Annotated in this window: 41 protein-coding genes (2 of these 41 cut by a window edge); 15 read left to right on the forward strand and 26 right to left on the reverse strand. The window is 64.4% G+C overall.

The window, feature by feature from the left end:
• The 7 genes from VG502_RS16160 to VG502_RS16190 form a co-directional block, all read left to right on the forward strand.
• Positions 1-593, forward strand: partial view of a hypothetical protein gene (locus VG502_RS16160; RefSeq protein WP_325551100.1) — the 3' portion only. The gene continues 232 nt to the left of window position 1, outside the view; only the last 593 of its 825 coding nucleotides appear in the window; its start codon lies beyond the left edge, outside the window; its stop codon occupies positions 591-593.
• Between the two features lie 293 nt (positions 594-886).
• Positions 887-2,218, forward strand: a complete 1,332-nt coding sequence (locus tag VG502_RS16165; RefSeq protein WP_325551101.1) for a purine-cytosine permease family protein — start codon at positions 887-889, stop codon at positions 2,216-2,218.
• A gap of 76 nt (positions 2,219-2,294) precedes the next feature.
• Complete coding sequence (locus VG502_RS16170; protein ID WP_325551102.1) at positions 2,295-3,848, forward strand: hydantoinase/oxoprolinase family protein; 1,554 nt, start codon at positions 2,295-2,297, stop codon at positions 3,846-3,848.
• Positions 3,845-4,924 carry a DUF917 domain-containing protein gene (locus VG502_RS16175; RefSeq protein ID WP_325551103.1) on the forward strand — a complete coding sequence of 360 codons (1,080 nt, stop codon included), beginning with the start codon at positions 3,845-3,847 and terminating at the stop codon, positions 4,922-4,924. Before VG502_RS16170 ends, VG502_RS16175 begins: the two co-directional genes overlap by 4 nt.
• Positions 4,921-6,024, forward strand: coding sequence for a DUF917 domain-containing protein (locus tag VG502_RS16180; protein WP_325551104.1), 1,104 nt, complete (start codon positions 4,921-4,923; stop codon positions 6,022-6,024). Before VG502_RS16175 ends, VG502_RS16180 begins: the two co-directional genes overlap by 4 nt.
• A gap of 45 nt (positions 6,025-6,069) precedes the next feature.
• Positions 6,070-7,107, forward strand: a complete 1,038-nt coding sequence (locus VG502_RS16185; RefSeq protein ID WP_325551105.1) for a DUF917 domain-containing protein — start codon at positions 6,070-6,072, stop codon at positions 7,105-7,107.
• Positions 7,104-8,591, forward strand: a complete 1,488-nt coding sequence (locus VG502_RS16190; RefSeq protein ID WP_325551106.1) for a PucR family transcriptional regulator — start codon at positions 7,104-7,106, stop codon at positions 8,589-8,591. The genes VG502_RS16185 and VG502_RS16190 overlap by 4 nt, the downstream gene beginning before the upstream one ends.
• A 170-nt stretch (positions 8,592-8,761) precedes the next feature.
• Here the strand turns inward: VG502_RS16190 and VG502_RS16195 are convergent, their stop codons facing one another.
• On the reverse strand, positions 8,762-9,367 hold the full coding sequence (locus VG502_RS16195; RefSeq protein WP_325551107.1) for a hypothetical protein: 606 nt from the start codon (positions 9,365-9,367) through the stop codon (positions 8,762-8,764).
• A 130-nt stretch (positions 9,368-9,497) separates the two neighbouring features.
• Here VG502_RS16195 and VG502_RS16200 point away from each other — a divergent pair, with 130 nt between their 5' ends.
• Complete coding sequence (locus VG502_RS16200) at positions 9,498-10,577, forward strand: hypothetical protein (RefSeq protein WP_325551108.1); 1,080 nt, start codon at positions 9,498-9,500, stop codon at positions 10,575-10,577.
• 340 nt (positions 10,578-10,917) lie between these two features.
• On the opposite strand, the gene VG502_RS16205 is transcribed toward VG502_RS16200, so the two are convergent.
• The 3 genes from VG502_RS16205 to VG502_RS16215 are packed head-to-tail and all read right to left on the reverse strand — an operon-like array spanning position 10,918 to position 14,940.
• Positions 10,918-11,259: a hypothetical protein gene (locus VG502_RS16205; RefSeq protein ID WP_325551109.1), complete on the reverse strand. Its 342-nt coding sequence runs from the start codon at positions 11,257-11,259 to the stop codon at positions 10,918-10,920.
• Positions 11,256-13,700, reverse strand: a complete 2,445-nt coding sequence (locus tag VG502_RS16210; RefSeq protein ID WP_325551110.1) for an AAA family ATPase — start codon at positions 13,698-13,700, stop codon at positions 11,256-11,258. The genes VG502_RS16205 and VG502_RS16210 overlap by 4 nt, the downstream gene beginning before the upstream one ends.
• A 49-nt stretch (positions 13,701-13,749) precedes the next feature.
• Positions 13,750-14,940, reverse strand: coding sequence for a tellurite resistance TerB family protein (locus VG502_RS16215; protein WP_325551111.1), 1,191 nt, complete (start codon positions 14,938-14,940; stop codon positions 13,750-13,752).
• 194 nt (positions 14,941-15,134) lie between these two features.
• Between VG502_RS16215 and VG502_RS16220 the strand changes: the two genes are divergently transcribed.
• A complete protein-coding gene (locus VG502_RS16220; RefSeq protein ID WP_325551112.1) occupies positions 15,135-15,725 on the forward strand; it encodes a hypothetical protein in 591 nt (196 codons plus the stop codon).
• A gap of 30 nt (positions 15,726-15,755) precedes the next feature.
• Here the strand turns inward: VG502_RS16220 and VG502_RS16225 are convergent, their stop codons facing one another.
• The 7 genes from VG502_RS16225 to VG502_RS16255 all read right to left on the reverse strand — a co-directional run bounded on the left by VG502_RS16225 (position 15,756) and on the right by VG502_RS16255 (position 34,421).
• Positions 15,756-19,034 (reverse strand): UvrD-helicase domain-containing protein, encoded by a 3,279-nt coding sequence (locus tag VG502_RS16225; protein WP_325551113.1) that lies wholly within the window; start codon positions 19,032-19,034, stop codon positions 15,756-15,758.
• Positions 19,031-22,105 carry a PD-(D/E)XK nuclease family protein gene (locus tag VG502_RS16230; protein WP_325551114.1) on the reverse strand — a complete coding sequence of 1,025 codons (3,075 nt, stop codon included), beginning with the start codon at positions 22,103-22,105 and terminating at the stop codon, positions 19,031-19,033. Before VG502_RS16230 ends, VG502_RS16225 begins: the two co-directional genes overlap by 4 nt.
• Before the next feature lie 65 nt (positions 22,106-22,170).
• A complete protein-coding gene (locus VG502_RS16235; RefSeq protein WP_325551115.1) occupies positions 22,171-25,251 on the reverse strand; it encodes a type III restriction-modification system endonuclease in 3,081 nt (1,026 codons plus the stop codon).
• Between the two features lie 5 nt (positions 25,252-25,256).
• Positions 25,257-27,179 (reverse strand): site-specific DNA-methyltransferase, encoded by a 1,923-nt coding sequence (locus VG502_RS16240; protein ID WP_325551116.1) that lies wholly within the window; start codon positions 27,177-27,179, stop codon positions 25,257-25,259.
• A 23-nt stretch (positions 27,180-27,202) separates the two neighbouring features.
• Positions 27,203-27,904, reverse strand: a complete 702-nt coding sequence (locus tag VG502_RS16245; protein WP_325551117.1) for a DUF4391 domain-containing protein — start codon at positions 27,902-27,904, stop codon at positions 27,203-27,205.
• Complete coding sequence (locus VG502_RS16250) at positions 27,897-31,163, reverse strand: helicase-related protein (RefSeq protein WP_325551118.1); 3,267 nt, start codon at positions 31,161-31,163, stop codon at positions 27,897-27,899. Before VG502_RS16250 ends, VG502_RS16245 begins: the two co-directional genes overlap by 8 nt.
• 984 nt (positions 31,164-32,147) lie before the next feature.
• On the reverse strand, positions 32,148-34,421 hold the full coding sequence (locus tag VG502_RS16255; protein WP_325551119.1) for a helicase-related protein: 2,274 nt from the start codon (positions 34,419-34,421) through the stop codon (positions 32,148-32,150).
• Positions 34,422-34,433: 12 nt separating this feature from the next.
• Here VG502_RS16255 and VG502_RS16260 point away from each other — a divergent pair, with 12 nt between their 5' ends.
• The gene (locus VG502_RS16260) at positions 34,434-34,835 is read left to right on the forward strand and encodes a hypothetical protein (protein ID WP_325551120.1); all 402 of its coding nucleotides are present in this window, start codon (positions 34,434-34,436) and stop codon (positions 34,833-34,835) included.
• A 461-nt stretch (positions 34,836-35,296) separates the two neighbouring features.
• On the opposite strand, the gene VG502_RS16265 is transcribed toward VG502_RS16260, so the two are convergent.
• The 4 genes from VG502_RS16265 to VG502_RS16280 all read right to left on the reverse strand — a co-directional run bounded on the left by VG502_RS16265 (position 35,297) and on the right by VG502_RS16280 (position 40,835).
• Positions 35,297-36,757: a phospholipase D-like domain-containing protein gene (locus VG502_RS16265; RefSeq protein ID WP_325551121.1), complete on the reverse strand. Its 1,461-nt coding sequence runs from the start codon at positions 36,755-36,757 to the stop codon at positions 35,297-35,299.
• 395 nt (positions 36,758-37,152) lie between these two features.
• On the reverse strand, positions 37,153-38,346 hold the full coding sequence (locus VG502_RS16270; protein WP_325551122.1) for a DUF6361 family protein: 1,194 nt from the start codon (positions 38,344-38,346) through the stop codon (positions 37,153-37,155).
• A gap of 294 nt (positions 38,347-38,640) precedes the next feature.
• The gene (locus tag VG502_RS16275) at positions 38,641-40,086 is read right to left on the reverse strand and encodes a hypothetical protein (protein WP_325551123.1); all 1,446 of its coding nucleotides are present in this window, start codon (positions 40,084-40,086) and stop codon (positions 38,641-38,643) included.
• Positions 40,087-40,148: 62 nt separating this feature from the next.
• Positions 40,149-40,835: an NUDIX hydrolase gene (locus VG502_RS16280; RefSeq protein WP_325551124.1), complete on the reverse strand. Its 687-nt coding sequence runs from the start codon at positions 40,833-40,835 to the stop codon at positions 40,149-40,151.
• Between the two features lie 80 nt (positions 40,836-40,915).
• Here VG502_RS16280 and VG502_RS16285 point away from each other — a divergent pair, with 80 nt between their 5' ends.
• The 3 genes from VG502_RS16285 to VG502_RS16295 are packed head-to-tail and all read left to right on the forward strand — an operon-like array spanning position 40,916 to position 44,684.
• Positions 40,916-42,451: an ADP-ribosylglycohydrolase family protein gene (locus VG502_RS16285; protein ID WP_325551125.1), complete on the forward strand. Its 1,536-nt coding sequence runs from the start codon at positions 40,916-40,918 to the stop codon at positions 42,449-42,451.
• Between the two features lie 22 nt (positions 42,452-42,473).
• Complete coding sequence (locus VG502_RS16290; RefSeq protein ID WP_325551126.1) at positions 42,474-43,301, forward strand: T3SS (YopN, CesT) and YbjN peptide-binding chaperone 1; 828 nt, start codon at positions 42,474-42,476, stop codon at positions 43,299-43,301.
• 60 nt (positions 43,302-43,361) lie between these two features.
• Positions 43,362-44,684, forward strand: a complete 1,323-nt coding sequence (locus VG502_RS16295) for an exodeoxyribonuclease VII large subunit (protein ID WP_325551127.1) — start codon at positions 43,362-43,364, stop codon at positions 44,682-44,684.
• On the opposite strand, the gene VG502_RS16300 is transcribed toward VG502_RS16295, so the two are convergent.
• Positions 44,635-45,851 (reverse strand): IS3 family transposase gene (locus VG502_RS16300; protein WP_325551128.1). Its coding sequence is split into 2 segments (ribosomal slippage): positions 44,635-45,576 and positions 45,579-45,851, totalling 1,215 coding nucleotides; the frame shifts between segments, so codons are not numbered across the junction. The genes VG502_RS16295 and VG502_RS16300 overlap by 50 nt on opposite strands.
• 444 nt (positions 45,852-46,295) lie before the next feature.
• On the opposite strand from VG502_RS16300, the gene VG502_RS16305 reads away from it, so the two are divergent.
• Entirely contained in the window at positions 46,296-46,703 is a 408-nt protein-coding gene (locus tag VG502_RS16305; protein WP_325551129.1) for a YccF domain-containing protein, read from the forward strand.
• Between the two features lie 438 nt (positions 46,704-47,141).
• Here the strand turns inward: VG502_RS16305 and VG502_RS16310 are convergent, their stop codons facing one another.
• From VG502_RS16310 to VG502_RS16335, 6 genes are all read right to left on the reverse strand, one after another.
• Positions 47,142-47,585, reverse strand: a complete 444-nt coding sequence (locus tag VG502_RS16310) for a VOC family protein (protein WP_325551130.1) — start codon at positions 47,583-47,585, stop codon at positions 47,142-47,144.
• 174 nt (positions 47,586-47,759) lie between these two features.
• Positions 47,760-48,173, reverse strand: a complete 414-nt coding sequence (locus VG502_RS16315; RefSeq protein ID WP_325551131.1) for a type II toxin-antitoxin system VapC family toxin — start codon at positions 48,171-48,173, stop codon at positions 47,760-47,762.
• Positions 48,174-48,365: 192 nt separating this feature from the next.
• A complete protein-coding gene (locus VG502_RS16320) occupies positions 48,366-49,385 on the reverse strand; it encodes a glycine betaine ABC transporter substrate-binding protein (RefSeq protein WP_325551132.1) in 1,020 nt (339 codons plus the stop codon).
• A complete protein-coding gene (locus tag VG502_RS16325) occupies positions 49,385-50,194 on the reverse strand; it encodes an ABC transporter permease (RefSeq protein ID WP_325551133.1) in 810 nt (269 codons plus the stop codon). Before VG502_RS16325 ends, VG502_RS16320 begins: the two co-directional genes overlap by 1 nt.
• Positions 50,191-51,453, reverse strand: coding sequence for an ABC transporter ATP-binding protein (locus tag VG502_RS16330; RefSeq protein WP_325551134.1), 1,263 nt, complete (start codon positions 51,451-51,453; stop codon positions 50,191-50,193). The genes VG502_RS16325 and VG502_RS16330 overlap by 4 nt, the downstream gene beginning before the upstream one ends.
• Entirely contained in the window at positions 51,453-52,094 is a 642-nt protein-coding gene (locus VG502_RS16335; RefSeq protein WP_325551135.1) for an ABC transporter permease, read from the reverse strand. The genes VG502_RS16330 and VG502_RS16335 overlap by 1 nt, the downstream gene beginning before the upstream one ends.
• Before the next feature lie 405 nt (positions 52,095-52,499).
• Between VG502_RS16335 and VG502_RS16340 the strand changes: the two genes are divergently transcribed.
• Positions 52,500-53,483 carry an NYN domain-containing protein gene (locus tag VG502_RS16340; protein WP_325551136.1) on the forward strand — a complete coding sequence of 328 codons (984 nt, stop codon included), beginning with the start codon at positions 52,500-52,502 and terminating at the stop codon, positions 53,481-53,483.
• Positions 53,484-53,510: 27 nt separating this feature from the next.
• On the opposite strand, the gene VG502_RS16345 is transcribed toward VG502_RS16340, so the two are convergent.
• From VG502_RS16345 to VG502_RS16360, 4 genes are all read right to left on the reverse strand, one after another.
• Positions 53,511-54,257 (reverse strand): hypothetical protein, encoded by a 747-nt coding sequence (locus VG502_RS16345; RefSeq protein WP_325551137.1) that lies wholly within the window; start codon positions 54,255-54,257, stop codon positions 53,511-53,513.
• The gene (locus VG502_RS16350) at positions 54,250-54,909 is read right to left on the reverse strand and encodes a hypothetical protein (protein ID WP_325551138.1); all 660 of its coding nucleotides are present in this window, start codon (positions 54,907-54,909) and stop codon (positions 54,250-54,252) included. Before VG502_RS16350 ends, VG502_RS16345 begins: the two co-directional genes overlap by 8 nt.
• A 118-nt stretch (positions 54,910-55,027) precedes the next feature.
• Positions 55,028-56,227, reverse strand: a complete 1,200-nt coding sequence (locus VG502_RS16355; RefSeq protein WP_325551139.1) for a CaiB/BaiF CoA transferase family protein — start codon at positions 56,225-56,227, stop codon at positions 55,028-55,030.
• 167 nt (positions 56,228-56,394) lie between these two features.
• Positions 56,395-57,671 carry the 3' portion of a flavin-containing monooxygenase gene (locus VG502_RS16360; protein WP_325551140.1) on the reverse strand. It continues 22 nt past the right edge of the window, so 1,277 of the gene's 1,299 nt are visible here — the last part of the coding sequence; its start codon lies beyond the right edge, outside the window; its stop codon occupies positions 56,395-56,397.

Below are 57,671 nucleotides of genomic sequence, written 5' to 3' on the forward strand. Positions count from 1 at the left end.
CCAGGCTCGACGCCGACAGCGCGCCGTCCACCATCACCGTCGGCCACAACGTGACCGCAGCCCCCGGATCGTCGACCGGGCTGGGCTGCACCGCCGCGCACGGCGGCTGCACCAGCGGCGGGCCCGACGGCAACGGCCCGTATGCCGGCGAAATGTCCAACATCCTGATCAAGGGCAACGCGTCGTTCGATCACGTCTTCAACGCGGCCCTCAACGGCATCACCGTCAACGGCAACGTCACCTCGGTCGGCGGCGGTGGGGGTGGCGGGGGCTTCCCCGAAGTCTTCATTCCGTTCTCGGTCAAGGACGACACCATCCACGGCAATCTGTCAGTGTCTGGTCTCACCTCGACCTGGTTCGGCGTCATCCGCAGCACCATCGACGGCAACGTGGCGTTGTCGAACATCTGGATGTCCGATCCGGACGGCAACGAGATCGTGCACGACACGATCGGCAAGAACCTGATCTGCACCAACATGTCCCCGGCGCCGCAGTTCGGCGACGCGGACGACGGCATCCCCGACCCGAGCTATCCCTACAGCACGGTCGGTCGCAACGCCCTCGGTCAGTGCGGATTCGTCCTCGCGCCCTGACCACACGTCGCTCCGTCACCCGGCCCTGGTCGCGCGCAGCCGCGACCAGGGCCGGCCGCGGTTGCCGCGCGTCCCTTCGCGGTGGCCGAGTAAGGGCGGGGAATGCGCGCCCCTCGCGGTGGCCGAGTAGTGCTGGAGGAGCGAAGCGGAGGAAGCACGTATCGAGGTCCCGCACCCCGCATTGTGCATGCCGCACAACCAATAACGAATCTCGTGCACACTGACCATTGTTCGCCATACCCGCGACCTCGTAGCTTCCGACGTGAAGATCCACTTCACGGAAGGAGCCGCGCATGGCTCATGGCGAGGACAACGCCCTATCCCGCGTCACGATGGACGACCGCCGTCATTGGTTCGGCATCGCCGTTCAGCGCTTCGGGCAGGTCAGTGCCCTGTCGCAGTTCCTGCTGGGTGCGACCATCGGCTACGGCATGACCTTCGGAAACGCTGTGCTGGCATTCCTTTTCGGCTCGGTGATCCTCGAGGTGCTGATGTGCATCGTCGGCCTCATCGGCCAGCGGGAAGGACTCAACACGGCGTTGCTCGCCCGCTGGACCGGCTTCGGCGAGATCGGCGCCTCGCTGGTCGGCCTCGCCATCGGCATCAGCCTGATCGGCTGGTTCGGCATCCAGTCGCAGATCTCCGCCGAGTCGCTCAAGGCCCTCATCGGCGGCGGTATGCCGACGTGGGGTTGGTCGGTGCTCTGCGGCCTGGTGGTGACCGCGATCGTCGCGGTCGGCTTCGGCGGCATGCAGTGGCTGGCCAATGTCACCGTGCCGCTCTTCCTCGTCCTGGTCGGGTGGTCCGTCATCTCGGAGCTGACGAAGCACTCGTTCCACTCGCTGCTGACCTCGCCCGCGCCGGGACCGCACATGTCGGTGTCGACGGGAACGGGCATCGTCGCCGGCGGTCTCATCGTCGGCGCGATCATCACCGCGGACATGACCCGCTACAACCGTTCCACCGCCGATGTGGTGAAGCAGACCGTGCTCGGCGTGACGCTGGGCGAATTCGGCATCGGGCTGGCCGGCGTGCTGCTGGCTCACGCCGCGGGCAGCGGCAACATCGTCGCGATCATCACCTCGTCGGTCGGCGTCGTCGGCCTGGTCATCGTGCTCACCGGCACGCTGAAGATCAACGACTGGAACCTCTACTCCTCCGCCCTCGGCCTGGTGAACTTCGTCTCGACGACCTTCCGCCACAACCTGCCCCGCGCGGCGACCACGGTGGCACTCGGCCTCGTCGGCACCGTGCTGGCCGCCGCCGGGATCCTCGGCCACTTCACCGAGTTCCTCACCACGCTGGGCGTCGTCTTCCCGCCCATCGCCGGCATCATGATCGCCGAATACTTCGTCGTGAAGGTATGGCGCAAGGACCTCGACGCCACCCGCGAGACCGGCCAACTGCCGACGTCCGCACCGCGCATCGTGCCGGCGACGCTCGTGATCTGGGCGATCGCCTCGCTGATCGGCAAGTACGTCACCTGGGGCATCCCGAGCATCACCTCGCTGGTCGTCGCGATCGTTCTGTATGTCGCAGCCGGCCAGGCCGGCCTCGTCAAGGGCGTCGGCGCCTCCCGGACGCCCATCGCCGCCGAGGAACCCATCCCCGAGCGCGTCGCCTGAGTCAATCGGCCCTGAGTCAATCGGCCCACAGTCAATTGGCTGCGCCACCAACAGTTTTCAACTTCCAAGGAGAGCAATGCATATCGGAATCGATGTCGGCGGCACCAACACCGACGCCGTCCTGATGGACGGGACCAAGGTCCTCGCCGGAGTGAAGAACTCGACGACCGACGACGTCACCACCGGCATCGTCCAGGCCATCGACGGCCTGCAGGCCGAGCACGCCTTCGACGCGTCGACGATCACCGCGGTGATGATCGGCACCACCCACTTCATCAACGGCCTGGTGGAGGCCAAGCGCCTCGCGCCGACCGCCGCGCTGCGACTCGGCCTACCCGCCACGCAGGCGTTGCCGCCGCTGGTCGACTGGCCGGAGCGACTGCGTGCGGCGATCGGTGGACGCGCGTACCTGGCGCACGGCGGCTACGAGTTCGACGGTCGGCCGATCTCCCCCATCGACCATGACGAGCTGAAGCGGCACGCGGCGGACATGGCCGCGAATGGCGTTCGCTCCGTGGCGATCTCGTCGGTCTTCTCACCGGTCAACCACGACCTGGAGGTCGAAGCTGCCGAGGTGATGGCGACCGAACTCGGCCCGGACGTCGCGATCTCCCTGTCCCACGAGATCGGCCGGATCGGCCTGCTGGAACGGGAGAACGCGACCATCATCAACGCCGCGCTGCGCGAGATGGCGGTGTCGATCGTCGACGGCCTGACCGCGGCGGTGCGCAAGCACGGCATCGAGGCACCGATCTTCCTCAGCCAGAACGACGGCACTCTGATGGATGAGGACTACGTGCGCCGCTACCCGGTCGCGACGTTCGCCTCCGGGCCGACCAACTCGATGCGCGGCGCGGCCGCCACGAGCGGTCTGGCAACCTGCGCCGTCGTCGATATCGGTGGCACCACGTCCGATGTCGGCCTACTGATCAACGGCTTCCCGCGGGAGACGACGACCGAGGTCAAGGTTGCCGGCATACGCACCAACTTCCGAATGCCCGACGTGCTGTCGCTCGGCATCGGCGGTGGCAGCCTCGCGAACCCCGAGACCGCGTATGTCGGGCCCGAGTCGGTCGGCTACCACCTCACCGCCAAGGCGCTGGTCTTCGGCGGAAACACCCTGACCGCAACAGATCTCGCAGTCGCCGCCGGACGTGCGGACATCGGTGACAAGAGCCGGGTGGCTCACCTCGATGCCGGCTTCGTGCGCGCCGCCCTCGACGGCATCGCCGACCGGATCGCCGAGACCGTGGACCGGATGCGCACCTCCCCCGAGCCGATCCCGGTGGTCGCGGTCGGCGGTGGGTCCGTGCTGCTGGACGACGAGTTGCCGATCTTCGGCGCCATACATCGCCCGGACAACTACGCGGTCGCCAACGCGATCGGTGCGTCCATCGCCCAGGTCGGCGGTGAGATCGACAAGGTCTTCACCGTCGAGCCGGGCCGTCGCGACGCCATCCTGGACGAGGTGCGGCAGGAGGCCGTCGACAAGGCGATCGCCGCCGGCGCCAGCCCGTCCACCGTGTCGATCGTCGACTTCGACGAGGTCCCGATCCCCTACCTGCCGGGCAACGCGACGCGCATCCGCGCCAAGGCCGTCGGCGATCTCGAGATGGAGGACGCCCGATGAGCTGGACCCTGGACGCCGACCAGATCGACGACCTGGCCCGTGGTGCCGCGGTGCTCGGCACCGGTGGCGGAGGCGACCCCTACATCGGTGCGCTGCTGGCGAAACAGGCTCTGCGAGAACGCGGTCCGGTCACCGTGCTCACCGTCGACGAGGTGCCGGCGGACGCACAGGTCGCCATGGTGGCGATGATGGGCGCGCCGACGGTGATGGTGGAGAAGGTGCCCAGCCTCGCCGAGGTCACCGCCCCGTTGCGTGCCATGGAGGAGGTGCTCGGGCGACCCGTCACCCACGTGATGTGCGCCGAGGCCGGCGGGGTGAACTCGACGATCCCGATCGCCGCCGCCGCGATGCTCGGCCTGCCACTGGTCGACGCCGACGGCATGGGCCGCGCCTTCCCCGAGCTGCAGATGGTGCTGCCCACCCTCTCCGGCATCGGCGCCTCCCCGTTGGCCATCGGCGACGACAAGGGCAACACCGCGGTCCTGTCGACCGTCACCAACAACTGGGCCGAGCGCATCGCCCGCACCGCGTGCGTCGAGATGGGCTGCTCGGTGATGATCTCGCTCTTCCCGATGAAGGGTGACGAGGTCGCCTCCAGCATGGTGCCGAACACGCTCGCCCTGTGCCTGCAGATCGGCCGGGCGATCACCCGGGCTCGCGACGCCAACGTGGACCCGGTGGTCGCCGCCACCGAGGTGCTCGGCGGCCGGGAGATCTTCACCGGCAAGGTCACCGACGTGGAGCGCAAGACCTCCACCGGGTTCGCGCGCGGTCGTGCGCAAGTCACCGGTGACGGGGACGAGCTGGAGCTGAACTTCCAGAACGAGCACCTCATGGCTCGCCGCAACGGCGAGGTGCTGGTGACCACCCCGGACCTGATCCTGGTGCTGGAGCACGATTCCGGTGAGCCGATCACGACCGAGGGGCTGCGCTACGGCCAGCGGGTGCGCGTCGTCGCGGCGCCGAGCGATCCGCGCTGGCACGACGCGGAGGCACTGGCGATGGTCGGGCCGCGCTACTTCGGGTATGACGTGGACTCAACACGTTTCGACTGCCGCGTCGAGGCGATGGCATGAGTTGGGAACTGACCGCGGCGGATCTCCCCGACCTGGCACGCGGCGCGACGCTGCTCGGCACCGGCGGTGGCGGCGACCCGTATGTCGGGCAGCTGATGGTCGCGAATGCCCTTGGCAGCCGGTCGATCACGGTGCTCGACCCGGACGAGCTGGCGGACGACCTGGTCGTCATACCGACCGCACAGATGGGTGCGCCCACGGTCGTCATCGAGAAGATGCCGGCGGGCACCGAGCCGAGCCTGGCGCTGCAGACGCTCGAGGAGTATCTCGGCGTCAGGGCCGGCGCGACGATGCCGATCGAGTGCGGCGGCATCAATTCGATGATCCCGCTGCTGGTCGCCGCCGAGCGCGGCCTGCCGGTGGTGGACGCGGACGGGATGGGCCGGGCGTTCCCGGAGCTGTCGATGGAGACGTTCGCCGTGTATGGCGTCCACGGCTCGCCGCTCGCCCTGGCCGGCGAGCGCGGTGAGCGCGTGGTGATCGACACCGGTGACGACGACCGGCAGATGGAGTGGCTGGCGCGCGGCGTGACCATCCGGCTCGGCGGCGTCGCACACATCGCTGAATACGTGATGAGCGGGGCCGACGTCCGCCGTACGGCGGTGCCGCGCACCCTCTCAATGGCGCTCGCGCTGGGACGGGCGATCCGGCTGGCTCGTGAGGAGAAGCGATCGCCATTCGACGCGATCGAATCCGCGCTGGCGCCAACGCTTTACAACAAGATGGTGACCCTTTTCGAGGGCAAGGTGGCCGACGTCGAACGGCGCACCACCGAGGGGTTCGCCCGCGGTGTCGCCAAGATCGTGGCGGACGGTCCCGACGCGGCCGGCGAGCTGGAGATCCGCTTCCAGAACGAGAACCTGCTGGCGCTGCGGGACGGCGAACTGGTCGCGATCGTGCCCGACCTCATCTGTGTGGTGGAGCGCGATTCGGCAGAGCCGATCACCACCGAGGGCCTGCGTTACGGGCAGCGCGTGCGGGTCCTCGGCATCTCGACACCGGACCTGATGCGGACGCCGGAGGCACTCGCCGCGTTCGGACCGGGCGCGTTCGGCCTGGACAAGTCGTTCGAGCCGGTCGAGGTGATGGCGACCCGGTGACGGACGACCGCGCCCACGGAGCGGCCTGGCGAATAGCCTGAGCAGGTGCCACTGATCCTGGACCGCGCCGACATCCCGGCGCTCAGTCATGGCTACTCCCTGCTCGGTTCCGGGGGTGCCGGCGAGCCGACGATCACTGCGCTAATCGCCGAACACACCGGCCAGTGGCCGCTCACCGTGCACCGGGTCGACGAGCTGGATCCCAGCCTGACGTGCGCCGGCATTGCGGTGATCGGGTCGACGATCATGGTGGCCGAGAAGCTGCCGGGTCTGCGGCCGTATACCGGAGTGATCGAGGCGATCGAGCGCTGGCTCGATGTGCCCATGGCCGCGGTGTGCAACGCCGAAGGGGCAGGCATCAACGGCTTCTCGGCGTTGTTGCCGGCCGACGACCGGGTGGTCGTCGATGCGGACCTGTTGGGGCGGGCGTTCCCTGACCTCGACCAGATGACCCTGCTGGTGGACGAGGTGCCCGGCATCGTGGTGACGTGCGGCACCGGCGCGAACGGCGTCACCCTCGTTGCCGACGCGCGCCCGGTCGATGTCGAGCGGGTGATGCGCACGGCCACGACGTGCAGCGGTGGTTGGTCGACCTTTGCGGTGGGCGGTTTCACGGTGGGCGACCTGCGCGAGCACGCGGTGCCCGGTGGCATCGAGCGGGCGCTGCACCTGGGACGTAGCTACCTGGCGTGCGAGGAGACCACCGATCCTGACGAGATCGCGCAACGCCTCGGTGGACGGTTGCTCGGCTCCGGGCGGGTCGTCGGCATACGGCAGGAAGCCGGTCCTCGGGATCTGACGACATTCCAGCTGACCGGGGCGGACGGTTCAGTGCTGCGTCTGGTCGCCGGGTCGGAGTTCCTGGCCGTGCTGCGTGACGGCGAGTTGCTCTGCTCGTCGCCGGTGATCATCGCGGTGATCGATCGGCCGAGCCATCGGGTCCTGCAGGTGCCGGACGTGACGCAGGCGATGGACCTGATGGTGGTCGCCATACCGGCGCCGTCGTGGTGGACGGCGCAGCCGCACCGATTGCGTGAATCACTGCCGTCCCGTTGGGGATTCGACGGGTTGGACGCGCCGTGACCGCCGAGCTCAGCCTCCGCTCGCTGCTGGCCCATCCCGACACCGGCCAGCTCACCGTGCTCAGCGATGTCGACGCCCGCTGGGAGCAGGTGGTGATCGAGGTCGAGGAGAGCGACCTGCCCGACCACGTCGAGAGTGCACTGGCGATCCTGATCTCCCCCGCACCACGGGAGACCTGGCGGCTCGACCCGTTGCTGCGGCGGGTGCGGGACCGTGGTTTCACCGGAGTCGCACTGACCGGTGATGGCGTCGACGATCGCGTCGCGGCGTTGGGTCGGCGGCTCGGGTTGTGTGTGCTGCGCAGTGAACGCCCGACCCAATTGGCCACTGCCTGTTGGCAATTGATCGAAGCTCGCGACGCGCTGACCGTCTGGGCGGTGCAGCGCGTGGTGCGGTCGATCGAATACCGGGCCACCGACCTCGGCGACCTGCTGCAGCACGTGAGCGGCAGTCTCGGCCAGGCCGTTGCTCTGGTGGGCCCGGACGGGGTGCTGCAGGGCGCCGGTGACCTGCCATCGGCGGACCTGTTGGCCGCGGTGTCGTTCGACGCTCGCTGGCTGGATGTCGTGCGTGCGGGTGACGAGTTTGCCGTGTCGGTGCCGGTGGCAAGTCCCAGCCGGCAGGGCCTGCGCGTGCTGCTGCACGGTCGTGACGTCGGCGCCGCCCAGGAGCGTGCCTTCGGCACGGCGGTGGAGATGCTGATGCCGATGGTGGCCGCTCGGCTGCTCATCGATCACGTCGACGAGGTCGCCGACGTGTCTCGCTCGGCGGCACTGCTGATGGACTTCGTGGACGCCAAAGGCGTTGACCCCGCACTGGATCGGCGGCTGCGAGCGCGCCGGTGGTCGACCGGCGGATACCACCTCGGTTTCCAGACGATCGGCCGCGGACGAGTCGACCAGCTGGAGTTGCTGCGGCTGGTCAACGGTGAGCTGGCCAAGCTCGACCTGGACACGCACGCCACGACCCGAGGGGCCGGGGTTGCCGGGTGGCTGACTTTCGCGCAGGCGCCGGACCGCAGCACGGTGACCCGGCAGCTCCGGGCGCTGCGCGAGCTGCATCGACGGGTCTCCCGCGACTTCGACATCGCGACCGGTGTCGGAGCGCTCGGCGACGGTCCGTCCGGTCTGCGCGACACCCTCGCCCAGGCAGCCGACGCCGCCCGGCTCGCGGCCGACCGGGAGCGAGCGGGTTGGTTCCTGCCGGTCGACAGCCTCGGCCTGGAGCAACTGATCCTGGCCTGGACCATCGGAGACAGCTTCACCCAGGCGGCCGAGTCGCTGCTCGAGCCGCTCGGAGCCGGTGACCGTGAACTGCTCGCGGCCTACCTCGACCAGGAGTCGTCCGTCACCCGCACCGCGGAAACCCTCGGCCTGCACCGCAACACGATCACCGGCCGCATCCAGCGCATCCAGGAGCTCCTCGGTGTCGACCTGCACGAACCGCAGACCCGCCTGGCGCTACAGCTCGCATGCCGGGCCTAGTCCTCGACGACCTAGCGCGGATCGAGGGGTCACGCGGGTCGAGGAACGAGACGTCAAGCGGGTGGACACCAAGTCCGATCGCGCCTGCGCAGCGTCCGGCCACGAGTGGATAACTACTGACGCTCACATCGGTGACGCCGGATAATAGGGAGTCGATTGCGTTGCCGGCGCTACGGTTTCGACGAGCCAGTCGCCCGTCCCAACGAGTACAGCGCGATATCAACATCTCTTGGCAGCCACTGAAGTCCAGCCCGCCGCGCGGCGTCAGCGAGTTGCTCAACCAGTCCCATGTATCGCCCGTACCGCCCACGTTGCGCGGACAAGGTGAGCCCAAGTTTCTCAATCCCGCTCTGGGCCCGTCGGTCGTACACAGCCATTCGGGTCGGTGCTGCTACGAACAACACTGCAGACGCCAGCGCGTCACCGCGATCGAACGCAGGAATCGCACTGAGCGCCCGTCGACCATTGACCGCGCCCTCGGCGATGGAACACGACGTGTCGGTCACGCATGCGAGCGCCGTTCCGGTCGCCGCACGAACATCTTCATCGGGTGTCACCATCAACGCCTTGGCCCACCGGCTACTGGCGTTCAGACGTTTCCACAGCACCACCGATCCGATGTCCGCCTTACCGAGACAACGCTGTGAAGTTGCCCGATCGAAGATCACTTGCAAAGCATCGTCATACGCCGGCGATACCTCATCGTCGTACTCTTCGCGAGCTTGTACGAGGCGATCGACGGCGTTGTCGGGCACGCGTTGGTTTAACTCCTCCATGTCCATATGGTCGCAGGAACGCTAGGCGAGTAGGACGAACTTCGGAGAACGTGCTCTGTTCGAGCTGTGCGTGGTCAAGTGCTCTCGACACCCAGCACCCGAAGGACCGATGAATTACGATTCATTCCGCGTGAACGCACGCCTGCCTACATCACTCGTTCTGTCCCTCGGTGGAGGCATTGAGGATTCGCCGGAACACATCAGAGCCAACCATTTCGATCGAAGGTCCAACATGCCGTCACTCCCCGAGGAGTTCCAGCCCGACGCGGACGACACCACCGCGATCCGTCGCCGTACCGATGGCACCGGTGCGCTGTGGCTGCTTCGCAAGGAATCGGATCGGACCATCCTGACGCGGTGGGACAAAACTGGGACTGGCGCCTGGTCCACACCACGAGCAACTGATTTTCGTCTGCCCTGTGACGCGATTCGTAGCGATCCGGACCTGACAACTCTTGGGATTAACGAAGCCACTGAGTACACGACACGGGATGTCGATACGCTACTGGACCTCCTCACCCCTGACGGAGCCGCAGGCGAGCCGAACGCGGTCGAATGGCCATTCGACGTGGACGACTACCTAGGCGATGACGAGGACTTTTGCGGACACGAAGGTCTCACCCAACGGTACGCACGGATCAACGGTTGTCGAGTCCAGTTCGCTGAGAGTTCAGGCAACGGCGTTGTCGCCTTCTTCACCTCCGAAGATCGGGTCTCCGGCACTTCGCTCGCCGAGTTTGCATGGTCCACGGAGTATGGCGGCAGTGCGTCGGCGTTGATCCGGACCACGACGGGAAGAGCAGTGGCGTGCGGCGCCAGCGACCTGGGCGGCGTTGTGCACGGTTTCAGGTTCTGTCCTGATCCGCAGGGGACTGCACATCTCATCCACGAATGGCTTCAGCACGTCGAGTATCTATGTCTCGGTGCCTTCGGCGCCGCGGCGATCGCACTTGAGCCGTTCGATCCGACTAACGAACTTGCGCCCGCTATGCGCGAGGAATGGCAGGAACGAATCGCGGGCTTGAGCGATGAATACTCTGAGTCGCTCCGAATGAAGTTTGCCGTGGATGAGGACGCCAACGTCGCGGCTCGCGAAGTGCTTCGATCCAATGCGACGTACAGGACAATTGCGGATGCGTTCAGCCATCCCGCAACAGGCGATTGGCTTCTCGCAGCGCTGAGCGAGGGTGACCTTGACCCGCTCCGGTAGATGGCTTCTACCCAGCTGCCTTCCGCACCGTCGACGCTTCCACGTGGGTTGTTCCTTCCATCGTGCGATAGACGCGCCCGGTCACCCTCACAGGTGCATCCGGAACAAGCAATTCGGTTCTGATCGTGGCGAAGACTCGAGGAAACGCCAACGCCGTAACGGTCAAGTCACCCTGAGCGATCGTCAGTGCAGCCCAATCGTTGCCTGCGACAGTGCGTTTCAGCTGTAGATGGCGAAGCGCTCCGACAACGGACACCCGACTGCCCGCCGCGAGATGCGGAAGGTCAGCGACTTCAGTGCTCGTGGACATGATCGAAAACTAGCGTTGTGGTCCGACAAGCTAAGTGACTGCCGCCAACTCGGCGACGATCTCAACCAGGTTGGCCGCCTCCGAAGCCGTTGGACTGAGTTCAAACGCGTGCTGATGGCACGCGTTGGAGAGCCGCGCCCACGCGAACTCGGCCCGGTCAGCCACCAACGGATCAGCCGCATAAGCGACCTCGAGACAGGTCAGCGAGCTCGCCATCGTGGCCCGGCCGACCGGCCGGCCCTTCGCTGATAGCAACTCCCGCACAACCTGTTCGAGCGCCGACCTGGCCAACCAGCACGCGATGCGATTGCGGCTCGGCGAAGTGCTGTCGAGCACGTCCCGTGCCTGGTCGAGTATGGCGACGGCGCTCACTGCTTCTTCTGTCCGTCGCGGATGTCTTTGACCATGTCCTCGGCATACTGCACCGCGACGTCGGGATCGGTGCCAGCAGCGAGGCCGTTGTGCAACCCGCTCGTGGCGATACCAAGCCCCACCCTTCGATAGCCCCTCGTGAGCCATGGGCTGAGGTCCCGCACATCGTCGAAGACCGCCAAGCTGACCCGGTTGCTCGTGCTGTGCTTCTCACGCCACAGCGCCTCGAGGTCCGCCAACGACTCGCCACGGCTGAGGCGGCGTTCGAAGAAGATGTCGCGCGCGCACGACTCGACGGCGAACCTGATGAGACCAGGCAACGTCTTGCGCAGCGTCTCTTCCGGCAATGCCTTGTCTCGCAACAGCGCTCGCGCATCGCGCAGGTAACGACTCGTCGGATCGGAGCCCACATTGACGGCGACCTTGGAGTCCGCAGCACGAGTCACCTCAAGGATGCGGGCACCGACACGAGCACGGCGAGCTGCTGCCGGCAACCGGTCATCATGCGACAGCACGATGACCTGTTGTGTCTCAGCGAGTTTGGCGAGCAACTGCACAAGGCCCTCGACCTTGGCCGGGTCCATCGCCTGGACCGGGTCGTCCAGCACGAGGAACCGGAACGGTGACTCCGGCATCGACGCTCGCGGCAGGAAGAGCGCCAATGACAAGGCGTGCAGCTCTCCTTGGCTCATGACAGCGAGCGCACCGGTGTCTTTTCCATCGACCGCAGCTGACAGGTTGACGCGTCGCCGCGTGTTGGCACCTTCCAGTGTCAGCGACCCGAGCTCCACGTTGCTCTCCTGGCGAAGCTTGGACCAGGCGTCTCGCGCAGCGTCGGCGATCGGCAGGAGCCGTTCGTTCTTCAGCCGTATGTCGTTGTCCTTCAACCACTTCGCCGCTGCTGCGAGCGCGTCAGCCTGCGGCTTCCGCTCCAACCACTCATCCCACGCGGTGCAGAAGGCCGCAATCCTGGCGGCGACCGGCGCCCAGAGGTCCTGCCGCGCTTGCAGTTGCGCATCCGCCGCTTCGCGCAGCGCCGAGACAGCCTCCGCAAGAGCGAGCACGTGATCGTCCAGGTGCTTGGCCAAGTCAAGGTCGCCGGCAGGTGCATCTCCCCACGTGTCCCAGGCACGACGTGAATTATCAACAACCACCTCAAGACTCGCTATGGGCGATGTCCGAAGAGCATCAGGCAGTGGGTCGATGAGACGCCGTGCCTCTCGCCGGCCGACGTCAAGTCGTTCTCGCGCTTGCCGTAGCTGCGCGAGCTCGGCCTCTTCGACGCGCAGTAGCTCCCGGCTCGACTGCGCCCAAGACTCGTCGAGTTCAGCACCGTCACACACCGGGCACGTCATGTCGCCGTACTGCTCATGCGCGCTGAGCGCCTGCGCGCGAAGATCGGCTCGAGAGACTCGCAACGCGAGCTGGCTCGCCCCGACCTCGGCCATACCTTCGACGGCAGAACGTAGCTCCGAGGCGGCTACTGCGACGGCATCCATGTCTGGTGCGTTAACTGCAGCGAGGGACCGAATTCCTGACAGCTCAACAGAATTCGCAGATTCACTCCCCGTCACCACGTCACGCAGAAAAGTCGTGTCTGGCTTGGTCTTGTTGAGCAACGCGGCTACCTGCTGCGCACGCTCGTCATCCAGGTCGGCGGCGTTCTGGTGCAGTTGCCTGCGTTGAGCATTTAGTTGTGTCTGAGTCCCACGAAGTGGTTTGGCCCGTGCGTCGAGCCGCGCGATGGCGTCAGTCAGCTGCTCCACGCCCAGTGCCTTGGCCAGTGCATCGTGCAACGCGCTCGGCCCCGCTTCGAGCAGCCCGCCAAGCTCGTCATACGACATCATCGGCCGATATGTGTCGAGCGCAGCAGACCAGCCGAGCGACCCGGTGCCGTCCTCGCGCTTGCAACCCGGACGCTGCATCCAGGATTTGAATGCGTCGACGTGCTCCTCGCCCGCTGCCCACCCGACACCGACTTTGGTGATGCCCTCGCCTTCCTCGGCAAGCTCAACGACGATCGCCGCCTTCTTGGGCTGGTGCAGGTTGCGCCACTGCGTCCGCCATTGCGAGGCCTTGTTCTTCCAGCGGTATGTCGACCCGGTCAGCGCCATCTCGAGGGCCTCGGCGATGCTCGACTTCCCCGAGCCGTTGCGCCCCGCGACGATGGTCAGCCCAGGAGCCGCACTGAAACCAACCTGGACCGGCTCGCCGATTCCTCGAAACCCTTCAACACGTATGGATTTCAGGAACGCACCGACCGGATCAACGGGTTCTTCCGCTGCTAGCTCGGCGACAGTTTGTTTGTCGCCGTGTTCCAAGTATTCGTCGAGAGCGTCATCGCCTTCGAGCGCCGCGAGCACGAGCAGCCCGACCTCAGGATCAAGGTCCTTGTCCTCGTCGATCCGCCGTCCCACCCAGCCCGTGATGTCGACTGTCATGACCGAGAGCTAGGAGCCAGCATCGACACTGACGTCGCAACACTCGCGGTCACGAGCACCGCGCCTCGAGCTCGGCCAGTACCTTTCGTTCGTGGGAGTTGATCTTCCCGTCGACCTCCGCAGCGGCCACTCCGAGGCGATAGAGACCCGACCGCCCTTCAGGAACATCCTCAACGAGGCTCCAGACGAACTCGCGGTCGACATTGATGACCTCCCTCAGCTCCAGATCAAAGATGTCGTGAGTGGAATCCATGACCGCGATCAAGTGACGCATCAGCATCGTTTCAGCCTCATTGATCTTGCCGTCCACGGTGATGACGAGCCAGGCAACCCACAACGCAGCGCGGTGTGCAGGAGAGCTCTTCACGACTGAGCGCGCCAGCTCACGCACCGCGGCTTCGGCGCGATAGTTGCTGCGCGCATAGTTCCCGGCCACTTTGGTGCTCCAGTAGTTCATCGAGGTCGCCAACGGAATGCCGACCGCCGGCAATGCGAACTTGATGACGTTGCGCTGCAGCAGGTACTTGCCGATAACCGGCAACGACTTGCCTGCGCTCAGTGTCGCTCCCGAGTAGATCTTCTTGACCAGTGGGCGAACGACGACCGGCACTCCCTTGGTCGCTGCTCCGGCAGCGTCCCCGGCGCCTTTGACCGCGAACGCGACCCGAATGAAACGCCACAAATCCTCCGGGTCGTCGAAGTCGATGGGGACGCGATAAAGGACGGCGATGTCGTAGGCCAACCGCAACTGGATCGTCGTGGTTGAGAAAAGGTCTGCGCTGAAGGACAGTGCGGCCGCGGAACCGGTGATCGGTGACGCACCACCAAGGCTTCCGATCGTCGCCGCGACCGCGCCGGTGTATGCCGATGCGCTCAGCCCGCCTTCGAGGGCCGCGTAGCGAGCCGCCATCTTGATCCGAGCGTTGACGATGCCGTCGCGCGGCATGCCCGGGTACTTGCTCTCGAAGTACGCCGAGTCGACCTTCTCCCGGTATTGCTTCAGGGCGTGCGACAACAGTTTGGCAAACCAGGAGCCACTCTTGAGATCATCTATCGTCAGATCGGCGGCGAGTTCCTTCATCTCCTCGTAGTGACGACGGATGGGGCCATCTTCATCCGACACCGCTTCGAGCTCGACGCCGGCGCTCTTCGCCCCCGGCACCTCGCCGAGATCGGAAGCCACAGCCTCCGCATCGAGATCGTCAGCGTCTGTGGGCGCAGCTATCCCCTGGTCAGTCATGTCAGTCCCTTCCAATTCGAACTGCGAGCATTGAAGCACGGCGTCGACCGTCCCTTAGGGCGCTTCGCCAGAACGTGACAGTGACGTTGCGCAGGCGTCGCTCCGCTGGGCCAGGGCCGCCGCAGTACGCTTCGATTTCTTGCGCTCTAGAGCTACGCCACGCGGCATACGTGCGAACACGAAAGTTGAGACCGATGACCGAACGCACCTTCCAGTCCGGCTGGTTCGCTCTGTATCCCGACAACACACCACGGCTCGCCTACGCCGAAATGACGGTGCGTGTAGGGCACAGTGCTCGTGCCGAGATCTCCTGGGAACAACCAGGCACCGACAGTGGTGTCTACAACGGAATCGACCTGAGGTACATGAGATCTCGAGCTTCAGTTGCCACGTTCATGTGCCTCGACCCTTTCGACTCCTGGAGCCGTGAGGACACCGTCACATTGCCCACAGACCTGCGGGCGCGGATGCGGGATCTTGTCGATGGTGCAGATTCGGACCTCAACGAACTCTTCTCCATCCTCGCCGCACAAGATCCCGCAATGATCGCCGCGATCGACAGCTCCGACGTTGTTGACGAAGTAGCCGCTGGCCCGGATTTGCCGGCAAGCGACAACGTATGGCGAGCAGCGCCCGACACGTCCGTCCAGTCGATCCGTCCGTGGTGGCAGTCTCGAGACCGCGCAGAGAATGAGCCTGACGACGACTTGGCCGAACTCGCCAAGATCAGCCCAGAAGCAGCGGCGATCGCCCGACGCATGGGGAACACTCGCCCTATGTCGTGATCCGCCCGGCACCTGGCGCCAGGAGGGCCATCAACTGAGCACTCGCTCCCACGCTCCGTGCTCCTGCAGGAACAGCAGAACACACTTCGACACGGTCCGTCCGGTCGACGTCTCGACCATCCGCCGGTATGCCTCTAGCTGCGGCTTGTAGAACGCGACTCGCGCTTTCAGGGCCTCTTCCGGCACTTGATCAGTTTTGTAATCGACGATCACCAGCGAGCCGTCGTCGTCCTCGTAAAGCAGATCGATGATTCCTTCGAGGATCTGCGAGTCCCCGTCCGGTATGCCGACGTACATCTCCCGCCAGTGCCGTCGCACGGACGCATGCCGGACGACGCTGTGAGACAACGCATTTCGTGCGAGCTTCTCCACCAAAGGCTGATGCGCAGTGACTCCTTCGGCGATGCATTGGGCAGCGGCTGCCGCGGAAACGTCCGAGCCGTCGCCGCCAAGGTCGACCGACTGCAACGCGCCGTGGACCGCACGACCGATGGCGCGACCATCGCGCCCCTTCGCCCATGCAGGAGTATCAAGGCTGCGAGCGCCTTTCGCCGCTCCCGGTGGCAGCATGTCACCCTGCGCCTCGCCATCGCCATCGGGAGGGACCAGCGCATCCGGCTCAGTCCCCTCAAGTCCCGATGCGCTGCGCGACCATGGCACCCGGGTGCGCTTAGTCGCGACATTGATCTGTGTCTGCCACTCCGCGAAGGGCGGCGGCGGATCCACGACACGCGCGGACGAGCCAGGCAGGGAAGGAACGTTTCGCACGTCCAGCACCAAGGCGCCGGACTCGGCGGCTCCGTCCGCGCTCAGTCGATAGGCATTGCTATCGGACCTCCTGGACGGTCGATGCAGCGACACCACCAAGTGGTCGCGGGCGCGAGTCGCCGCGACATACATCAGGCGTGCTCGCTCCAGCCCGCTCATCTGCTCGTCGATGGGCGCTTGTTCCTCGAATGTCAGTGTCGCCAGGTCATTTCGGAGCCGGACGTCGTAGTCGGAGTCTTTCCAGAGGATCTGTACGCCGCGGTTGCCGCGTGGAGCAGACGCGAGACCGGAGAGCATCACCATCGGGAACTCCAGGCCCTTCGCGGCGTGGATCGTCATGATCCGCACCGCGTCGACGTCCAGCTCGGGGAGCAGCGACTCTGAAGCCTGTGCGGACTCCTGCGCCTGGCCAGCAGCCCAGGCGACATACGAACGCAGACCGCCGTGCTCGACTTCTGCCCACGCCCTCGCCTGATCGATGACATACCTCAGCCGACGCCACGAGTCACGAGCTCGCGGCCCGTCGTCGCCAGCAAGCTCGAAGACGCGCCGGTCAGTCGCGAGTCGCCCCAGCACCTCACTCGGAGACATCCACGACGAGTCAAAATGCAACCGCCGCAGGTAGGCAACACAATGTCCGACCGGGTGGTCCATCAGCTCATCGGGAACCTTCCGGCGCAGGTTGAACCAGCCACCGTCACGCTTCCAGGTCCACAGGTCATCGTCACCGCAGCCGAAGAGTTGCGAGCGAAGCGCAGTGACGAGCGATAGCTCATCTGAAGGGTCCGCGATGGCGCGCGCTGCGGCAAAGAGCGCACGAACCTCGGGTGCGCCATACACCAGCGAACTCGCGTCGGAGCGGTAGTCGATGCGCGCATCGTCCAATGCTGCTTCCAGATACGGCAGCGACGTGCGCGCAGGTATGAGGATGGTGATGTCGCGCTTACGCAGCGCACGCCACTCCCCTGACCCGTCTTGCGTCGTCCACCGTTCGTGAATCGCCTTGCGTATGACGGCCGCAACTTCATCCGCCTCGATGCGCCGCACTTCGGCAACCGACATCGACTTGTCACCGTCCTGGTGTGGCTCGGTGCCGAGCACCGCCACCGGCGGGCCGATCGTCGCGCCATCTCGCACTGGCGTGAGTGCTTCGTATGCCGGCTGCGCTTGGCCTTCCTCCGTGATGTGCTTCCCAAAGATGGCGTTGATCCAGTCAATGATCGGCGCTCCAGTCCGGAAATTCGTTGTCAGAGAGACGGATTGGCCAATCACTTCGCGCGCCTCAAGGTAGGTCCGGATGTCAGCCCGACGGAACCGGTAGATCGATTGCTTCGGATCGCCGACCACGAAAAGCGAGCCGGCCGGCATTGCAATGTCGCGCCAATCGTCCTGTTCAGCGTCAGCACCGCCGGCGATGCGAGTGGCGATTTCAATTTGGATTGGATCAGTGTCTTGGAACTCGTCGAGAAGCAACCGCTGGTAACGCTCATGGAGCGAAGCTCGCGCCTCAGCGTTGCTGCGTAGGAGCTCCCGGGCCAGGACGAGGAGGTCGTGAAACTCGAGGGTGCCGTTGTCGCGACGTTCCGCCGCCGCTACGAGCACGGCGCGAGCGCACCAATGCACCAAGTTGCGCAGGAGGGAAGTCTGCACCGATCCGAGTTGCTGTTTAGCGTCCTCGGAGAGCGACCGCACCGCAGCGCGTACGTCCTTGATATCGCATCCGGTCCAATTCCCGGTGCGGCCCTTGTTGCCAACCCTGAGGTCGGGGCAGTCGCTCAACCAGCCGAGGCGTGACACGAGATCCGTTGCCTCCGAACGGCGTTCGAACCATTGCTCGATCTCGAGCAGCGACCCCAGCATCAGATCGCTCGCATCCTGGCAATGCTTCCGCAGGTCCAAGAGAGCACGGGCGTCGGCGACGATCGCCGTGATGCTCGGCGCGACCAGCTTCTCGACAGGATGCGTCAGCACATGCGAGTCGATGAGGTCCCAGTCGTTCCCGAGCTGCGTCGTCACTTGCTGCAGCTGTCGCTCGCTGACGCCGAGCTGCCTTGCCGCCATGAGGCTTTCGCTGATCTCGTCATCGTCAAGCATCCGTCGCCACATCGTCCGCCAGCGCGACTCGGCGGCGACCGATGAGCCGACCGAGTCCAGCACCTCGATGGCCGGCGGTATGCCAGCCTCGATGGCGTGCTGCACGAGGATGCGTTGGGCGAACGCGTGCAACGTTCCGATGGCGGCGAGGTCGAGACCATCCAATGCAGCCGCCGCCCGCTCGGCGTCTTCGGTTGCATGCGCCCTTTCGAATGCCGTCCGCAGCCGTTCGCGCAGCTCAGCGCCGGCTCGCTCGGTGAAGGTCACTGCCGCGATCTTCTCGATGCTGATGCCGTCGCGCAGCACCAGGGTGCAGATCCTCGCGACGAGAGCGGAGGTCTTGCCTGACCCAGCGCCGGCATCTACGAACAGCGTCTGGTCGGTCCGCTCCCGGATCCGTTGGCGCGCAGCGGAGTCGACGACGCCTTCCTGTGCGTTCGTGTTCACTCGCCCTCCTCATCGACCAACGCTGCAGGCTCGATCAGTGCTACCAACTCGCGCAGTTCGGCAGTCCTGCGTAATCGCCGCCAGCGGGCACGCACTTCGCCATACCCGAGCCCGTCGGGGTTGCAGTATTGGCATTGCACCCAGCTGAAGTCGTCGTCCTCCGGCGGTCGATGTGGGAAGAGCCCGTTCTCGATGGCCTGTGACAGCGTGCCGAGTGTCTCGCGGTAGCGCGCATCGACGGCGGCGGTCAACGGAAGTGGGACACGCTCGGTGCCATCATCGTCTCCGACAAACCAGTACTCCGCTTCAACGGGCGTCTGGTCGTCGCCATACAGGGCGCGCACGCCGTAGCCGTATGCCGGTAGCTGCAGTTTGCTGCCTCCGAGCACCGGATCAGCTTCACCAATATCCTTGTAGTACTTAGCTTTTCCAGTCTTGATGTCGGTCACGATCAGAGTGCCATCGGCTCGTCGGTCGACTTTGTCGGCGGATCCTTTGAGGCGGATACGACCACCCGGGACGTCCAACTCGACGATGTCGTCCTCGGTGAACCCGAAGCGCACCTCGCTCCCGACAACCTCAAGCTTGTGAACCGCACGATGATCGTCGTCAAGGTCGAGCATGCGAGCCAGCGTGGTCTTCAGCTCGGCGAGCGATTGCCGCCACAATCGCGGGTGGCCGGCCCGCCCGGTCTGTTCGAACTCCACCGCGTGCTCGTCGGCGATCGCGTCGAGCCGTGCTCGGGCGCCGGTCCCCCAGGGTTCGCCGAACCCCGGCAGCTCTCCTGCGGCCGCAGCTTCGCTGATGAGTACGTCGAAGCAATGGTGGATGAAGTTGCCGAAATCCATCCGACTGAGCTCTACGATCGACTCCGGGTCCTCGATCGGCTGAACATGCAGGATCCGTCGAACGAAGTATGTGTGCGGACAACCGGCATACTCCTCAAGAGTTGTCGGAGCGACCCGCTCATTCTCGGAGAAGGGCGACCGTCGGCCCCCATCTATGCCGAGCATGCCGTCGAAACGGCCTCCGGCATCACCGCTTCGACCAGCGACCAGCTGCCGCACGGCCGAGAGGGCGACATCCGGGAACGCCTCTTGGGCCAGTCCCGCGCGCAATCGCCATTCCTGTTCGTTCGCAAGGTGTTTCGTGCTCGTCAGGCCGGCTGTGTATGACGCGACATCTTCCAGCCCAGCGGCGTCGGCGAACCTGGTGGCCTCGATGGAGTCGTCGCCGCTGAGCTTGCGAATGCTCGGAAGCAGCCAACGGCTCGGGATCCGGTTCGTTTGCTGCCGCAAGTCACCGCGAGCGAAGGTCGCGATCACGGTGTCGGCCGATGCAAATGCCGCGAGTAGCGCGCGGTGCTTTTCAGCGATGCGTTCTCGGAGGGTCACCAACGCATGGTCTGACGTCTCGCGCACGGCTTCCGGCAGGAGCGGATCATCGCTGAGCCGCCCGGGATAAATGTCCTCCGACAGGCCGCAAACGATCACGACATCCAGGTCGAGACCGATCGCCGACTCGACCGGTCCGACATAAGCGCCTTCGCCGAAGCGGCCAACTCGGATCGACGCCGACTGAAGGTCAGCAGTCACAACGTCTTCGAGCGCGGCCAGGTTGACGGGTGTGGATGATTCATCGAGTACCGCGAGGCCGTCGATCGCGCGTAGCACGCTCCCACGCGCGTATTGCTCGTCGCCTGGCAGCGTCCTCAAACGGTCGTCGGGAACAACCGACAGGATCAGGCGCCGCAATCGATCGGCTGCAACGAACCAGCTCGAGGCCTCGCCCACTGCTTCGAGTCCAGCACGCAGGGCCTGGGTGGTGCCTTGTAGGGCTTGCGCCTGCGAGATGCGGTGTTCGAGGTGTCCATCGGGGTCGTCACGCAACTTCAAGTCGGCGATAGTCGCGCCCACGCGCTCTTCCCAGTCATTCCCACCGACGACACCACAGTTGCGCGAGAGTCGCTCCCAACTGGCAGTAGGAATCGGCTGTCCATTGACGTCAACTGTCGGGACTTCCGCGAGTGTCTGCATCACGGCACCTCGTGGATAGCCTGAGCGGTGAATATCCAGCAGCCCCAGCACAAACCGCGCATACGCCCGCTCAACGACGGGCCGCGACCCGGGGCCGTTGAACGTCACATCGGCCGCCTGCAACTGCTCGTGGAGGATGCGCGCATACGGTCGGCGATTGCCATAGAGCACGGCGATCCGATGAGCGGGATGAGAGTCCAAAGCCGCCACCACTTCACGGGTTACAGCACGCACCTCGTCGTCAGCGTCGGATGCGTGTATGACGCGCCGTGCCGTCGCCATCGCTGCGTCGGGAACGTCGATACTCTCCTGTCCCAGGATCGCTGCCGCTGTGCGGCGCGACCCTTCGTCGGTCCGCGCATAACCAGTGAGGCCGAGGAGCACATGAGTCTCGGCCTTTGACGCAAGAGCCCGCAAGAGCGCGATCTCCAGCGGGTGCATGTTCCCGGGCAAGTAAATGACCGTCGGAGCCAGTCCGTCTCCAGCACGGAGATTATCGGCCGCCACCCGGAGTAGTTCGGCCCCGTCGTACCAGTCGCCGGACAATGCGCCCCAGACCTCGTTGTGGGTCCGGATGACCTCCCGGACGAGCGTCCCGCTGGCTTCGTCAAGGGTCGCAAGCGTCGCCTCGCCAACCTGCCGCAGCTCACGGGATGCCCGTCCAACAGCGAGCGCAGTGGCCGGATGTGTTGCGACCCGGCCAAATTCGCCCGGAGAGGCGATGAGCCCGTCTCGTATCCGCGCGGTGACGAGCGCGTCCGCGGCCGGCCGGCTGCCGTCTTTCGCAAGCACCGGAGCCGCGATCCGCTCGGCCAACCCGGCCACGGTCAAACACTCCACAGCTGCAATGCCGGGCTGCCCAGCCCCAAGCCCGGTCGCCAACGCCCGACGGACCGTCAGGCCTGCCAGGTGGTTCGGGACAATAACGGTGACCGGTGCCAGCATGTCGCCCGCCTTGACCATGGACACCACGTGGCGCAGCTTGTCGATCGCTGCCGGGCCATAGGCAGCACCGTGAAGTCGTGACCCACCCACGGGTTGTCCTCCTCCATTTGCTCTGCAAGACGACCGACCGAAGTTCTTGAGCCGGGCGTGGGGCCTCAGCTCGACACGAGTTGCATGAGCTTGGTGTAGTCGTCGACCACGTCGTAGATGACGCCCTCGCCACTCTTGTCACTCAGAGCTGCGAAGAACTTCTTCGCACAGTCGATCTTTGCTTCTTCAACACCCTTGAGTTGCAGCGTCGAGAGCGACCCCTTGGTTTCAGCGACGAAGTAGACATGCTTGACCGATCCCTCATTGAAGGCGATCGCCCAGTCCGGGTTGTAGTCGCCCATTGGAGTTGGGATGAAGAATCCGCGTGGCAGCTTCGCGTAGACGGCGACTTCTGTGCTCGTATCCAGCTCGTTGACGAAGGCCCTTTCGACCTTCGAGTCGGTCACCACGTAGTCGTAGACATGCTTCTTCAACTTTTCACCAGCGTGAGTAAAGTCCTGCTTCGTCTGGTTATCGGTGAATATCGCTGTGCCGTAACGATCTTCGAGCGCATCGTAAGTCAAATGTTCAACGATCACGGTCGCCTTCTGCTCGTTGGTGAGTCTCGCGGCTTCGGTTATGAACTGCTCCGGGTTGAGGCGGAACTTCGCGAACGTCGCCGGCGTCACCGCCGTCAGGATCGCCGCGACCGTTCGCCGGGTCAGTTTGGTCTTCTCGGCAATCTCACCCAGCAGGTCGTACTTCACCTGGGAGTATGCCGACACCGTCTCGGTCTGCGTGGTGATTGTGCTCTTCTTGAAACTTGCTCCAGCAGACAAGTCGTCGGCGTCAATCTCGGCGAGCTGCTCGCCAGCCTCAGTGACGTATTGCATCGGCGCGACGTTGAGGTGCTGGTCCAGCGCGTAGACGCATTTGCTCACCAACTCGGCCGAGTCGAACGCCACCTGGTAGACGGCCTTGTGATTGATCCTCGCCCACAGAGCTTGGAATTCCTTCCTGTCGAAGTTTGCCCGGTTGAACGGAATCGCCTTGGGTTTCCGGTCGTTGGGCGGCGTCGGCAGGTCAAGGTAGAGGGTGTCGACCAGTGGCCAGAGGAAGTCAATGACCGGCGGTTTGAGCAGTGGCGATGTGGGCAGGGCGAGCGTGCCGGCTTCCTTCGCCTCCTTGTACGCGTCCGAGATGGTGTCGTCGTCGTTGAGGTAGTCGTTCTTGATGAGGTGCTTGTAGAGCGCCTGAGCGACCGCTTCTTCGACGACGCTTTCGCCGGACTCCATCTGAATTGTCTTGCCAGTGAAGAACTTGACGGTCGCCTTTCGCGGCCGCGACGCCAGCGACTCTGCGATCTCCTTCTGCAACCCGTCAACGAAGTCGGTGTACGACTCGTCGGTGACGACTGTGAGTTGGTTGATGTCGTGGACAGTGACCGGGTTGTCCATCCGCTCACCGTGCTGGTCCACAGCGAGGCGCAAGCCACGGCCGATCTCCTGCCGTCGGGACACAGTGTTGTCGCTCTTCTTCAGCATCCCCATCACGAAGACGTTCGGGTTGTCCCAGCCTTCACGAAGGGCACTGTGCGAGAAGATGAACCGCACCGGCTCCGCGAACGACAGCAACCGCTCTTTGTCCTTGAGGATCAGGTCGTAGGCATCGGTGTCCTTGGACTGACCCTTTTCGTCGCCGGTCTTACTGATGGCACCGTCGATCGCATGGCCCTTCTTATCGATCGAGAAGTAGCCCTGGTGGACGGCTCGTACTTCGTCCCGCTTCAAATACTGGTGGTATGCCGCAGCCGTCTCGTCGAGCTCCAGCTCGCCGAGCACATTGCCGACAAGCGCGGCATACTCCTCCTCGAAGCAGCGCGCGTAATCACCGAGCGTGTCCTCGCGCGAGTAATCGCGGTACTTCGCGACCTCATCGATGAAGAAGAGCGAGAGCACTTTGACGCCTTGCGCGAAGAGCTCCCGCTCCTTGTCCAGGTGCGCGCGGATCACCTCGCGGATCTGGATCCGACGCTTGGTCTCCTCGGTGACGTCCCGGTCTGCGAGCTGACCAGCAACCACGATGTCACCGTTGCTGAGCTCGATGGTGTCGGTGATCGCGTTGACGTCGGTGACGACCAGATCCTTATATGCCTCGATGCCGCCCGACAGATCATGCAAGCGGGTCCCCTTGGTGACTCGCCTGACGTATCTCCTGATCGGGCCACTCTTGGTCTGCACCTCCAGCTCGACTCTGGCCACGGGCTGCTGGCCCTTGCGCACCTCGATCGCATCTAGGTAGAGGTATGCCGTCGAGCCTGCCAGCCCCCTCACGGTGATGCCACGAACGGCGATCTTCTTGACCAGCTTCTGCCGGTAGGCGTCGAGCGCGTCGAGCCGGTGCACCTTCGTGTGATCAACCTTGTGTGTGGCCGAATACCGCAGCACCATCAAGGCGTTAAAACGCGCCAGCGCGGCCAGAGACTTGTCTCGGCCGATCTTCTGCGGCTCGTCGATGATGACGATTGGCCGGTTCGCGCTGATGACGTCGATCGGCTTGCGCGACTGGAAGTCGTCCAGCTCGTCATAGATCCGGCGGTTGTCCTTGCCAGTCGCGTTGAACGCCTGGATGTTGATGATCATTACCTGCACGCCTGCGTCGGAGCTAAAGCGCTCCAGCTCGTGCAGCTGTGAAGAGTTGTAAATGAACGACCGCGGCTTGGTGCCGTAGCTCTGCTGAAAGTGCTCGGCAGTGACGTCGAACGACTTCTGCACGCCCTCCCGGATCGCGACCGACGGCACGACGATGATGAATTTGCTCCATCCGTAGCGCTTGTGCAGCTCCATGATCGTCTTGATGTAGACGTAGGTCTTGCCGGTGCCGGTCTCCATCTCGACATCGAGGTTGGGCGCCCCGGGCGCCGCCACGCTGTCGACCAGCCCCGGCGCAAGCGGCAGGTTGCGCGACGTCTGCACGGTGTGCACGTTGGCAAGCAGCTGCGATGAGGTTAAGGCGATCTCCGCGTTGCGAAAGCCCGAGTCGAACGTTTGCTGTGTCTCGAACAACGCGGGTGCGTATGACGCCTCCACCCGTCCGGGATCGATGCGGTAGGAGATACCGTCGTGTTTCCGCTGGCCCGCGAACACGTCGACTACCGCGTCGACGGCGTCGGTCTGGTACTGCTGGACTTTGAACTGAAGTTTCATTGCCGTCAGACGGTCTTGACGTCGGTCGCGGGCGAGATCTCGCGAAAGATCTGCTCGGTGTTGATCCGGACGTCGTCGGAGACGAACGCCGAGTCGCGGAATACAGCCCGCAGTGGTTCACGTTTTGCGACGGCTCGCACCATGTCGAGGTCGACGTGCTCATCGAAACACGCGATCAGCGCGCCGTCGTCAACCACGAACACCTCGTGATCATCAAGTCTTTCTCGACTGATTGACAACGACAGCTCCAAACCCCAGTCGAGCAGCACTTGAAAGAGCAGGTCTTCGCCTGTGCGATCGGGCATGACGCTATTGATCGCACTTATCAGGGTGTCTTGCGAGAGGTCGCCAGGAGCAGCCAACGTGTCGACCAGGTTCGAGGTGTCCACCTTGAGCACGCGGAAGCCGATGTCAACCGATTCGGCGTACGTGGCGTTGCCCTCTTTGATCCGCTTTCCCGTGCGGCGAATGCGCTCCTTGGTGACATCTGCGAGCGTCCTGAATCCACCTTCCGAGGCCCGCTCCGGAAGCTGAACGAGGACGAACCGTGCGCGTGTGCCGAGAGTGGCGTTGATCCGTAGCACCGCATCGGCAGTTGTCCCGGACCCTGCGAAGAAGTCCAGAACGATGTCGCGTTCCGCAACGACAAATGAAAAGACGTCGCGTAGGAGCGAGACAGGCTTCGGATTGGTGAAGACCTTGCGCTTTGGGAACAACACCCGCAGCTCGTTGGCGCCGAGCCTTCCGTCAAGTTCGATGACGCTCGCGAGCTTCTGCTTGAAGTCCTTCGCGTAGACCTTCAACTCGACGATCTTGTTCTCGTCCGCACCGAAAAGGATTCGTCCTTCTTCGATGAGTCGCTTCATGGTTTCTTCGGGGAAACGATACCCGAGGAGCGGTTGCTTGCACGACTTGCCGCTGACGGGATGAATCACTTCATACCGGTAGCCCTCTTTGCCGGGGTTGTGCACTGACTGACTGCCGGTGTAAACGCCGTCTGCGTCGATATACTTATAGCGGTCGAGGGGGCCGAGGACTCCTTTGTTTTCACGGAACCACGCCGAGTATTCGGCCTGGAGATCCTCGGGATCCGTGAATCTTGTGGTGAGTTCATCACCAACTGCGACAAGGAGATCACGTGCGGCACTATCGGCGCTCTTCCAAACCGGTGCGACCGCACTTTTGTTGCGCGCATAGCAAAGCAAGTATTCGTGCTCGACCGCTACGCGCGTGGGGTTATTGTCTGTAGCGTTCTTCCAGACGATCGTCGCCAGAAAATTGTCGGCTCCAAAGACTTCATCAAACAAAATCCGCAGCGTCGCTAATTCCTTATCGTCGATCGAGGCGAAGATCACCCCGTCGTCTCGTAACATCGACCTTGCCATCTTAAGCCGCGGATACATCATTGAGAGCCAGTTGGAGTGAAAACGGCCATTCGCCTCAGTGTTCGCGACCAGCCGTTCGCCAGACCCGGACAACTGGCCAGACTTCTCGAGGTAGTCAGCGTTCGACTCGGCAAAGTCATCCGCGTACACGAAGTCGTTTCCGGTATTGTAAGGCGGATCGATGTAGATCAGCTTGACCTTGCCGAGATAGGACTCTTGCAACAGCTTTAGCGCGTCGAGGTTATCGCCTTCGACGAAGAGGTTCTTCGTGGTGTCGAAGTCGACCGACTCCTCGCGCACCGGGCGCAGCGTTTTTGCGATAGGTGCGTTCGCGGCGAAGGCCGCCGCGCGCTTTCCCGGCCAGTTGAGCTGGTATCGCTCCTGCGGTCCCTCGACGATATGTTCGGACAACTCCTGCCGTAGCAGATCGAAGTCAATGGCGCGCTTGACTGTCTGGTCACCGTCCACCACCTCGGTGAGCACGTTAGGGAACAATTCGGCGATCTTGTCGACGTTGGCGGCGGTCAGGTCGGGTGACGTCATACGCAGCTTCTCCACAGGGTTCCTCAGTATTTCGCGCCCGACGCGGGGCTAATGGTCGGGCTCGTCAGGTCGGCGAGCAGGTTTCGCTTAATAGTCAGTGATCGCCGCAGCTCGACCTTGCGGTTGAACTGCGGCTCAGTGCGGAGCTTCCGCTGCAGAGCCTCTATCTCCCGCTGGAGCTTGCGCGCGGTAGCCAGTCTGTCGGCAACCTCTGACACCGCTTCACCGGGCCGTGCCGCAAGACCGGACAAGGACTCGAGGATCGCGACATACAGGCTTCCGAGATCGACGGCGGCGGGCAGGGTTCGCCGCGCTGTGTCGGCGAGCTGCCAGCTTGTTGTCGAGTAACCGCGCTGTTTCGACGCCTTAGCAGTCTGTTTCGGGGCGGCCGCCAACCGAACCTGACGTCTTCCATCACTTGCATGCCGAGAGACCTCAAAGAGGACGGGTGTCTTCACTGCACCGTCGATCGCCGCGAGAACTGAGTCGTCGACATCGTCACTCTTCGCTTCGAGCTGGAACACTTGGATCTCTGGGACTGCGACCGTGCTCGGCAAGTTAAGCGTGTCGTCGGCGAGCTTGTATGCCCACACAATCCGCTGCACGTCGCCAACGAACCTCTCGCGCAGCGCATTCGAGACCCTGCCGTGCTCGTAGAACTTCGTCTTGGGGATGACGCGACCGAAACGAGCTGCGGCCGGCCAGTCGTAGAGGAAATCAGGCATCGCCATCTTGCTCCGGTGTTCCGACGATCGCGAGGAAGGCGATCAGCTCGAAGTCATCGAGGCCACCGATTGCCTGAGTGAGTGCGGTTGTCGGCCCGTCGCTGAAGAGGCTGTCAATGTCGCGCTCGTCGGTGACGTCGACCATCGAGCGGATCGCGTCGGTGAGCAACTGCGAGTACGCCGTCATCGCCGCGCCGTCGTGAGTGGCCTCGTTGAACACACTGGTGACGTCGGGGACCGGCTCGTCATACGGACGACAGCCGGCGCGCACAACGTCGAGCAGTCGCTTCACCTCGGTGTGGTCAGCAACCACCTCGCCGTCGTTGTCGAGATACACCAGATAGTGCGGGTGCAGCCGGTTGCCGCGGTTGATGTGCTCGTCGGCGTTGACGTTGCGCAGGGCGAAGATCACACCTGGCACGAGACCCTTCGCGGGGTCCGCTGGGACGACTGCGTGCAAGCCCTTCGGCGCGGAGGCCAGGTCGCCATACTCCTTGAGGTAGGCAAGTAGGTCCATCCGGAAGTCGTTCAGGCCAAGGTCGGTGATCGAGACCCCGGTGCGGACGTCTTCGAGCTCGATGACCTCGTCCTGTAGCTTGCGCAGCTGCTCCTTCCGGAACGCGGCATCGCTGCCCTGCAACGTCAGCACGTTGTCATCGGCGGTGCCGGCCAGGTCGGCGATGACCATCCGGCTCTCGACGCGCTCCTTGAGGTTGATGTACTCGTCGAGCGAGATATCGGGCCAGAAGTTCACCAGCTGAATCACGGCGTTGGTGGAGCCGATGCGGTCGATGCGCCCGAAGCGTTGGATGATCCGCACTGGGTTCCAATGGATGTCGTAGTTGACCAGGAAGTCACAGTCTTGGAGGTTCTGGCCCTCGCTGATGACATCTGTGCCGATGAGGACATCGAGGTCACCAGTCGCCGTGGGCATGGTGAGGTGCCGCTGCTTCGACTTCGGCGAGAATAGCGTCAAGATCTGCTGGAAGTCGTAGCCCGTGCCCAGGGTGGTTCTGACCGTGTTGCCGCCAGTGATCAAGGCAGCCTCGATGTCAGCTGCCGAGAGCGCGGGCGCGAGCTCGCGGTAGAGGTACTCGGCCGTGTCTGCGAATGCCGAGAAGATCAGCACCTTCCGATTGCCGGCGTTGATGGGATGCGCAGCCTTGTCGGCGATCAGCTGTTTGAGGGCCTGCAGCTTGGAATCGTGATCGGGGGTGATCTTGACCATCTCGTCCAGGAGTTCGCGCAGGGTCTCCCGGTCGTTCCACAAGTCGCGCTGCCAGGAGTCGACGTCGATGTCCTTGACATCGATTCGGATCTTCTCGCCGAACGACAGTGATTCGAGGTCAAGCTCATCGTCATCGTCCAAATCGCACCCGGTTGACGAGACATCGAGATCCGTGAGCGAATCGGCGTGCGATGCGATCCGACTCAGTGTCGCGTCTACAGCAGACTCCACACGGGCAAGGGTCAACCGGAACGCCTCGACCGAACTCTCCAGTCGTTTGAGGAGATTGACGGTCATGAGCTTCTTCAGGCCCTGCTCACGACCGCCCTGTCCAAGGTTGGAGCGTGCCGTGCCGGCGGTGACATTGAACAGGTCTTCGTACTTAGCCCGTCGACTGGGGAACACGTAGGCCAACGGTGTGTACACCGCCAGGGTGAGGGCTTGCAGCTGGTCGAAGATCTGGTTGAAGGTCGGAACTGATGATTGATCGGACAGCTGAGCACGGATCGATCGAGGCGGCAGACGGTCAGGAAACGCGCCAACCTCACTAGTGTCGTAGAACGCTTGGATGTGCTTGCGGGACCGGGCGATGGTCACCGCATCCAGCAACTCGAAGAAGTCGAAGTCGAGCATCTGCAGGATCCGATCGGTGGTTCGTTCCTCGGCGTCCAGCTTGGACCACTCGTTGAAGACACGCTGCGCATCACGGAACACCTCGTCGATGGTCGTGGAGATCTTGAGTTCTCCGCTGAGTTTGTCTTCCTCACCCTCGTACGCAAGCTGAAGCTGGTTCTTCAGATCGTTGAACCTGTTGTTGACTGGTGTCGCGGAGAGCATCAGGACCTTGGTCTTCACGCCTTCGCGGATCACCTGGCGCATGAGCCGCTGGTAACGGGACTCCTTCTCCTCCGCGTAGTCGGCGTTCCGGAAGTTGTGCGACTCGTCGATCACGACTAGGTCGTAGTTGCCCCAATTGATCCGGTCTAGCCGCAGCCCCAACGACTCGCCCTTGGTGCGTGACAGGTCCGTGTGGGCGAGCACGTCATAGTTGAAGCGGTCGCTGCCGAAGATGTTGGTCGTCAGGTTCGCGTTGTAGTTCGTCCAGTTCTCCGCAAGCTTCTTCGGGCAGAGCACAAGCACCGACTTGTTGCGTAGCTCGTAGTACTTGATGACCGCGAGCGCGGTGAAGGTCTTCCCGAGCCCGACGCTGTCGGCGAGGATGCAGCCGTTGTAGGTCTCCAGCTTGTTGATGATGCCGGTGGCGGCATCTCGTTGGAAGTTGTAGAGGGCTTGCCAGACTTTGGTGTCCTGATAGCCAGTGCGATCGTTGGGCAGGACGTCTTCATTGATGTCATCGAGGAACTCGGCGAACAAGTTGTAGAGGATGAGGAAGTAGATCCGAGCGGGCGAGTTCTCGGCATACACACTCGCTATGTGCTGGCGAACCGCCTCGGTGACGTCGGTGACCTGCGCAGAGTTGTGCCAGATCTGGTCGAACAACTCGACGTACTGAGTGGTCAACGGCGTCTCATCGACACGCTGAACCATGTTGGAAACTGCGTTACCTCGCTGGTAGCCCAGGTCCGCCGTGGTGAAGCCCTGAAGGGGGCTGTAGACGGCTCGTTCATCGACCGCAGCAAACTGCTGCATCGGGTTTCCGGTGGAATTCGACCGGAAGGTCACCTTGCGACGGACCCAGTCCGCGCACTCCTTCGCGATCGCTCGCTGGGTCAGCTGATTGCGTAGGCGGATCTCGAATTCCGAGCCATAGAGACTTGACTCGGTGTGATTCGCGCTAGGGATGAAGAACTGGCGCCGCTCCTTGTGAACCTTGTCGGTTGCCTCAGCGGGCACGAAGGTCGGCGAGGTGAAGATGAACTCGAGCTGATCGACCTGCTCGAGCTCCTTGCGGAGCGCCTCGAAGGCGAAGATGGAAAACGTCGCTGCGGCGATCCGAACCTTCGACCCGGTCGAGATCTCCGCCTTGAGGTCGTCCCCCAGCAGCTGGCTGACGTTATCGATGATCCTCATTCGAGCACCCCCTGCTCCGCCAATCCAGCTCCGTGGCTACCGTGCTCACGAGTTGAGGAAACGGTGCGCCGGGCCATGTCCGCATGGTAACCATGCTGGAGTCCTGCTCGGCGAAGATCCCACCGCTGATCGGAAACTTGGCAGTTCCTCGTTTCTGGCCGGAGCAGGCGTCCCACTCTCATGGAGCGGACGCGAAGAGCAGGAGGAAGAAGATCACGATGCCCAGAACGACGGAGACAAAACACCAGGTGAAGACGACCTCCGGCGTCGTAAGAGTGCTCTGCCTACTCGCTGGCGCCTGACGCCACGCTATTGAGACAGGTTGATTTGGCGTCCTGGTCACAAACTGATCGTGTCGTGGGTGCGCTCGTGCCGACTGCGTCTGTGCAACGGCACCAGGTGCCGAGTAGCTCTTGTTAGGCCCACCTTGACCCCACAGCCATGAGCGGACGTCACCTCGACGCTGAGCTTCTTCGTACTCCACGGCAAGACGCGCGGCGAACCCGTGATCGAACAGCGGCGACGAAACCATGCACGGGTGCTTGGGCCAAGGCCAGCCGATCTCGTCGAAGTATGCGCAACCACCGTTCTGATTGCGAATGAACCACACTGGCTTGTTGCACCGCGGACAGGTGGCGTTGGGCCTGTCGAGGCCGCGCCGCGGGGAGGTTTTCACCCGCGATGGGGACTCGGTCCGTGGGTACTCTGGGACGGTCCAGGACTTGGCTGGCTTGGTTGGCGCGTGCGGACCACCGAATGACTGTTTCCGAGACTTCCCGCGAGTCACGTCATGTGGCGACACCCAGTGATAGTCGCCATTCCGGCCACGTCGCATGTGGCCACTGCGGCGATACGTCGTCATCTTCTGCTGTTCCGTTCACAATCTCTCCGTCGGCCAGTTCGTGGCCGCCCCATCCCGGCGAAAGTATCTCCTCTCCGACGTTGACCTGTCTTGGTTTTGGCGCACAGCGACGAAGCCATCAGTCAGAGGGTGGGGTCAGCTCCTAACGGCCTCAAGTCGATCCGCAGCCACGAGGTGTCCTCACCCACATACCGGATGAGGTCGTCTTGGCGGGGCTGACCGATGACCATCCGGTACGCGCCGACGGTGCGTTGCAGGCGCCGGTATTGCTGGAGCTCGCGACTGAGCGGCATCGCAGGCACGTAGCGTTCGATCGCTGCGTCGCCGGTGAACACCCAGAACGGCTTGATGTCGGAGTCCCTGTTCGAGCGGGCGCTCTGTGCCGCCTCGAAGACGGCTGTCCACGGGTCAGCGCACGCCGATTCGACTGCGGCTGAGGCGAACTCGGCTGCAACGTTCTTGCGCACCGCGTGGCCCTTGTAGCGATGAACCCGGCCCTCACGCTGCTCCAGATCGACCGGGTTGCCCGGAAGGTTCCAGTGCACTACCGCGTGGCTGTAGGTGTGGAAGTCGAGTCCCTCCTGGCCCACCGACGTGGACGCGAGCACAAACGGGCGAAACGGTGAGTTGTATGCGATGCGGATCGCGGCCTCACGGACCGCGGCCTGGTCGTCCGTTTGAGTTCGCCCGAAGCGCGACGCGAAGTGACTGCTCATCCGGTGCTCGTCGAGCCGGATCTGACCGTCAGCCACCGTGACCTGCTCGACAACGTTGGTAACCGACCTCGTCGAAAGAGCTTCAACGACAACGCCGCTGATAGTGGTCACTCGATCGAGCGCCGAAGCTCCCTGCAAGCCCTCCGATTCGACGAGTACGTGCGCGTATTCGTCGAGCACCGACTGCAGGCATCCGTCCACGCAATGATCGAGGACACCTCGCCAATAGGTCGATTCGTCCTCTCCCGAGCGGACGAGCGCGACGATCTCAGGCTTGTTGAAGAGCGACCGCAAGCCGTGTGCAATCTCGTACGCGCCGGCCCGGATCTCGACGTCGTCGAGCGTCAAGTCCGGGCTCACTACGCGTCTGAGCGCGCGGAGTGCACAGACGCCCGGAGCGCCGATCGCCATCGACGCCAGGACATCCACGAGATCCGCCGGCCGCGGTCCGAGGTCTTCGGCTGACATGGTGCGAGCTTGCTCGGCGTGCTGTGCGAGACCGCTGCCTTCTGCATCATCCTTGTCGCGCGCTGTCCAACTGCCCATCGCCGCAGCGACTTCGGCGTTGCCGACAATCCCGGCCGCCTCGTCGAGCAGAAACGGCGCAGCCCAGTACCACCGTTGGTCCGGCACCGACCTCGAGGGGGGGTTCGGTAATGCTGCTAGCACTTCCCGCACCCGATCGCGAACAGTGTCGAACAGACGCGATCGCGAGACCGGGATCGACATACGCCCGGACCTCGCGACCTCGAGCGGGTCACCCAACCGGGCGAGTAAAACGCTCGGGTACATCAGGGCGAGCACCGGCATGCCGGCGAGACGGTCTGAGCTGACACGGAATTGGAGAGGCGGAGTTATCGGCCGGTCGTCATACCGGCGACCTGTCAGATCGGCCGCTTCCATGGCGCGCCGCTCGGCCTCATAGCTGAGCATCACCGCGATGGCCTTGGGCACAACCGTCCACGCTGAGAAGATCAACCGTTTCGTGAAGCTGCGCACGGCTGGCTCGGCGTACGCGCCCGCGGTCTCGTAGTACGACAACGATGGCGGTAGCCAGGCGAGGCGCCATACACCGCGGTCCAGCACGTCCTCACTGAGGCCGCGCAGCTTGGCGTTGCCGGGATCCACCCGTTCATACCGGCGGATCTCATCCCAGTCGAGCAGGCCACGGGCGTCCTTCAGCAGTCCGCGCAACTCTGGGTCGTTCCGCTCGGCGGCGGCCTCGAACTTGCTTCGCACCTGGTAGCTGCCCCGTTCCATCAGGTTCAGCGGGTAGGGCGTGGACCGCCAGTATTCGAAGACATCACGGTGATCGACGTGGCGCGCGACACCGTCGAAGGTCCGCCACGAGCGCAGGTCGTCGGCAGCGAGTTTGGCTGCGGGCAAAGACTTTTCGACGAGCATGCCGTCGCGTGACGGGGTGGAGGCAAGCCGCTCGGTCCGGCACATGACCCGTCGTAATTCATGCTCCACACGATCGCGTGCCTCGCGCGCCACAGCGTGATCACCGCCGGCCAGCAGGCTCTCGCGCATGGTGCGCAGATCCCGTTCGACGACGTACGCCCGCTCTTGCCCAGCAAGGAACTGCACCGTCCGGGTGAAGTCTCGGTAGTGATCGTCACCTTCGGGTTCGTCGGGCAACGTGTACATCTTGTATGGCGTCGCCGACAGCAGCAGCACCTTGGCGTCCGGGTGCTCGAAGATCGCGTTGGCCAGTTGCGCTCCCTCGTCATCGGCGTCGAGGAGGTCCTTGAACCGCTGGAACTCGTCCAGGATGACCAAGTCAGGCTCCAAGTGCTCCACGGAGGCTCGCGCCACGAGGCCACGCAGCGTGCCGACCAAGCGATCGCGCTCGGCGCCAACTTCTGGAGCAGGTTTGCCTCGCAGATAGTTGAACCTTGCAGCGCAAGCTTCCAGTTCGTCGCGGAGCGGGCCACCTTGTGGGCCGGTCGCAGCGTCGATCGCCTCTCCGAACGACTGGCACAACTGGTCGTCCAGGGACGATGGGTCGAACCAGCCCAGTTGTTGCTCGAAACTCTCTCGCCCAGACCGGCCTTCGAAGAACTTCCGCCATCGGGCGCCCCGAGCTGCTGAACCCCAGCATCCGACCAGCATCCAGTACAGGAGCACTCGCTCGGCAGCGCGGCCGGGCGCCTGTCCAACGCTGAACGACGTGCCGGGAGTGAACGAGACGAAATTGACCTTGTTCGCGCGCAGATCGCGGATTACTTGTGGCAGCAGCGTCAGTCGGTCGGTGTGTCGGATCTCCGAGCCATCGACGACGTTGAGTCGGCTGAGGTTCTGTCGGGCGATCTGACTGTTGGAGCAGATGTAGACGATGTCGATCCGCTTGTCGGTGTCCCACAGATGCTCGACCGTCTTGGCGATGACTCCCTTGGCCACCATCGTCTTGCCCAATCCGACCTCGTCGGCCACCAAGAACTTCTTCACCTGGTCCTCAGCGGTCCATAACCGGTCGAACGCGTAGTCCACCGTCGACCGTTGAAAGTCCTTGAGACTGGAGAGGATTGCCTCAGTGTCTGGCTGCTGCTGGGTCATGGACGACCCTCCAGGTGAACGCTCCAGACGACATCCCAGAGCTCGTCGAAATGATCCGGCACGAGGTGCTCGCCCTGTGGCGCATCGCGTAGCTCTGCGACAAGACTGGCGACGCGCGCGAGCGCGTCCTCGTCACGACCTGTGGCACGCACCAGCGGTTCAAAGAGAGCGACGGCATCAACGTTCGCGCCAGCGCCCGACGCCCATTGCCACTCGCCTCCTTCGCCGTTGGCCAACACGCCCATCTGATCCTCGAAGCTGGGATCTCCGAGTAAGAACATGAGATATCGCAGGACGTCGTCCTTGCTCTTCAAGATGTCGAAGACCGCGTCCGACCTTCGCCCGTCGACCGCTCCCATCAGGGAGGCCTTCAGCACACACTGCCGGGTCACCTTGGCATCGCCTTCGCCCAGGGTTGTTTCGACACCGACGAACGGGGTGACGTTCTTGGTCGACATCGTCCACTTGATCCGTGCTTCGAGCGGTCTGGCATGCCCGTCCTTCGACAGGGACACCGGCCAAACCTTTGTGTCACCAGGGGTGTTCGTCGGTAGGTCAATGACGAACGTGGCATCAACCGAGTCTTCCTCACCCGTCGCGACATAGATGGTGGGCTCGCCAGCGGCGAGCTGCTGATGAAACGTTTCCAACTCGTACGAGGTGGCGATGGCGGCGTCGTCGACGCCGGCGGCCGTCGTCGGCTCGTACGGCTGAAGAAGCTGCCGGAGTCCTGGCGCACCAGGCGAGCCGTCCAATGCCGCTTCGACACCACAAACTGTCGTGGGCCCGGTCAGCACCGCGTCGAACTCCACACCTGTCCCCCAGGTCTCGCTGGTGAGATTCGCGCTGCCGGTGACCACCATCGACTCGCCACCAGGCAGGTCGAGGACGAAGGTCTTGGCGTGCAGTCCGTCGTGCTCCTCCTGGAAACCGTCCGGTCGTCGAGCATCGGCCGCGACGGCTGGTCCTGTCTCTGTCACTTCAGCGGCATCATCGCCGAGCGCCACCTCGGCGGGGCGCTGCATGACGTTGACGTCCCACCCCTCGACGGCACGCGCACCCACCAGGTCGAGCGATTCTGCACGCGAGAGCAGCAGCCGGCTGGAGCTGACACTCCCCAACGCCCGCAGCGCGGGGCGCGTCAGGAACGGGCTGATCGCGAACAGTTTGTTGGCCGTCGGCGGGAAGGGCCAGATGCGCTCGTTCGTCAGAACGATGGGCAGCAGCTCGCCACCGGTGAACGGCTCGGGCGGGCTGAGGCGCACGGTCGCCAATGTTGTTGCTAAATCACGGATTTCCGCGATGCGCGATGCGCCGACCGATCGGAGTGTCAGGTCCGGCATATGACGCACGAAGTCAGCGGCTGGCCAGGCGGCGATGCTCCCCTCGCTGTCCTCGTCGAGCACCAGGGCCGTGTCCCAGGATCGATCCAGTGTCATGTTGCGGCTGAGGATCACGACCCGGTGCAGGTATTCGCCGGTCGGACCGACAAACCGCAGAGCCCAGATCTTCGGATGGAAGATCGACCCCTCGTGCGGTGGCATCACCTCGAGGACGCTGTCCTCGATGAAGGTGAGAATGCGGCGGTAGCTGCTGGGCACGTGGATCCCGCCCGCTTGGCAAAAGACCGTGGTGTGGTCGGCATACCGACGCGCGGCTTCCAAGAGCCGTATCGGGTCGACCCGCTCGGTCGCCTCCGCGTCGTCCATCTCGAAGAGCGCGAATGACAGGGGCGCGAGCAGCAGCGCGGACAGATTGAGCGAGTATGTCGTGCCGACTGCCACGTCGAGGCTGTGCTCAGCGGGCGGTCGCAGTGCATCGGTGAGCAGAACGCGCGACTCGGGGGCCAATGTCATGACGCGCTCCGCGCGTTGTAGAGATCCTGCAGGTAGGGCTTCGCGATGGACCAGCGGTAGTCGAGCCTGCCGAGTCCACTTGAGCCGGACCAGCCGTCGAGTGCGGCTTGGTTGACCAGTCGTGCGCGACCGCTCTTGATCTGACGTTCCCGCGCGGTGATCAGCTCTGCAGCGCGCGGACTCGACGCGACGTCGGAATCGATCCTGATCAGGTTGAGCCACCGATCGACGAATTGCACTGTCAGCATGCGTATCCCGGGGTTCTGCCGCCGGACTGTCGCCCACCACTCTGTGCGGCTCCAGCTGTCGAGAGCACCAGAGGAGGCGAGTTCGTGCCGCCATACATCGATCTCGTCCTCATATGCCTCGACGTAGTCGAGCTTGTCGCTCTTGCGCGCGAGGAGCAGGTTGTAGACGAGCACCGCGCCATAGATCGCAGTGTGGAAGCGCCGGGCGTGATCGCAGATGTCTTGCAGCTGCTCCGGGGCGTCACCGAGATTTTCGAGCTCCCAGAAGTAGTCCGGCAGCTCATGCGGCTGGTGGTAGATCAGCCAGGACAGCATGGAATTCTTGGTCTTGGCTGCGATGCGGTCAGACAGGTACTGCTCGTCCTCCGGCCGGAGTTCGAAGGTCACCGACTTGAGTAGATCTGCCGGTGGTTCCGGCAGATGCGGGTCGAGACCGGTGCCCGGCAGACTCATGCGCGCCTCGGGATCGTCAGCTCGCAGGGTGCGGCTCTCGAGCTCTCGATAGTCGTGCTCACGACGGAAGTAGCCGTCGGTGGAGAACTCGCCAGTGCGGATGCCCCACGCACCAAGAGCTGCCCAATAGATGCCGCTGGGCATGCGCTTCAGCCTGTCACGCGCAGTGTTCCCGATAACGCCGGTGTGTTCCCCACCAGCCAACAGGCTTGTGATCAGCCGGTATTCGAGCTTGCGGAACTCAGCACTCATCTGCGCCGGAGTGCCGGTCGACCCTGCACGTTGCAACAGCCACGGGATGAAGAGGACGTATCGCAAGCGGGTGTGCACGTAGGAGGTTCCCGGGAACAATGCGTCCGATAGTGCGTCACGGATCGAGCCGATCCCAAGCTCGTCGACGGTGCTCTGCTCTTTGAAGAGGTCGACGACTTCGAGCATCTTGCGCCGTTGTTCGCTGTCTGTGTCGAGCCACCCGAACGTCGAGACCATGTGGCCGATTGTGGCTGAACGCGAGCTGCGTTGGCGGGCCTTTCGTGATTACGGGTGGTTCTCACCCGACGTCGAGCCAGTGGCCGGCCGAATCGGTCGAAACTGCACTGCAGACGCGCGAGCGGGAGCACGGCATTTGTGATCATTGCCGTAGGATCCGGTCCACTCGCGCGGACGGCCGCATCGAGGTTCTCTCGCGGATGAAACCCGAAGTGTTCGTCCGATGCTGCCGAGCCAGATGGCTGACGCACCTGTCGGGACCTGTGACGTCCAACCGACGGGGCAGGAGAGGAGCTACTCTTGCCGGCGATCTCGGATCACGCAGTCGCGTTCAGGTTTGGACTGCGCGGATACCCATGTCGTGGCCGTTAAGAGCGCCATGGGATACCAACCACCTTGGAGCGCGCCGACCATGAGTCCAATAATCGGAAGAAACGTGCCGATGACGACCTGCTTCGGGGACCACCGTGGGGAGAAACCACGGCGGGTTTGCCACACTGAGTAGACGATATAGCAGGCGCAGGCTTCGGCCGCGATAAATGCCAGCATCGCCAGATTGGGATCGTAGCCGTGGAACACGCTCTTCGCCGGGCCCGCGAGGTACACAACCAGATGTTCAAGGAGGATTCCATTCCCCATGAGCGCAAAGCAGGCGACAATCGCGCCCATCAGGCGGAACGGACCGCCCGTCGTGAACCCATCGATCATGCCGTCGAACACCGATCTTTTGGTTGACACCGCGAGTCTAAGGATCGGAAGGCACAGACAGGTGGTGAGGAAAGCGGCGCCGACAGGAAGGGGCACATCAGCCGCATTCATGAGGCCAAGCGCCACAAAAATCCCAGCGACTAGACTGGCAACGGTCCAATGACGCCGGAGGTATACGATCCACACAGAGCTGGTTTCGAGTCGGTCAAGCACGCGCGAATTGGATTCCAGAAGGACAAGACCCGCTCGAATCAAGACCGGCCGAGGTCGTCGAGCTCCACAACACACCGTGCAGGTTGCTGGCCAAGAGACAGGCAACTTCTGTCTCCGCAAGACCGGAAGCAGCGTGATCCATACTTGCAGAAGCGTGGCATCATCGTCACGACCGAAGAACGTCCGGAACAGGACGAATGTGGCCAATCCCATCGCGATCACAAAGACCGGCCACACAATGAGCGGCGCTGGCATCACGACGGTCGATATGAACGTGATGTCGGCGAAAACGCAAGAACCGAGGATGCCGACGCTCAGCATCGGGACCAGAACCCGGTCAGAGTCGCTCACCATCGGTGGCTGACTCACACACGCGTTGAATTGCAGCGCCAGCCGGTGCCACGCGCGCATAAGTCGAAAACGAATAGCGAGCAGAGTCCGCCAGGCGAACCACAGCCAAGCCGCAGCGACCCCCGCATCGATGAGGGCGAAGGCGCCCACAACCACGCTTATATATTTCACCTTCGTCCAGGTCGAGACGGGCGCTGCCGACATACGCTCCACCACATCGACAAGGCCATCGGGCGCAGTCCAGGACATCAGGATGGCGTAAACGACCGACGCCATAAGAACTGGGCCGAGGACAAGTCTGCCGACGATCTGCCCTGGCGATGTTCGATGAGCCACGTGGCGACGCCACTCTGAGGCCGACGCCACAGGAATCTCGCCTGGCGGCTGGCTGTCGTCACCCTCTGCGTCAGTCCCGATACGGGCAAGGGCTATTCGATCCGGCTGGCGATGCTGCGTTTCCATGGCCATGACAAACAGGTCTAGTACGCCGCTGTGACAGCCCCTACGACGAGCACCAGTCGTGATCCGGACTATCTCGTCAACGGCGGATTGAGTGAGTCTGCACGGCCCGCCCGGAACAGCGCCGCGGGACGGCCGCGGCCGCGCCGTACCTCACCGGTCGGCTCGACGAATCCGTCTGTGCCGATGACCTTGCGGTGGAAGTTCGCGGCGTCGAGTGTCACGCCCCAGACACCTTCGTATACGGCCCGCAGCTCGCGCATGGTGAAGACGTCATCGAGGAAGCTCGTTGCGAGCGTTGAGTATTCGAGCTTCGAGCGTGCGCGCTCCACTGCATCCTTGAGGATCTGCGGGTGGTCGAAGGCGAGCCGGCGCCGTACCGCCTGATCAACCGGCACCCAGTCCGCGACGTCTGCGTCCGTCCCGGCGACCGTCTCCGGCAGATTCGCTGCCAGCACGAGGTGCGCGATGGAGATAACCCGCTTCTCGTGGTCGGTGTCCCGGCGCGGTGCACTGTAGGTGCCCAGCTGCTCGAGGCGCACGTCTCGCGCGCCTAGCCCGACTTCCTCGGCCAGCTCGCGGTATGCCGCTTGCTCCGCCGACTCCCCCGCCAGGAGGAAGCCGCCGGGGAGCGCCCACTTCCCCCGCGCCGCCGCAGCCTTCCGTTTCACCAGCGCTACCTGGAGCACTCCGTCACGCAGCGTCAGCGCCACGATGTCGGCGGCGACCCAGGCGACGAGTCGGTCTTCTCTCGACATGACGGCGAGTTTATGTCGACTTGACAAGAAAACTCAAGATCGTGGATTCTTGTCATATCGACATTAATTCGGAGGTCACCATGCAGCTGTCACCAGTTCAGAAGGATCGTGCCGCCGGTGTGCTGCTCGGTCAGGCCATCGGCGACGCGCTCGGCGTTCCCTACGAGTTCAAGCCGCCGATCGCAGCCGGCGCGGCGTTCATGACCGGCGGTGGCCTCGGGCCCTACTCCCCCGGCGAATGGTCGGACGACACGCAGATGGCGGTCTGCATCGCACAGGTCAGCGCGAGCGGCGGTGATCTGACCGGTGGTCACTCGCTTGCTGACATCGCCAAGGGCTTCTATAAGTGGCGGCACAACGGTGCCTCCGACATCGGCAACCAAACACGCGCCGTCATCGACAAGGCCGCGCTCATGATCGGAGGCGCGGCGATGGACGCGTCGATGAGCAAGTGGGAGCTCGACACTGAATGGTTCCGGGCATTCCAGCAGGCCGCTGCCGACTACTCCGAGACACACCCGAAGTCGGCCGGGAACGGTGCCCTCATGCGCAACGGCATCGTCGGCCTCACCCGCCTTGCCAACCGGGAGGCGACTGCCGCAGCTGCGCTCGCCGTGGCCGCGCTGACGCACGCCGATCCCTTGGTCGGCGCGTCGTGCGTGCTGCACGCGGAGGCGGTCCGGGTAGCTGTGATCGAAGGTCGGCTCGACATACGGGCTGGGCTCGATCTGCTTGCTGATGACGAACGGGTTCAGTGGGGCGAATGGATCGACGAGGCGGAGCGCGAGGACCCGAAGTCGTTCAAGGACAACGGTTTCACCGTTACGGCATTCCAGGCGGCCTGGTCGGCGATCTTTCACACGATGTGCGAACAGCCGACGCCCGATCACGTGAACGACGCCCTCCAGCTCGCGATCTCGATCGGACACGACACCGACACGGTCGCCGCGATCGCCGGCGCATTGCTCGGAGCTCGGTATGGCGTCAGCGGCCTGCGTCACGACTGGCGGCAGCAGGTACACGGGTGGCCCGGACTGGACGCGCACGATCTCATCCGGTTGGGTTTGCAGACCGCAATGGCAGGCGTCGGCCAACCGATCCTCGACGGTAAGTGGCCGTCGATCGCTACGACGGGGCGGGAGTCGCGCACCCTGGGCGTCCAGCTGCCCGCCGACCCAGGCGTGGTCCTCGGCACCGAGGCCGACCTGCCGCGCGTAGCCGAGTTGGGCTGCGATGCCGCCGTGTCGCTCTCCCGACTGGGCACCGATGATCGGCGTCCGACGGGAGTCACGAAGCATCTGGAGCAGTGGCTGGTCGACCGCGAAGACCCGGCCGACAACGGCGACCTCGCTTGGGCGCTGCACGACTCCGCCGACGCTGTCAGGGACCTGCGCGACTCGGCTGAGCAGCGGGTGCTGCTCCACTGCGCCCGTGCCGAACACCGCACACCGGCGGTTGCTCTGCTCTACGCGGTCAAGCACTGCCACCAGCCGCCAACGGAGGCCGCAAACGACATACGAAAGGCATTGGGGCGCAGCGTGATCGATGGACTGCTGTGGCGTACCGCGATGGCTGAAGCTGCAGCGGTCGAGTGTCAGTGGTCACCGCAAGAATGAGACCGAAGAAGGAGGGGCTCAGATGACAGAAGAACTGAACGACCCGGAGATCGATGCCTCACACGCGCAGGCGTGGGAAGGCTTCGTGCGGCGCCTGTCGGCATACGTGTCGACGATGTTCGACCCGAGCGACACGGACAACGTGAAGCTCTACGTGCCGCGTTTCTCCGACGAAGACCCGGAGCCCTGGGTGATCGAGCTGCAGACGATTTCCGACGGCAGCGTCGTCCGGATCGACTACGGATGGGACGAGGTCTACACGACTCCGGAGAGCCCGTCCGACGCCCTGCGTCAGATGCGAACCGTGTTGGAGGGCGGACGTTTTCGCATACCGGATCCTCAGCTGCTGACCGTCTCCGCTGAGGGGCCAGCCTTCGCTGGGATCGCTGTGCTCGGGCTCGGGATACGTGACACGGTCGACGACACGGAGCCTGTCCTGCTCACGCGCACACGGGAGCAGCTTCTCGGGGCGCTGCTCAATCACATCCGCAGTGGGTATGACGCCGACGTAACGCTCGACGACGAAGAGGACATTCCGCTCGTCGTCAACGGCGTGCAGCTGTGGGTCGGTGTCCCGGCGTCGAAGCCGACGATCATGTTCTTCGCTCGGACCGTCGACAACGTCCACTCGCGTCGGCAGACGTGCGTCGACCTCAATGTGCTGAACCGCAGCAATCTGTGGTCGCGATGGGTATGCCGCGACCATAGCGTGTGGCAACACCTGATCATCCCGTCGCTCGTCTTCCAGCCGCAGCTCTTCGATGAGATGTTGCAGCGCTTCGTGACCGACTACGTTTCGACCAGCCTGGATCTTGCGGATCGGCTCGGTGGCCAGTCAGCGGCTGGTTAGGCCCCAACCTTCATGACGTCCACCCCGCGAAGTGTCGCCGCCGCGTCATACCGTGGCTCCATGTCAGGGGAATGGTGGGAGTCCGTACCGGAGGTGGCTGACGTTTTCGGTGGGGTCCGCCGAAGACTCACAGGGCATGAGTGGGAAACACTCACTGGAGAGATCGTCAGCGTTCGGCGCCACGGGGACCACGGAAAGTCGCTCACGCTCATCGTCGGTATTGCGGAGAACCAATTCGCCGACGTCGATGCGGTGATCGAAGACTCTGATCTTCACAACATTCGACGCTTCTTCGGCTCCCAGCAGAAAAAGTTGGAATTGGCACCTGGCCGAGGCATCACCGTGCGGGGCGTTTGGCGCATGGCGGACCACGGCGGCAGGCTGGTGTTTCACATCCGGCACGTCGGGTTGAACGTCACTGAGGTCGGGCCCGCCAGTCGCTGGCGCGATGCACAGCGAGCAATCGTCACCGCATCGAGGAACTTCGTTCCAGACCGCCCGCAGCGCAAGTCCGACCGGCAGATCCAGTTCTCAGACATTCGAGATCGTCTCGAATGTCGCAACATCGTTGTCATCGGTCACCGCAACGCCGAAGGAGGCAACGATCTCTCCAAGCGCGTCCAGGCAGCTGTTCGCGAGAAGCTCGAATACACCAATCAGGCTGTCCAGGGTCAACCAGACGTTATCGCTCGTGACATTGCACGCCGCCTCAACAAGGTGAGCTCGCACGACACCGCCTTGGTGGTCATCGTCCGCGGCGGTGGGGGCGCGGCCAATCGAATGCCCTTCGACGCCGCGATGATCGCAAACGCGATCATCGCTTGCACGAATCGCAATGTCCCGGTTGTCACGGCGCTCGGTCACACTCGCGACACGCACCTCGCGGACCTTGTCGCGTGGTGCTGCTGCGCGACGCCGACCGATGCAGCCACGCTGCTCAACTCCATCTGGTACGCCGACCCGGTTGTTCCAACACTCGCAAACGATCCTGCGGAACTGCCTGCGCAGGATCCGATTCCCGAGCCGGCACCACCAGCGGTATCCGCGCCGAGTTCGGTGGAGCCGGCGTCGTCGACGCCACCGTCGGCGACCCCAAGCGGGGGCTCCTCGGTTGCCGAGCACGGCGACAAGAGCGCGGGCTGCCTGACGATCGGTGCGGTGCTGCTTGCACTGCTCGTGGCGCTCGTGCTGCTCGTGCATTTCTTCTCGTCATCGGCCGACTCGTCGAAGCCTGCACCGTCGTCGGTGTCCGGTTCACCGTCCTCGCGGGTGTTCCTCTCACCATCCAGGAACATCCTGGGGACTGCTGCACGGATAGGTGACAGGTTGGTAGTCACGCAGCCTGGTCGGCTGGTGTGGTCATGGTGGTCTCGTATTCGATAGGGGTCAACCTGCCGAGGCGGTCTTGCCGGCGGCGTCGGTGGTAGGTGCGTTCGATCCAGGTCACGATCGCGATCCGTAGGTCTTCGCGCGTGTCCCACTGACGCTGGTTCAGGACGTTCTTCTGGAGCAACGCGAAGAACGATTCCATCGCCGCGTTATCGCCGCAGGCACCGACGCGCCCCATCGACCCGACGAGCTGATGGTGGCCCAGGCGTTTGACGAACTTGCGGCTGCGAAATTGCGATCCACGGTCGCTGTGCACAATGCACGCGGCAACATCGACACCGTTAGCAGCCCGGCGTGCAACAGCTGAATTCACAGCTGCCACAGCAAGTTTGGACTTCATCCGGGAATCAATCGAGTACCCGACGATCCGCCCCGAACAGGCATCCTTGATCGCGCACAAGTACAACTTCCCTTCGCCGGTCTTGTGCTCGGTGATATCGGTCAGCCACACCGTGTTCACAGCCTGGACGGCGGTGAAGTCGTGCCGGGTCCTGCCCTTGTCGTCTTCGAACGCCAGCAGATCGTCATGGACCGGCGGTCCTGGCCGCGGCCGGCCCGCCCGCTTCTTACTGAAGACCGACCACCACGCGTTGGTCGAGCAAATCGCCCACGCCGTCCGCGCGCACATCTGCTCACCGGCATCGCCGGCTTCATCGCGGCAGTACCGGTACCCGAACGCGGGATCATCACGGTGGGCGTCGAACAACACGTTCGCCCGGTACGCCCACGCCAGGTCGGCGTTGCTGACCGGGCATGCCAGCCACCGGTAGTACTGCTGCCTGCACAACTTCAGGACCCGGCACGTCACCGTCACGGGCACCCTGATCGGGTGTTGCCCGGCGGCCAACTCGCGGACGAGCGGGAACATCATTTTGGGGGCAGATTCGCCTGTGACAAGTACGCAGCTGCTCGGCGCAGGACCTCGTTCTCCTGCTCCAACAACCGGTTTCGGCGCTTCAACTCACGCAGCTCGGCGTTCTCGGCCACGGTCGTGCCGGGCTTGACGCCGTCCTCGACATCGGCCTGCTTCAACCAGTTCGTCAGGCAGGACTCGCTGATCCCGAAGTCCGCAGCGATCTGTCTCAGCTGCTGACCCGGCTCACGGCTGCGAGCGACTCGGACAACGTCGTCACGGAACTCTTTGGGGTATGGCTTGGGCACAGTGCACATCCTTCCAGCGGCGCCCTTCGGCACCACAGATCAGATGTCACCTATCCGTGCAGCAGTCCCCTGTGCGCGGCGACGCCCTCGATGGTGCGGTGCGACATCAACACGGTGTACTACCGGTTGAAATCCGTTCCACGCCAATGCCGTTCAACTCCGAATTGGGGGCATGTCTTCGTCCTTAACTCGGACGGTGGACAGATGACGTGCCCGAAAGAACGCCATACAAGCAAGGGAACGACGGCCGCGGCTCTCGCGTACGGACACAAGGCTGTCGCAGGCGGCGCGACGTGCACCAGCACCAAGAACTACATGGAATGCACCAGTGGGAACCACGGCTTCCGCATCAGCAAGGAGGCACACAAAGTTTGGTGATGACCTGCTGCCCTATGGGACTCATCCGCGAGCCGCGGGGTTCAACCGCAGCGTGACAATGGGGTCATGCGCACGCTTCTGAACCTCATCTGGCTGATCTTCTGCGGCCTCTGGATGGCGATCGGATACGTCATCGCGGGCGTGATCTGCTGCATTCTGATCATCACGATCCCGTTCGGGATCGCGTCCTTCCGGATCGCGAACTACGCGCTCTGGCCTTTCGGACGGACCGTCGTCAAGGATCCCCGGGCGGGCGCTGCGTCGGCGATCGGCAACGTCATCTGGCTCATCTTCGCCGGGATCTGGCTCGCAATCGGGCACATCGTCACGGGCGTCGCGCTGTGCGTGACGATCATCGGCATACCGCTCGGCATCGCGAGCTTCAAGATGGTGCCAATTTCATTGCTGCCGTTGGGTGCTCAGATCGTGCCGTCGGATGGTGCGACGCTCGTCGGTGGACCGCCGCGTCGTTGATGCGGGACTCGTGCAGCGCTAGAACCAAAACGCACGACACGCTCATGGCACGATGAGCATGTGCATTGGCCGGGGGAGAAACAACAACGGAGCATCGGCTGGATCGTGCTCGCCAGCGGCGTCATGGCATTGATCGCCGGTGTTGCGACGATGGCACGTGGCGACATGTGTGGGGTGTGCTCCTGGCCATCACCGGTGTAAGCGGGGTGTCCAACGCGCTGTGGCATCTCGGCGTGCTAGGACCGGATCCCCGTGCCAGCAACCGGCACTGACGTCAACGCTGCAGCGAGCTCGAGATGCAGCGGCGGATCTCGATAACCTCCCCGCTTCGCTCCCCCGGCCCTCGACCAGCATGCGTTCGCTGCTCGAGCACCGAGGGATGCGGTTTCGATACAGGCTCCTCCGCTGGGCTCCCCCGACCTACTCAACCCGCATGAGTTACAGACCGGCCGCGCGGCGGGCTGCGATGACCACCGGGTTGTCGGGCATGTCCGCCCAGACGATCTCGAAGTAGTTGCCCTCCGGGTCGCACAGGTATGCCGAACGGCCCGTGAAGAACTCGGCATCCACCGGTTCCTTGGTGACCCGCGCACCGGCAGCGCGCATCCGATCGGTGAGGACGTCGACCGCCTCCGGGCTCTCGACCTGTATGCCGATCGTGAACCGGATGCCTCCGGTGCTCGGCTCCGGCGCTGCGTTCCCGTCGTGTGCGAGCTTGGCGAGCGGGAACAGCGCGAGCACGATGCCGCGCAGTTCGAAGACCGCGAACTCGCCGTCGTCCATCACCTGCGGCCAGCCGACCCGGCGATAGAAGTCACGCAGCGCATCGAAGTCGCGCGCGCCGAGGGTGATCAGGTTGGCGAGGGGCAGGTCGTTCGGCATACGTCCACTATGCGCCGGTGGGCAGCGTGCCGATGGGTTTCGATACGGGCTCGTTCCTCGCCCTACTCAACCCGCGAGCGTGCGGGACCTCGAGATGCCGCTCGTTCGTCGCCCTACAACCCTGCGACACGAGGAGCGCCGGCATGCACATCTATCCGGCGGACGGCGACGAACTCAGTCACCGCTCGGCGGCACGCTCAAGGCGTCGAACGGCGCCAACGGCACCACGCCCTGGGCCTTCGCCGCCAGGTCGGGATCGATGGTGACGAGCGCGTCCGCCTGCAGCTTGGTGATCGCCAGGTATTCGGCGTCGTAGGTCGTGTCCCAGCCCTGCTCGCGAGCGATCCGCCAGGCCATCCCGCGAGACCCGCGATCATTGAGCACCCGCATCTTCGTCTCGGTGACTCGCTCGTGGCGGGTCAGCGCTTCCTTCTCGTCGAGGGCACCCTCCTGCACTGCACGGAACAGGAGAGCGAGCGCATCCGACCGGATCCGCCCCGGTGCGACGAGCTGATGCCCGGAGGCGACTTCGACATCGTCGGCGATCAGCCGGAGCAACGTGCGCGCGTCGATCACGTAGCGGCTCATGGATTTCAATATACGAGTGGCACGGTCGTGGGTCCGGGTGTCGACCCTTCGAGACGGTCGCTCGTCCCTCACGACCTCCTCAGGGATCTCTGTTGAGCTGGCCGAAGGAGCGTCTCGAGGTCGCTCGGCGGCCACCGCAGGGTTTCGATACGGGCTCGTTCCTCGCCCTACTCAACCCGCGGGGGTGCAGGGTTACTTGATGAAGCCTTCCTTCTTGAGCCAGTCGTAGGCGACGTCGGCGGGCTCCTTGCCGTCGACGTCGACGGCCGCGTTGAGCTTCAGCAACACGTTGTTGGTGAGCTTCTTGCTTACGGGCGCAAAGAGTTTCGCGATCTGCGGGTTCGACTTCAGCATCTTGTCGCGGACGACGAAGGAGACGTTGTACTTCGGGAAGAACGACCTGTCGTCCTCGAGCACCTTCAGGTGGAGCGCGAGGATGCGGCCGTCGGTGGTGAAGACCTCACCGAAGTTGCACTTGCCGTGCGCGGTCGCGTCGTAGATCGCGCCGGTCTGGTAGGTCCGCAGGTTGCTGCGCGGGACGCCGGTGCCGAGGGGCACGTCATACTTCTGGAGCATGCCCTTCAGCCCGTCCGGGCGGTTGATCAGCTCCGACTCGACGCAGAACGTTCGCTGCGACTTCGGCACCTTCGACAGCTGCGACATCTTGGTGATGTGGAACTTCTGCTGCACCTTCTTGGTCACCGCGAAGCTGTAGGTGTTGTTCATCGGCGCCGGCGGGAGCCAGTCGAGGTTGTTCTTCGTCTTGTCCTCGTCGCGCACCGCGACATACTGCCGGCGCTCGTCGGGGATCGGTTTCGCGTGGCCGAGGTAGGTGATCCAGCCGGTGCCGGTGTATTCCCACATGCCGTCGATCTGACCGTCGAGCATCGCCTGTCGCGCGGACGCCGAGCCCGGAATGTTCGTCAGGTCAGTGACTTTCGCGCCTGCCGACTTCAGCAGGATGATCGCCATCTTGCCCAGCAGGATGTTCTCGGTGAAGTTCTTCGAGCCGACCGAGATCGACGTGCCGCTCAACGGCTTGGTCTGCGCGAGTGCTCCGGCCAGCTTGGCCGAGGGCACGTAACCGCCCGCCGTACCCAGCCCGAGACAACCGGACGTGGTCATCGCGACGGCGGCTGCACACGCGACCGTCGCGAGCGCGCGACGACGCGGCCGCGCCCGGGATGTTGTATGGCGCAAGGTGATTCGCATCAGATCCCCTTCGGACGGACCAGCAGCTCGAGCACTCGGCCGACCCATTCCACGAGCAGCGCGAGCAAGGCGATCAGCACGGCGCCGGCGACCATCACCGGGTAGCGGTAGAGCGTGATGCCTGCGGTGATGACACCGCCGAGACCACCGGCGTTGACGAACGTGGCGAGGGCGGCGGTGCCGACGACCAGCACCAGGGCGGTGCGGATACCGGCCATGATCACCGGCAGCGCGAGCGGCAACTCGATGCGGAAGAGCACCGCGAGGCCCGAAAGTCCAACGCCACGACCGGCTTCCACCAAGGTGGGATCAACTCCCTGCAGCCCGGTGATCGTGTTGCGCAGCACCGGCAGCACGCCATACAAGGTGAGTGCGGCGATCGCGACCCAGAAACCGGACCAGCTGGACAGCCACATGAAGAGCAGCACGATCAACCCGATCGAGGGGGCGGCCTGCCCGGCGTTCGCGACGCCGACCACGATCGGCGCGAGGAACTTCAGCCTGGGCCGGGTGAGCAACGTGCCCAGCGGCACCGCGATCGCGACGACGATCAGCGAGGCGACGATCGTGAGTTTGACGTGCTGCCAGAGCTGCAGCCGCACGTCCGGCCAGGCCAGCGAGCTGGCCTCGATCGAGTCCAGCGTCGCGGTCTGCCGCCACCACACGTAGAGCAGGAAGCCGACGACCACCAGCACCGGGATGCCGAACAGCTCGATCGCGGTGCTCCGGCTGATCCGACGGCGCCCGGTACCCTCCTCGGCGACGATCTCCGGGGGCTCGGTGTCCGGTATCCGCGTGTCGACGCTCACTGCGCGTTCCCGCTCTCCAGCTCCTCGTCGGTCGGTGCGATCGAGATGCGTTCGGAGGGATGCTCGTCGCTGTCGCCGGACGCGGCGGAACTGGTCTCGGCCTCCGCCTCACGCTGCATCTGCTCGATGAAGTCGGTGACCGTCTTGAAGGTGACGACGCCGAGGTAGGAGTCGCGGGCGCCGGTGACGACCGCGCCACCGTGGCCACTGACCAGCATTGTGTCGAGCGCGTCGTTGAGGGTGGCGCGAGTGTCGATGTTGACCAGGTCCTCGGCCGGGTCGATGATCGTGGACCCCTTCAGCTGCCGCAGCCACGGCCAGCCCAACGGCCGCTTGCGGCTGTCGAGCACGATCACCGAGCGGTCGCCGTTCGCCTGTGCCCGCTGCTGCACGTCGGCGGTCTTCTCGCCGACGGTCGCGGTCGTCGGCTGCCGCAGGTCGAGGTCGGCGACCCGCGCCAGGCTCAGCCGTTTCAGCGAGGAGCCGGCGCCGACGAAGTCCTGGGCGAATTCGTTGGCCGGGCTGCTCAGCACCACCTCGGGGGTGTCGTACTGCGCGATGTGGGCGCCCTCCTGCAGGATCAGCACCCGGTCGCCCATCTTGATCGCCTCGTCGATGTCGTGGGTGACACAGACGATGGTCTTGCGCAGCTCGCGCTGGATTGACAGCAGCTCGTCCTGCAACCGTTGCCGGGTGATCGGGTCGACCGCACCGAACGGCTCGTCCATCAGGATCACCGGCGGGTCGGCCGCCAGTCCGCGTGCGACACCGACCCGCTGCTGCTGGCCACCGGACAGCTCGCGCGGGTAGCGGGAGCGGTAATTCGCCGGGTCCAGGCCGACCAGGTCGAGCAGTTCGTCGACGCGCTCCTTGATCCGCGAGGAGTCCCAGCCGAGCAGCTTCGGCACCATCGCGATGTTCTTGGCGACCGACATGTGCGGGAAGAGGCTCCCGCCCTGTATGACGTAGCCGATCGTCCGCCGCAGCTCATCGACCTTCTTGCCGCGGATGTCCTCGCCACCGATGCTGATCGTCCCCGACGACGGCTCGATCAGCCGGTTGATCATCTTCAGCGTCGTGGTCTTGCCACAGCCGGAAGGCCCTACGAACATTGCGATTTCGCCGGCCGGGATGGTCAGGCTGATGTTGTCGACGGCCGGGGTCTTCTGCCCGCGGTAGATCTTGCTGACCCCGTCGAGCCGGATCTCCGCGCCACTGACCGCCGCACTGCCTTCGCTGGTGGACTCCACAGCTGTCATCAGACCCGCACTCCCTTTGAGGTGGTGAGCCGCCCGAGGAGGAGCAGCAGAACATCGAGGATGAGCGCCAGCACGACGATCCCGATCGTCGCGGAGAGCGCGTAGTTGAGGGCGTTCTTGCCGCCGACCTGCGCCAGTCCCTGGAAGATCCAGCCGCCGAGGCCGGGCCCGAGGACGTATGCCGCGATCGCGGCGATGCCCATGCACATCTGCAGCGAGACGCGTATGCCGCTGAGGATCACCGGCCAGGCCAGCGGCAGCCGGATCCGCAACAGTGTCATCGGCTCGCTCAGGCCCATGCCGCGTGCCGACTCCACCAGGGTCGGATCAACGCCCTGCAGGCCGACGACGGCGTTGCGCAGGATCGGTAGCGTCGCGTAGAAGGTCACCGCGACCAGAGCGGTCGATGCGCCGAGGCCGGTCAGCGGGATCAGCAGGCCGATCAGTGCCAGCGACGGGATGGTGAGGCCGATGGCGCTGACCGCGTTGGCGACCGGTTCCAACTTCGGCATCCGGGTGACGAGCACCGCGAGCGCGACGGCGATGACAGTCGCGAAGATCACCGCCAGGATCACCAGGTAGGCGTGGTTCCACGCGCTGATCAGGAATTGCGCGCGGCGATCGGAGAGGAAGTCCCACACTGCTTGCCTCCCGAGGGGCGTTGACGAGGTGTGTCGCTTGCGGATGGAGGTTGTCTTCGGCGTCAATACTCAAGCACAACGGCGGGTTATGGCCAAGGACCGAACTTGTTCGGCGCGAGTCCTTTTCACTTTCCAGGTACGTGATCGCCGCAGCTGATGCGCCTGCCATCTGACGTGAAACCGTCTGTTTTCCAATGGTTTCAGGCGGCTCGACGGCGAACTGTCCTGGAGTGAAACGCTGTCCGTCATACGGACGCACAGGTGACCGCCCCATCAGCGCGTGTCGGGCGTGGCTTGCTCACGCGACACGGCGACAGGTCGGGCGCATATGGCGGCTTCTCACCGACCTACTTCGGTAGGTTCGGCATACGAATTCAACCGCGGTGACGCGTACGGGAGGTCCTGATGAGCCAGTCCTACTGCGCGTTGTATGTCGACGCGGGATACCTCCTCGCCGCGGCGGCGACGCGTGTCACCGGCACCTCGCTGCGTGCCGGCATCGAGGTGGCGCACGCCGAACTGATCGACGGTCTCGTGCGGCAGGTCTGCGAGGACAGCGGCATGCCGTTGCTGCGCACGCAGTGGTATGACGCCGCCCGCCCACATTCGACGAGCCCGGAGCACAACGGCATCGGTTCGCTGCCGTGGGTCAAGCTCCGCCTGGGCCGGATGGCGAACGACGGCACCCAGAAGGGCGTCGACCTGCGCCTCGGCCTGGACATCGTCAACCATGCCCGGCACGGCCGGATCGACCGGCTCTACTTGGTCTCCGGCGACGACGACCTCACCGAGGCGGTCGACGAGGCGCAGAATCTCGGCGCGCAGGTCATCGTGCTGGCCGTCCCCAACAACGAGGGCAAGCCGCACGGCGTGTCGAACCATCTGCGGCAGACCGCCGACGACGTGCTGCTGATCGATGAGATCGGGCTGGATGCCGTCATACGCCGACGGGAGCGGAAGGCGGCCCCGGCGCCGGCCGCTCCCGCCCCGACCCACCAGCCCACCGACCCCGCCTCGTCGCCCGCCGCAGTGGCGGCACGTGTGGCGGCGGCCTCGACCCCTGACCTGAGCAAGCCCTACCAGGCGCCGGTCTACACGACGGCCACCGGCCAGCCGGCGAGCGCCGCGGTCAGGCTGCACGACGTGCCCAGTCCGGAGGCGATCGCCGAAGGCATCGACATCGTATGTCGCAAGGTCATCGAGTCGTGGCGGCGCACGGCGTCGCCCGACGACCGCGCCCGCCTGCACGGCGCGAAGCCGTCCGTGCCGAGTGAGCTCGACCGTGCGTTGCTGCTCGACCTGTCGGCGCGGCTCGACAACTTCTACTTGGATGACACCACGCGCTACAAGCTGCGCACGCGGTTCTGGGAGATCCTCGACGAGGCGTGATCTGACCCCTCGCGCTCACTGACCTGCTCACAGGTCGGCAGTCAGGATCCGCAACGCCGTCTTGCCGCTCACCTGTCGATCCGCCGACAGCACGCGCCACTCGGCTGCGTCGTCCGGCAAGGCGCGCCGCAGTGTCAGCAACCGTGAGCGGTCCGAGCCGGCGAGGGTCGCGCGCTCGGCATACGGATCCTCGATGACGGACAACAGCACGGCCGCGTCAGCGAGGTGGCGACGTTTGTCTCGTGAGTCTGCTTTGTACGCAGCGGATTTCAAGACAACCGCACCGAACGCAGACGGCACACTGAGAGTCGTGGTCCGACCACGCACGATGTCGAGACGTGCGATGACGGTGCGCTTGAGCGCCTGCGTGCCGCCGTCGATCGCGACCATCGGATGACCGCGCAGTTTCTGCCGAGCGCGTGGAGCAGCGTGATCCGCCACCACGACATCGATCGTCGCCGCATCACGGACAAATCGGTGTGCGACCTGGTGTCGGCCGAGTGAGGGTGCCAGCTCATAGCCGAGCATCTCGAAGGCCCGAGCACTCGACGCGGCAACACCGGGAGTCGTCTCGATGTGCAGGGCAATGTCCACGTCGCTTGTCGGGCGGACTGCGTCCAGCCCATGACGTATGGCGTGCAACTGACTCATCAGGCCACCCACGAGGGTCCACTTTTGGTGCGGGAATGCCGCCTCGATCTCGGCGACATTCGGCCAGGGCGCGTGCCAGCCGCCGGCAGGGGTCGGGACCTCGATGACCGGACGGTCAGCCACGGAACTGCTCCAGGGCACCCGTGAGCGCGGTGGATCCGGCCCGTCGCTCTCGAACGTCCAGCGACTCGGACAGATCGAGCGCCGCCAGAACTGCGCTGCGTTCGGCAACGTCTCGAACTACAGCGAGATCCATTGCAGTCGCTCGGAGCGAGACGGTGCCGCCATCGTCGCGGATCAGCCCATGCCGACGCACAACTTCATCGCGGCGGTCCGTGGCGACATACCCGCTCAGCGTGCTGGATCCGGCCAAGCCGAATTGTGCCGAGCGATCGAGATAGACCACATCCTCGGCCACTCGGCGGATGGCACTCGGGTGTGCAGAGTAGTGCGTGACGACAGCGCGATTTCGTGATCGCTCAACGAGTTTCGGCGCATCGAGGTCGCGAAGACGTGCGCGCAACCGGGACTGCTGAGTGCCCCCGAGCCACGATGCGTCAGCTCCGCTGAGTATGGCGATGGCAGCCCACGCGGTCTCCTGCGACCACGCTCGGGTATGACCGCCGGCCCTCCGTGCGATAAGCCGGTCGAGCGACTCCGCGTCCACCACTCCACGCGCCGGCGCGTGCAACTCACCGCTCGCAATCAGGTGTTGCACGCGGCGGCGCGTGATGCCCAGGCGCTCGGCCGCGGCGTCGACCTCGACGAGGCTCATAACAGATAGCTTCGCTTTTATGAAGCTATCTGTCAATGCCTGACGCCACGGGCGAGGCTTACCGCCTTCGGCTGACCGGCCATGTAGAACGTCATCTCCGATCGCCATTCGCCTCGCTTCACGCGTCTTCGAGCGCCGCCAGATCGGCTCCGGAAGCGAGCCAATCGCGGACCTTTTGGTCATCAGCCCCCAACTCCGGAGGCGCTGTCGGCGGTCGCAACTGGCTGCGGGAGTAGTCGATCGGGTGCCGCACCTGCGGCGGTGTGTCGCCAGGGACATCGACGGTCGGGCGTAGTCCGAACGTCTCGGCCCTCGCGAAGCCATCCGCGACGGTGCCGACCTGTCCCGCAGGCACACCGGCGCGGGCGAGCAACTCCTCCCACTCCGCTGCCTCCCGCGACGACAAGCGGTCCTCGAGAACAGCGACCAACTCCACTCGGTGCGCGACCCTCGCGGAATTGCTCACGAAGCGCGGATCATCAGCAACACCAGGCAGATCCAGCACCTCGGCGAGACGGCGGAACTGTCCATCATTGCCGCACGCCACCGCAAGCAACGACGACGAACGACAGTGCAGGGTTTCGTATGGCGCGATGGACGGATGCTGATTGCCCATCCGACCGGGCGCCGTACCGGTGGTGAGAAAACTGCTCGCCTGGTTGGCCAGCGACGCGAGCAGGGTCGACAGCAGGTTCACCTCCACGTGCTGCCCGCGGCCGGTCCGATCGCGGGCCTGCAGCGCGGCCAGGATGCCGATCACCGCGTCCTTGGCGGTGAGGACGTCGACCAGTGCGACACCGGCCTTGTGCGGGTCACCATCAGCCTCGCCGGTGATGCTCATCAGTCCACCGACGGCCTGCACCACGAAGTCGTAGCCCGCCAGGTCGGCCCCGGCACCGCTTCCGAATCCGGTGATCGACGCGTAGATCTGCCGCGGGTTCGCGTGCGCCAGCGTCGGTTGGTCCAGGCCGAACTTCGCCAGCACTCCCGTTCGGAAGTTCTCGACGAACACGTCGGCGCGAGAGGCCAACTCGCGTGCGACGGCCAGGTCGTCCCCGTCCGCGAAGTCGACCGTGATGCTCAACTTCGATCGGTTGGCCGCCGTGAAGTAGGAACTGGTCTCCCCCGCCCACGGCGGCCCCCAGTTGCGCGTCTCGTCGCCGGCTCCGGCGCGTTCCACCTTGATGACCGTTGCCCCGAGGTCGGCGAGCCACATGGTGGTCAACGGACCGGCGAGGACCCGACTGAAATCGGCGACCAGTAGCCCGGTCAACGGGCCGGAGGTGACATCGCTGTCGGCTGCAGGCTCGGTGCTCATGTTCTCGATGCTCTCAGTGGAGCTCAGGAACATCCGCGCGGGCGTGGGTCTCACCCGCGATCTGAGGGATTGGGCCACACATGTGCTCACGCGGCGCTACCGTCCGGAGGTGGGGTTCTATTTCCGTGTCGCGCCCGGGTCGACGGCTTGCTCTGCCTATCCAGGGGTCATCGGGTCGACGCTGCCAGGTCGGCCGAGTGTGGTTGATAGGCAATGTAATTGCGCTGCACCGCGATGTGTTCGGCGATGTACTTGGCGTCGCCGGAGACACCGCACAGGAAACTCGACGAGCGGCGGGTCAGCCACGGCAGCCCGACGAAATAGACGCCCGGTTCGGGCGAGATGCCCCGCTGATGCAGCGGCCTGCCGTTCGCATCGACGGCGTCTACCTCCAGCCAGCTGTAGTCGACCGAGAACCCGGTCGCCCAGATGATCGAGGTGATGCCGCTCTCGGCCAGGTTCACCTGGCGGATCGGGTCGGTCACACACTTCGGCAATGCACCCAGCTCCCGAGCCGCGGGCTCCTCCGGCAAGTCCAGACCGTTGCGAGCGACATACGCGTCGGCGGCATTCAGCACCTCCAGGTAGTTGGCGTCACCCGCCGCGATCGTCTCGGCCAGCCGCGGACCGAACCGCAACGTCCCCTCGACGAAGGACTCGGTGCGACCGACGAGCGTGATGCCCGACGCGGCGAGCCGACGGAAGTCGACCGTCGAGCCGCCTCGTGCGCCGCTGATCGCCAGCGTCACATGCTCGGCGCCGGCGCGCGGAACCTGCTGGTCCCACAGCCCGAGCACACCCAACCACCACACAATGTCGCGACCGCGGTATGTACGCGGCGGCCGAGTGTGTGCACTCACCGACAGGTGCACCTGTCGCCCGGCGCGCTGTAGTTCGTCAGCGATCTGCGCGCCGGACGACCCCGATCCGACGACCAGGACGTTGCCGTCCGGCAACTGGTCCGGATTCTTGTAGTCTCGCGAATGCAATTGCAGCAGTGAGGAATCCGCCGGCACGATCTCCGGGATCCGCGCTGCCTGGAACGGTCCGGTGGCAGCGATCACGAACTGCGCGTCGTAGTCACCCTCCGAGGTCTCCACCCGGAAGCCGGACTCACCCGTCCTCCGACGGACTGCCGTCACGTCAACGCCACAGCGCACCGGCGCGGCGACCTGCTCGGCGTACTGCTCGAGGTACTCGACGATCTGATCCTTGGACGCGAATTCCTCACCGGGCACGCCTTCGAAGCGCCTGCCGGGTAGCCGGTCGTGCCACGCCGGACCATTGGACACGAGCGAATCCCAGCGCTCCGAACGCCACCGCTCGGCGATCCGGTTGCGTTCCAGGACAACGTGGGGCACATCGAGCCCCGTCAGGCTCTCGCTCATCGCGATCCCGGCCTGCCCGGCACCGACGACAACAGCCTCAATCCGTCTAGCTGGCA

The organism is Flexivirga sp. (assembly GCF_035551235.1).
Lineage (GTDB): Bacteria > Actinomycetota > Actinomycetes > Actinomycetales > Dermatophilaceae > Flexivirga.

Excerpts from the sequence above, each read along its gene's own strand:
- VG502_RS16165 (WP_325551101.1), top strand. The coding sequence starts at position 887 with ATGGCTCATGGCGAGGACAACGCCCTATCCCGCGTCACGATGGACGAC.
- VG502_RS16170 (WP_325551102.1), top strand. The coding sequence starts at position 2,295 with ATGCATATCGGAATCGATGTCGGCGGCACCAACACCGACGCCGTCCTG.
- VG502_RS16175 (WP_325551103.1), top strand. The coding sequence starts at position 3,845 with ATGAGCTGGACCCTGGACGCCGACCAGATCGACGACCTGGCCCGTGGT.
- VG502_RS16180 (WP_325551104.1), top strand. The coding sequence starts at position 4,921 with ATGAGTTGGGAACTGACCGCGGCGGATCTCCCCGACCTGGCACGCGGC.
- VG502_RS16195 (WP_325551107.1), bottom strand. The coding sequence starts at position 9,367 with ATGGAGGAGTTAAACCAACGCGTGCCCGACAACGCCGTCGATCGCCTC.
- VG502_RS16210 (WP_325551110.1), bottom strand. The coding sequence starts at position 13,700 with ATGACAGTCGACATCACGGGCTGGGTGGGACGGCGGATCGACGAGGAC.
- VG502_RS16215 (WP_325551111.1), bottom strand. The coding sequence starts at position 14,940 with ATGACTGACCAGGGGATAGCTGCGCCCACAGACGCTGACGATCTCGAT.
- VG502_RS16220 (WP_325551112.1), top strand. The coding sequence starts at position 15,135 with ATGACCGAACGCACCTTCCAGTCCGGCTGGTTCGCTCTGTATCCCGAC.
- VG502_RS16235 (WP_325551115.1), bottom strand. The coding sequence starts at position 25,251 with ATGAAACTTCAGTTCAAAGTCCAGCAGTACCAGACCGACGCCGTCGAC.
- VG502_RS16240 (WP_325551116.1), bottom strand. The coding sequence starts at position 27,179 with ATGACGTCACCCGACCTGACCGCCGCCAACGTCGACAAGATCGCCGAA.
- VG502_RS16245 (WP_325551117.1), bottom strand. The coding sequence starts at position 27,904 with ATGCCTGATTTCCTCTACGACTGGCCGGCCGCAGCTCGTTTCGGTCGC.
- VG502_RS16250 (WP_325551118.1), bottom strand. The coding sequence starts at position 31,163 with ATGAGGATCATCGATAACGTCAGCCAGCTGCTGGGGGACGACCTCAAG.
- VG502_RS16270 (WP_325551122.1), bottom strand. The coding sequence starts at position 38,346 with ATGGTCTCGACGTTCGGGTGGCTCGACACAGACAGCGAACAACGGCGC.
- VG502_RS16275 (WP_325551123.1), bottom strand. The coding sequence starts at position 40,086 with ATGGCCATGGAAACGCAGCATCGCCAGCCGGATCGAATAGCCCTTGCC.
- VG502_RS16280 (WP_325551124.1), bottom strand. The coding sequence starts at position 40,835 with ATGTCGAGAGAAGACCGACTCGTCGCCTGGGTCGCCGCCGACATCGTG.
- VG502_RS16285 (WP_325551125.1), top strand. The coding sequence starts at position 40,916 with ATGCAGCTGTCACCAGTTCAGAAGGATCGTGCCGCCGGTGTGCTGCTC.
- VG502_RS16290 (WP_325551126.1), top strand. The coding sequence starts at position 42,474 with ATGACAGAAGAACTGAACGACCCGGAGATCGATGCCTCACACGCGCAG.
- VG502_RS16295 (WP_325551127.1), top strand. The coding sequence starts at position 43,362 with ATGTCAGGGGAATGGTGGGAGTCCGTACCGGAGGTGGCTGACGTTTTC.
- VG502_RS16305 (WP_325551129.1), top strand. The coding sequence starts at position 46,296 with ATGCGCACGCTTCTGAACCTCATCTGGCTGATCTTCTGCGGCCTCTGG.
- VG502_RS16310 (WP_325551130.1), bottom strand. The coding sequence starts at position 47,585 with ATGCCGAACGACCTGCCCCTCGCCAACCTGATCACCCTCGGCGCGCGC.
- VG502_RS16315 (WP_325551131.1), bottom strand. The coding sequence starts at position 48,173 with ATGAGCCGCTACGTGATCGACGCGCGCACGTTGCTCCGGCTGATCGCC.
- VG502_RS16320 (WP_325551132.1), bottom strand. The coding sequence starts at position 49,385 with ATGCGAATCACCTTGCGCCATACAACATCCCGGGCGCGGCCGCGTCGT.
- VG502_RS16330 (WP_325551134.1), bottom strand. The coding sequence starts at position 51,453 with ATGACAGCTGTGGAGTCCACCAGCGAAGGCAGTGCGGCGGTCAGTGGC.
- VG502_RS16340 (WP_325551136.1), top strand. The coding sequence starts at position 52,500 with ATGAGCCAGTCCTACTGCGCGTTGTATGTCGACGCGGGATACCTCCTC.
- VG502_RS16350 (WP_325551138.1), bottom strand. The coding sequence starts at position 54,909 with ATGAGCCTCGTCGAGGTCGACGCCGCGGCCGAGCGCCTGGGCATCACG.
- VG502_RS16355 (WP_325551139.1), bottom strand. The coding sequence starts at position 56,227 with ATGAGCACCGAGCCTGCAGCCGACAGCGATGTCACCTCCGGCCCGTTG.